56 protein-coding genes (2 of these 56 running past the window's edge) are annotated in these 57414 nt (G+C 49.7%); 41 read left to right on the top strand and 15 right to left on the bottom strand.

Annotated features, from left to right (window positions below):
- The 15 genes from rplR to Q7T66_RS13205 all read left to right on the top strand — a co-directional run.
- Nucleotides 1-246, top strand: partial view of a 50S ribosomal protein L18 gene (gene rplR, locus Q7T66_RS13135; protein WP_304933787.1) — the 3' portion only. It extends 117 nt beyond the left edge of the window; only the last 246 of its 363 coding nucleotides appear in the window; the start codon falls outside the window, past its left edge; it ends in the stop codon at nucleotides 244-246.
- Between the two features lie 12 nt (nucleotides 247-258).
- Nucleotides 259-777, top strand: coding sequence for a 30S ribosomal protein S5 (gene rpsE, locus Q7T66_RS13140; protein ID WP_304933788.1), 519 nt, complete (start codon nucleotides 259-261; stop codon nucleotides 775-777).
- A gap of 10 nt (nucleotides 778-787) precedes the next feature.
- A complete protein-coding gene (gene rpmD, locus Q7T66_RS13145) occupies nucleotides 788-967 on the top strand; it encodes a 50S ribosomal protein L30 (RefSeq protein ID WP_304778476.1) in 180 nt (59 codons plus the stop codon).
- A 26-nt stretch (nucleotides 968-993) separates the two neighbouring features.
- A complete protein-coding gene (gene rplO, locus Q7T66_RS13150) occupies nucleotides 994-1425 on the top strand; it encodes a 50S ribosomal protein L15 (RefSeq protein ID WP_011872510.1) in 432 nt (143 codons plus the stop codon).
- A 25-nt stretch (nucleotides 1426-1450) separates the two neighbouring features.
- Nucleotides 1451-2782: a preprotein translocase subunit SecY gene (secY, locus tag Q7T66_RS13155; protein WP_304933789.1), complete on the top strand. Its 1332-nt coding sequence runs from the start codon at nucleotides 1451-1453 to the stop codon at nucleotides 2780-2782.
- 20 nt (nucleotides 2783-2802) lie between these two features.
- The gene (gene infA / locus Q7T66_RS13160) at nucleotides 2803-3021 is read left to right on the top strand and encodes a translation initiation factor IF-1 (RefSeq protein WP_014004414.1); all 219 of its coding nucleotides are present in this window, start codon (nucleotides 2803-2805) and stop codon (nucleotides 3019-3021) included.
- A gap of 36 nt (nucleotides 3022-3057) precedes the next feature.
- Nucleotides 3058-3171: a 50S ribosomal protein L36 gene (rpmJ, locus tag Q7T66_RS13165; protein ID WP_012081231.1), complete on the top strand. Its 114-nt coding sequence runs from the start codon at nucleotides 3058-3060 to the stop codon at nucleotides 3169-3171.
- Nucleotides 3172-3200: 29 nt separating this feature from the next.
- Nucleotides 3201-3566 (top strand): 30S ribosomal protein S13, encoded by a 366-nt coding sequence (gene rpsM / locus Q7T66_RS13170; RefSeq protein WP_112990612.1) that lies wholly within the window; start codon nucleotides 3201-3203, stop codon nucleotides 3564-3566.
- Nucleotides 3567-3609: 43 nt separating this feature from the next.
- Complete coding sequence (gene rpsK / locus Q7T66_RS13175) at nucleotides 3610-4014, top strand: 30S ribosomal protein S11 (RefSeq protein WP_011872507.1); 405 nt, start codon at nucleotides 3610-3612, stop codon at nucleotides 4012-4014.
- Between the two features lie 170 nt (nucleotides 4015-4184).
- Complete coding sequence (gene rpsD, locus Q7T66_RS13180) at nucleotides 4185-4808, top strand: 30S ribosomal protein S4 (RefSeq protein WP_304933790.1); 624 nt, start codon at nucleotides 4185-4187, stop codon at nucleotides 4806-4808.
- 94 nt (nucleotides 4809-4902) lie between these two features.
- Nucleotides 4903-5880: a DNA-directed RNA polymerase subunit alpha gene (gene rpoA / locus Q7T66_RS13185; protein WP_304933791.1), complete on the top strand. Its 978-nt coding sequence runs from the start codon at nucleotides 4903-4905 to the stop codon at nucleotides 5878-5880.
- Nucleotides 5881-6028: 148 nt separating this feature from the next.
- Entirely contained in the window at nucleotides 6029-6424 is a 396-nt protein-coding gene (rplQ, locus tag Q7T66_RS13190) for a 50S ribosomal protein L17 (RefSeq protein ID WP_112990616.1), read from the top strand.
- Nucleotides 6425-6629: 205 nt separating this feature from the next.
- Nucleotides 6630-6971: a divalent-cation tolerance protein CutA gene (gene cutA, locus Q7T66_RS13195; RefSeq protein WP_304933792.1), complete on the top strand. Its 342-nt coding sequence runs from the start codon at nucleotides 6630-6632 to the stop codon at nucleotides 6969-6971.
- The gene (dsbD, locus tag Q7T66_RS13200) at nucleotides 6964-8808 is read left to right on the top strand and encodes a protein-disulfide reductase DsbD (RefSeq protein WP_304933793.1); all 1845 of its coding nucleotides are present in this window, start codon (nucleotides 6964-6966) and stop codon (nucleotides 8806-8808) included. Before cutA ends, dsbD begins: the two co-directional genes overlap by 8 nt.
- 125 nt (nucleotides 8809-8933) lie before the next feature.
- Nucleotides 8934-9572, top strand: a complete 639-nt coding sequence (locus Q7T66_RS13205) for a peroxiredoxin (protein WP_304933794.1) — start codon at nucleotides 8934-8936, stop codon at nucleotides 9570-9572.
- Between the two features lie 87 nt (nucleotides 9573-9659).
- On the opposite strand, the gene Q7T66_RS13210 is transcribed toward Q7T66_RS13205, so the two are convergent.
- The 3 genes from Q7T66_RS13210 to yihA form a co-directional block, all read right to left on the bottom strand.
- Nucleotides 9660-10772 carry a magnesium transporter CorA family protein gene (locus tag Q7T66_RS13210; protein ID WP_304933795.1) on the bottom strand — a complete coding sequence of 371 codons (1113 nt, stop codon included), beginning with the start codon at nucleotides 10770-10772 and terminating at the stop codon, nucleotides 9660-9662.
- A gap of 151 nt (nucleotides 10773-10923) precedes the next feature.
- Entirely contained in the window at nucleotides 10924-11937 is a 1014-nt protein-coding gene (hemB, locus tag Q7T66_RS13215; RefSeq protein WP_304933796.1) for a porphobilinogen synthase, read from the bottom strand.
- A 196-nt stretch (nucleotides 11938-12133) separates the two neighbouring features.
- On the bottom strand, nucleotides 12134-12856 hold the full coding sequence (gene yihA / locus Q7T66_RS13220) for a ribosome biogenesis GTP-binding protein YihA/YsxC (protein WP_304933797.1): 723 nt from the start codon (nucleotides 12854-12856) through the stop codon (nucleotides 12134-12136).
- Nucleotides 12857-13014: 158 nt separating this feature from the next.
- Between yihA and Q7T66_RS13225 the strand changes: the two genes are divergently transcribed.
- From Q7T66_RS13225 to msrQ, 5 genes are all read left to right on the top strand, one after another.
- Nucleotides 13015-13671, top strand: coding sequence for a cytochrome c (locus tag Q7T66_RS13225; RefSeq protein ID WP_304933798.1), 657 nt, complete (start codon nucleotides 13015-13017; stop codon nucleotides 13669-13671).
- A gap of 148 nt (nucleotides 13672-13819) precedes the next feature.
- Nucleotides 13820-15943 carry a cytochrome c biogenesis protein ResB gene (locus Q7T66_RS13230; RefSeq protein ID WP_304933799.1) on the top strand — a complete coding sequence of 708 codons (2124 nt, stop codon included), beginning with the start codon at nucleotides 13820-13822 and terminating at the stop codon, nucleotides 15941-15943.
- A 123-nt stretch (nucleotides 15944-16066) separates the two neighbouring features.
- Nucleotides 16067-17218, top strand: a complete 1152-nt coding sequence (gene ccsB, locus Q7T66_RS13235) for a c-type cytochrome biogenesis protein CcsB (protein WP_304933800.1) — start codon at nucleotides 16067-16069, stop codon at nucleotides 17216-17218.
- 116 nt (nucleotides 17219-17334) lie between these two features.
- The gene (gene msrP / locus Q7T66_RS13240) at nucleotides 17335-18318 is read left to right on the top strand and encodes a protein-methionine-sulfoxide reductase catalytic subunit MsrP (RefSeq protein ID WP_304933801.1); all 984 of its coding nucleotides are present in this window, start codon (nucleotides 17335-17337) and stop codon (nucleotides 18316-18318) included.
- A gap of 61 nt (nucleotides 18319-18379) precedes the next feature.
- Nucleotides 18380-19024, top strand: coding sequence for a protein-methionine-sulfoxide reductase heme-binding subunit MsrQ (msrQ, locus tag Q7T66_RS13245; protein WP_304933802.1), 645 nt, complete (start codon nucleotides 18380-18382; stop codon nucleotides 19022-19024).
- A gap of 40 nt (nucleotides 19025-19064) precedes the next feature.
- On the opposite strand, the gene lysA is transcribed toward msrQ, so the two are convergent.
- Complete coding sequence (gene lysA, locus Q7T66_RS13250) at nucleotides 19065-20348, bottom strand: diaminopimelate decarboxylase (protein WP_304933803.1); 1284 nt, start codon at nucleotides 20346-20348, stop codon at nucleotides 19065-19067.
- A 7-nt stretch (nucleotides 20349-20355) separates the two neighbouring features.
- On the bottom strand, nucleotides 20356-20577 hold the full coding sequence (locus Q7T66_RS13255; RefSeq protein WP_304933804.1) for a lipoprotein: 222 nt from the start codon (nucleotides 20575-20577) through the stop codon (nucleotides 20356-20358).
- A gap of 41 nt (nucleotides 20578-20618) precedes the next feature.
- Here Q7T66_RS13255 and cyaY point away from each other — a divergent pair, with 41 nt between their 5' ends.
- The gene (cyaY, locus tag Q7T66_RS13260) at nucleotides 20619-20960 is read left to right on the top strand and encodes an iron donor protein CyaY (RefSeq protein WP_304933805.1); all 342 of its coding nucleotides are present in this window, start codon (nucleotides 20619-20621) and stop codon (nucleotides 20958-20960) included.
- 80 nt (nucleotides 20961-21040) lie between these two features.
- On the opposite strand, the gene Q7T66_RS13265 is transcribed toward cyaY, so the two are convergent.
- On the bottom strand, nucleotides 21041-23392 hold the full coding sequence (locus tag Q7T66_RS13265; protein WP_304933806.1) for a penicillin-binding protein 1A: 2352 nt from the start codon (nucleotides 23390-23392) through the stop codon (nucleotides 21041-21043).
- A gap of 332 nt (nucleotides 23393-23724) precedes the next feature.
- Here Q7T66_RS13265 and Q7T66_RS13270 point away from each other — a divergent pair, with 332 nt between their 5' ends.
- The 7 genes from Q7T66_RS13270 to Q7T66_RS13300 all read left to right on the top strand — a co-directional run bounded on the left by Q7T66_RS13270 (nucleotide 23725) and on the right by Q7T66_RS13300 (nucleotide 31653).
- Nucleotides 23725-24804 (top strand): pilus assembly protein PilM, encoded by a 1080-nt coding sequence (locus tag Q7T66_RS13270; RefSeq protein WP_304933807.1) that lies wholly within the window; start codon nucleotides 23725-23727, stop codon nucleotides 24802-24804.
- The gene (locus Q7T66_RS13275) at nucleotides 24804-25427 is read left to right on the top strand and encodes a PilN domain-containing protein (protein WP_304933808.1); all 624 of its coding nucleotides are present in this window, start codon (nucleotides 24804-24806) and stop codon (nucleotides 25425-25427) included. The genes Q7T66_RS13270 and Q7T66_RS13275 overlap by 1 nt, the downstream gene beginning before the upstream one ends.
- Before the next feature lie 16 nt (nucleotides 25428-25443).
- Nucleotides 25444-26103 carry a type 4a pilus biogenesis protein PilO gene (locus Q7T66_RS13280; protein WP_304933809.1) on the top strand — a complete coding sequence of 220 codons (660 nt, stop codon included), beginning with the start codon at nucleotides 25444-25446 and terminating at the stop codon, nucleotides 26101-26103.
- Nucleotides 26100-26639: a pilus assembly protein PilP gene (locus tag Q7T66_RS13285; protein ID WP_304933810.1), complete on the top strand. Its 540-nt coding sequence runs from the start codon at nucleotides 26100-26102 to the stop codon at nucleotides 26637-26639. Before Q7T66_RS13280 ends, Q7T66_RS13285 begins: the two co-directional genes overlap by 4 nt.
- A gap of 38 nt (nucleotides 26640-26677) precedes the next feature.
- On the top strand, nucleotides 26678-28735 hold the full coding sequence (gene pilQ / locus Q7T66_RS13290) for a type IV pilus secretin PilQ (RefSeq protein ID WP_304933811.1): 2058 nt from the start codon (nucleotides 26678-26680) through the stop codon (nucleotides 28733-28735).
- 62 nt (nucleotides 28736-28797) lie between these two features.
- Nucleotides 28798-30465, top strand: a complete 1668-nt coding sequence (aroKB, locus tag Q7T66_RS13295; protein WP_304933812.1) for a bifunctional shikimate kinase/3-dehydroquinate synthase AroKB — start codon at nucleotides 28798-28800, stop codon at nucleotides 30463-30465.
- A gap of 39 nt (nucleotides 30466-30504) precedes the next feature.
- The gene (locus tag Q7T66_RS13300) at nucleotides 30505-31653 is read left to right on the top strand and encodes a deoxyguanosinetriphosphate triphosphohydrolase (RefSeq protein WP_304933813.1); all 1149 of its coding nucleotides are present in this window, start codon (nucleotides 30505-30507) and stop codon (nucleotides 31651-31653) included.
- A gap of 111 nt (nucleotides 31654-31764) precedes the next feature.
- Here Q7T66_RS13300 and Q7T66_RS13305 read toward each other — a convergent pair whose 3' ends face one another.
- Nucleotides 31765-32850 (bottom strand): enoyl-CoA hydratase/isomerase family protein, encoded by a 1086-nt coding sequence (locus Q7T66_RS13305; RefSeq protein WP_304933814.1) that lies wholly within the window; start codon nucleotides 32848-32850, stop codon nucleotides 31765-31767.
- A 159-nt stretch (nucleotides 32851-33009) separates the two neighbouring features.
- On the opposite strand from Q7T66_RS13305, the gene Q7T66_RS13310 reads away from it, so the two are divergent.
- The 7 genes from Q7T66_RS13310 (at nucleotide 33010) to Q7T66_RS13340 (ending at nucleotide 41817) form a co-directional block, all read left to right on the top strand.
- A complete protein-coding gene (locus Q7T66_RS13310) occupies nucleotides 33010-33471 on the top strand; it encodes a type IV pilin protein (protein ID WP_304933815.1) in 462 nt (153 codons plus the stop codon).
- A gap of 2 nt (nucleotides 33472-33473) precedes the next feature.
- Nucleotides 33474-34055, top strand: a complete 582-nt coding sequence (locus tag Q7T66_RS13315) for a GspH/FimT family pseudopilin (protein WP_304933986.1) — start codon at nucleotides 33474-33476, stop codon at nucleotides 34053-34055.
- Between the two features lie 13 nt (nucleotides 34056-34068).
- Nucleotides 34069-34548, top strand: a complete 480-nt coding sequence (gene pilV / locus Q7T66_RS13320; protein ID WP_304933816.1) for a type IV pilus modification protein PilV — start codon at nucleotides 34069-34071, stop codon at nucleotides 34546-34548.
- Nucleotides 34549-34567: 19 nt separating this feature from the next.
- Nucleotides 34568-35710 (top strand): PilW family protein, encoded by a 1143-nt coding sequence (locus tag Q7T66_RS13325; RefSeq protein ID WP_304933817.1) that lies wholly within the window; start codon nucleotides 34568-34570, stop codon nucleotides 35708-35710.
- Nucleotides 35704-36312, top strand: a complete 609-nt coding sequence (locus Q7T66_RS13330; protein WP_304933818.1) for a hypothetical protein — start codon at nucleotides 35704-35706, stop codon at nucleotides 36310-36312. Before Q7T66_RS13325 ends, Q7T66_RS13330 begins: the two co-directional genes overlap by 7 nt.
- The gene (locus tag Q7T66_RS13335) at nucleotides 36312-41072 is read left to right on the top strand and encodes a pilus assembly protein (RefSeq protein WP_304933819.1); all 4761 of its coding nucleotides are present in this window, start codon (nucleotides 36312-36314) and stop codon (nucleotides 41070-41072) included. The genes Q7T66_RS13330 and Q7T66_RS13335 overlap by 1 nt, the downstream gene beginning before the upstream one ends.
- Before the next feature lie 79 nt (nucleotides 41073-41151).
- Nucleotides 41152-41817 carry an energy transducer TonB gene (locus tag Q7T66_RS13340; RefSeq protein WP_304933820.1) on the top strand — a complete coding sequence of 222 codons (666 nt, stop codon included), beginning with the start codon at nucleotides 41152-41154 and terminating at the stop codon, nucleotides 41815-41817.
- Between the two features lie 121 nt (nucleotides 41818-41938).
- Here Q7T66_RS13340 and hpf read toward each other — a convergent pair whose 3' ends face one another.
- The 7 genes from hpf to Q7T66_RS13375 form a co-directional block, all read right to left on the bottom strand.
- Nucleotides 41939-42292, bottom strand: a complete 354-nt coding sequence (gene hpf, locus Q7T66_RS13345) for a ribosome hibernation-promoting factor, HPF/YfiA family (RefSeq protein WP_304933821.1) — start codon at nucleotides 42290-42292, stop codon at nucleotides 41939-41941.
- A gap of 95 nt (nucleotides 42293-42387) precedes the next feature.
- Nucleotides 42388-43860, bottom strand: coding sequence for an RNA polymerase factor sigma-54 (locus Q7T66_RS13350; RefSeq protein WP_304933822.1), 1473 nt, complete (start codon nucleotides 43858-43860; stop codon nucleotides 42388-42390).
- Between the two features lie 22 nt (nucleotides 43861-43882).
- Nucleotides 43883-44623, bottom strand: a complete 741-nt coding sequence (lptB, locus tag Q7T66_RS13355) for an LPS export ABC transporter ATP-binding protein (protein WP_304933823.1) — start codon at nucleotides 44621-44623, stop codon at nucleotides 43883-43885.
- Nucleotide 44624: 1 nt separating this feature from the next.
- Entirely contained in the window at nucleotides 44625-45182 is a 558-nt protein-coding gene (gene lptA / locus Q7T66_RS13360; RefSeq protein WP_304933824.1) for a lipopolysaccharide transport periplasmic protein LptA, read from the bottom strand.
- Nucleotides 45183-45228: 46 nt separating this feature from the next.
- Complete coding sequence (gene lptC, locus Q7T66_RS13365; RefSeq protein WP_304933825.1) at nucleotides 45229-45828, bottom strand: LPS export ABC transporter periplasmic protein LptC; 600 nt, start codon at nucleotides 45826-45828, stop codon at nucleotides 45229-45231.
- A complete protein-coding gene (locus tag Q7T66_RS13370) occupies nucleotides 45825-46385 on the bottom strand; it encodes an HAD family hydrolase (protein WP_304933826.1) in 561 nt (186 codons plus the stop codon). Before Q7T66_RS13370 ends, lptC begins: the two co-directional genes overlap by 4 nt.
- Nucleotides 46385-47413: an SIS domain-containing protein gene (locus tag Q7T66_RS13375; RefSeq protein WP_304933827.1), complete on the bottom strand. Its 1029-nt coding sequence runs from the start codon at nucleotides 47411-47413 to the stop codon at nucleotides 46385-46387. Before Q7T66_RS13375 ends, Q7T66_RS13370 begins: the two co-directional genes overlap by 1 nt.
- A 126-nt stretch (nucleotides 47414-47539) precedes the next feature.
- On the opposite strand from Q7T66_RS13375, the gene Q7T66_RS13380 reads away from it, so the two are divergent.
- The 5 genes from Q7T66_RS13380 to Q7T66_RS13400 all read left to right on the top strand — a co-directional run bounded on the left by Q7T66_RS13380 (nucleotide 47540) and on the right by Q7T66_RS13400 (nucleotide 54192).
- Nucleotides 47540-49528, top strand: a complete 1989-nt coding sequence (locus Q7T66_RS13380) for a monovalent cation:proton antiporter family protein (protein WP_304933828.1) — start codon at nucleotides 47540-47542, stop codon at nucleotides 49526-49528.
- A gap of 181 nt (nucleotides 49529-49709) precedes the next feature.
- Nucleotides 49710-51224 (top strand): UbiA family prenyltransferase, encoded by a 1515-nt coding sequence (locus Q7T66_RS13385; RefSeq protein ID WP_304933829.1) that lies wholly within the window; start codon nucleotides 49710-49712, stop codon nucleotides 51222-51224.
- Entirely contained in the window at nucleotides 51221-51598 is a 378-nt protein-coding gene (locus tag Q7T66_RS13390; RefSeq protein ID WP_304933830.1) for an EamA family transporter, read from the top strand. The genes Q7T66_RS13385 and Q7T66_RS13390 overlap by 4 nt, the downstream gene beginning before the upstream one ends.
- A 9-nt stretch (nucleotides 51599-51607) precedes the next feature.
- On the top strand, nucleotides 51608-53134 hold the full coding sequence (locus tag Q7T66_RS13395; protein ID WP_304933831.1) for a glycosyltransferase family 39 protein: 1527 nt from the start codon (nucleotides 51608-51610) through the stop codon (nucleotides 53132-53134).
- A gap of 140 nt (nucleotides 53135-53274) precedes the next feature.
- The gene (locus Q7T66_RS13400) at nucleotides 53275-54192 is read left to right on the top strand and encodes an AEC family transporter (RefSeq protein WP_304933832.1); all 918 of its coding nucleotides are present in this window, start codon (nucleotides 53275-53277) and stop codon (nucleotides 54190-54192) included.
- Nucleotides 54193-54259: 67 nt separating this feature from the next.
- On the opposite strand, the gene uvrA is transcribed toward Q7T66_RS13400, so the two are convergent.
- The gene (gene uvrA, locus Q7T66_RS13405) at nucleotides 54260-57124 is read right to left on the bottom strand and encodes an excinuclease ABC subunit UvrA (protein ID WP_304933833.1); all 2865 of its coding nucleotides are present in this window, start codon (nucleotides 57122-57124) and stop codon (nucleotides 54260-54262) included.
- Between the two features lie 172 nt (nucleotides 57125-57296).
- Here uvrA and Q7T66_RS13410 point away from each other — a divergent pair, with 172 nt between their 5' ends.
- Nucleotides 57297-57414 carry the start of an MFS transporter gene (locus Q7T66_RS13410; RefSeq protein WP_304933987.1) on the top strand. Its footprint extends 1076 nt past the window's final position, so the window shows 118 of its 1194 coding nt (coding positions 1-118); it begins with the start codon at nucleotides 57297-57299; the stop codon falls past the right edge of the window.

Genomic DNA, 57414 nt, shown 5'->3' with positions numbered 1-57414 from the left:
ATCGGACCGGACGCCCAAATTTTGGCATCTGCTTCGACGCTTGAAGCTGAAGTGCGTAAAGAGTTGGCTGGACAAACTGGTGTTGGCGGCAATGTCGCTGCTGCTGCTTTGGTTGGCAAGCGCGTTGCAGAAAAAGCACTGAAAGCAGGAATCGCCGAAGTTGCGTTCGATCGCTCCGGTTTCCGTTATCACGGCCGCGTTAAAGCAGTTGCTGAAGCTGCGCGTGAAGCTGGTCTGAAGTTCTAAGGAAAAATCGTCATGGCAAAAATGCAATCGAAAATGCAAAGCGACAAGCCGGACGACGGCATGCGCGAAAAAATGATCGCGGTCAACCGTGTGACCAAAGTGGTCAAGGGTGGTCGTATCATGGGTTTCGCAGCACTTGCAGTCGTTGGTGATGGCGATGGCCGCATCGGTATGGGTAAAGGCAAATCGAAAGAAGTGCCAGTAGCCGTACAGAAAGCAATGGAAGAAGCACGCCGCAAAATGATCAAAGTGACGTTGAAAAACGGTACTTTGCAGCACATGGTTACCGGCAAGCACGGCGCGTCATCAGTTTTGATGCTGCCAGCTAAAGACGGTACTGGTGTGATTGCTGGCGGTCCAATGCGCGCAATTTTTGAAGTAATGGGCGTGACGAACGTAGTGGCTAAATCCACTGGCTCGACCAACCCTTACAACATGGTTCGTGCGACGTTGGAAGGCTTGGCAAAAATGAATACCGCTTCGGAAATTGCAGCTAAACGCGGCAAGTCTGTCGAAGAAATTCTGGGCTAAGGTGAACACAATGGCAAAGACAGTTAAAGTTACATTGGTTAAGGGTCTGATCGGCACACGTGAAACACATCGTGCTACCGTTCGTGGCCTCGGCCTGCGCGGTATCAACTCGGTATCCGAGTTGGAAGACACACCGTCAGTGCGCGGCATGATTAACAAAGTATCGTACCTCGTGAAAGTAGTGTCGTAAGCCTCGGCTTACGCACGGAGAACATCATGGAATTGAATACTATTCAACCTGCAGACGGCGCCAAGCATTACAAGCGTCGCGTTGGTCGCGGTATCGGCTCCGGTCTGGGCAAGACAGCCGGCCGTGGTCACAAAGGTCAAAAATCCCGTTCAGGCGGTTTCCATAAAGTCGGTTTCGAAGGCGGTCAAATGCCTTTGCAACGTCGTTTGCCTAAGCGTGGTTTCAAATCGCTGGCAACACCGTACAAAGCAGAAGTTCGCTTGTCCGATTTGGAAGCATTGCCAGTAACGGAAATCGATATTCTGGCATTGAAACAAGCCGGCGTTATCGGTGAACTGGCACGCGTAGTTCGCGTTATCTTGTCCGGTGAGCTCACTAAAAAAGTGACACTCAAAGGCCTGATCGCGACCAAAGGCGCAAAAGCAGCGATCGAAGCCGCTGGCGGTTCGGTTGCTTAAGTTTAGTCTGATAACGGAGTAAATAGTGGCAACTACTCCTCAGCTTGCTAAAGGCGCTTCTACTGGTTTTCCGTGGAATCGCCTGTGGTTTCTGCTCGGTGCGTTGGTAGTATTCCGCATCGGCGCGCACATTCCTGTTCCGGGTATTAACCCAGACGAATTGGCGCAGTTGTTCAAGCAAAATCAAGGCGGCATCTTGGGCATGTTTAACATGTTCTCTGGTGGCGCATTGTCCCGCTTCACAGTATTTGCACTCGGCATCATGCCGTACATTTCTGCATCGATCATCATGCAGTTAATGTCGGTAGTGTCACCGCAGCTGGAAGCGTTGAAAAAAGAAGGCGAAGCTGGCCGTCGGAAAATCACGCAGTACACGCGCTACGGCACGTTGTTGCTGGCGACTTTCCAAGGCTTGGGTATTGCTGTTGCATTGGAATCGCAAGCAAATCTGGTCATTGATCCAGGTATGGCGTTTCGTTTGACAACAGTGATTACGCTTGTTACTGGCACGATGTTTTTGATGTGGTTGGGCGAGCAAATTACCGAACGCGGCTTGGGTAACGGTATCTCGATCATCATTTTTGCAGGTATTGCAGCAGGCTTGCCTACAGCAGTTGCCGGTTTGTTTGAATTGGTTCGCACCGGTTCAATGAATGCATTGTCGGCGATTCTGATCTGTCTGGTAGTTGCAGCGGTTACCTATCTGGTTGTGTTCATTGAACGCGGTCAGCGCAAGATTCTGGTGAACTACGCCAAGCGTCAAGTTGGTAACAAAATTTACGGTGGTCAAAGTAGTCATTTGCCACTGAAGCTGAATATGGCTGGTGTGATTCCTCCAATTTTCGCTTCGTCGATCATTCTGTTCCCGGCGACGATTACGAGTTGGTTCACATCAGGCGAAACGACCAGTCCGTTTGTTCGTTTCCTGAAAGATTTGGCTGCATCGATGGCGCCGGGCGAACCGATACATGCGTTGTTGTATGCTGCTGCGATTGTTTTCTTCTGCTTCTTCTATACCGCTTTGGTATTCAACAGCAAAGAGACAGCCGATAATTTGAAGAAGAGTGGTGCGTTTGTTCCAGGTATTCGTCCTGGCGATCAAACCGCTCGTTACATAGACAAGATTTTGACTCGGTTGACGTTAGCTGGCGCGGTCTACATTACGCTGGTTTGTTTGTTACCTGAGTTTCTGATTGCTCGTTGGAAAGTACCGTTTTACTTTGGTGGTACATCGCTGTTGATTATTGTTGTGGTAACGATGGATTTCATGGCGCAAGTTCAAAACTACGTGATGTCTCAGCAGTATGAATCGTTGCTTCGCAAAGCGAACTTCAAGGGCGGGATTCCGACGCGTTAAGCGCGAGGAAAACGAAACGAATGGCAAAAGACGACGTAATTCAAATGCAGGGGGAGATTCTAGAAAATCTCCCAAACGCGACATTTAGAGTCAAGTTGGAAAATGGGCACATAGTGCTTGGTCATATTTCAGGAAAAATGCGCATGAACTATATCCGCATTCTGCCTGGCGACAAGGTGACGGTTGAGTTGACACCTTATGATCTAAGTAGGGCACGTATTGTGTTCCGTACTAAGTAACTTTAAAACGAATCAACTGTAAGAAAGAGGGCAAAAATGAAAGTGCTCGCATCAGTTAAGCGGATCTGCCGCAACTGTAAGATCATCAAGCGCAAGGGCGTCGTTCGAGTAATTTGCATCGAACCGCGTCATAAGCAGCGCCAAGGTTAATTTAACGTTATTGATTTGAGGAATAACGAATGGCACGTATCGCAGGGGTAAACGTACCCAATCATCAACATACCGTAATCGGCCTCACAGCTATCTATGGTATTGGCCGCCCACGTGCGCAAAAAATTTGCGACACAACAGGTGTTCTGACCACTAAAAAGGTTAAAGATCTGGACGATAACGAGCTGGAAAAGCTGCGCGATGAGATAGCAAAATTCATCGTTGAAGGCGATCTGCGTCGTGAAATCTCGATGAACATCAAGCGCCTGATGGACTTGGGTTGCTATCGTGGTATGCGTCACCGCAAAGGCTTGCCTTGCCGTGGTCAACGTACACGTACAAACGCTCGTACTCGCAAGGGTCCGCGTAAAGCAGCTCAATCGCTGAAAAAATAATCCAAGCGCAGTTTGACTAGTCGTCGGATTCAAGGAAAGAATTATGGCAAAAGCACCTAATAACGCCGCAGCAGCACGTGTGCGTAAAAAAGTTAAAAAGAACGTTGCTGAAGGCATCGCGCACATCCACGCGTCTTTCAATAACACCATCATCACGATCACCGATCGTCAAGGCAATGCGCTGTCATGGGCAACGTCTGGCGGTGCCGGCTTTAAAGGTTCGCGTAAATCGACCCCGTTTGCAGCGCAGGTTGCAGCAGAAGCCGCTGGTAAAGTCGCGATCGAATGCGGTATCAAGAACCTTGAAGTGCGTATCAAAGGCCCAGGCCCAGGTCGTGAATCTTCGGTTCGTGCATTGAACAATCTTGGTATCAAAATTACCCAGATTCAAGATGTCACACCAGTGCCACATAACGGTTGCCGCCCACCTAAGCGTCGTCGTATCTAAGCATTCGTTTCAACGGACGTAGTTGTGCCGTTATCTACCCGCCAATGACCTTGGCGGGTTTTGTTCTTAGTAAGCCCACCGTCTGATTGCAGATTGATCAGACTAGCGCTCAATGAATTGGTTTTCGTTAGAAGATTCATTCGGGGCGTCATTATCTAAAGGAAATTCTCGTGGCACGTTATATTGGACCTAAAGCAAAACTCTCCCGTCGTGAAGGTACCGACCTTTTCCTGAAAAGCGCACGTCGTTCGCTGGACTCGAAATGCAAACTTGATTCGAAACCTGGTCAACATGGTCGCACTTCCGGTGCTCGTACCTCTGACTACGGCAATCAATTGCGTGAGAAACAAAAAGTAAAACGTATGTACGGCGTCCTGGAACGTCAGTTCCGTCGCTACTTCGCTGAAGCCGATCGCCGTAAAGGCAACACCGGCGAAACATTGTTGAAATTGCTCGAAGGCCGTCTCGATAACGTCGTGTATCGCATGGGCTTTGGTTCGACACGTGCTGAAGGCCGTCAATTGGTTTCGCACAAAGCGTTCACCGTCAACGGTATCGTTGTCAACATCGCTTCGTACCAAGTCAAACCAGGCGACATCGTTGCTGTTCGTGAAAAATCGAAAAAGCAAGTGCGTATTGTTGAAGCACTGTCACTGGCTGAACAAATCGGCATGCCTTCATGGGTAGCAGTTGATTCGAAAAAAATGGAAGGTACTTTCAAGTCCGTTCCAGATCGTAGCGAAATCGCTGCAGACGTCAACGAATCGTTGATCGTCGAATTGTATTCACGTTAATTTTGAATTCCGGGCCCACCATCTGGTGGGCTTTTTTCGTCATGCCATCAGCCTTATCGGTGTAATGAGCCGAGGGTATTGAAAAGGACATTTCATGCAAAACAGTTTGTTGAAGCCACGTATTATTGAAGTCGAAGTACTCGGTCCTGGTCACGCTAAAGTCGTGATGGAGCCATTTGAACGTGGCTACGGCCATACCTTGGGTAACGCACTGCGTCGCGTCCTGTTGTCTTCGATGGTTGGCTACGCGCCGACAGAAGTATCGATCGCCGGTGTCGTCCATGAATATTCCTCTATTGACGGCGTACAAGAAGACGTCGTAGATATGTTGTTGAACTTGAAAGGCGTTGTGTTCAAGCTGCACAACCGCGACGACGTCACACTGATCTTGAAAAAGGAAGGCGAAGGCGCTGTTCTCGCATCCGATATCGAATTGCCACATGATGTTGAGCTGGTCAATCCAGATCACGTGATTGCTCATTTGACAGCCGGCGGCAAACTCGACATGCAGATCAAAGTCGAAAAAGGCCGTGGCTATGTGCCAGGTAACGTTCGTCGTTTGTCAGAAGACACCAACAAAACTATCGGTCGTATCATTCTGGACGCATCGTTTTCGCCAGTTCGCCGCGTTTCGTACGCTGTTGAATCGGCTCGCGTTGAACAACGTACCGATTTGGACAAACTGGTTATCAACATCGAAACCAACGGCGTGATCACCCCTGAAGAAGCGATTCGTCAATCGGCGCGCGTTCTGGTTGATCAGTTGAATGTGTTCGCTGCGCTGGAAGGCACAGAAGCACCTGCAGATGCACCTTCACGTGCACCAGCAGTTGATCCTATCTTGTTGCGCCCAGTTGATGATCTGGAACTCACAGTTCGTTCGGCTAACTGCCTCAAAGCAGAAAACATTTACTACATTGGTGATTTGATCCAACGTAGCGAAAACGAACTGCTCAAAACGCCTAACCTCGGCCGTAAATCTTTGAATGAAATCAAAGAAGTTCTGGCGTCGCGTGGTTTGACTTTGGGCATGAAACTCGAAAACTGGCCGCCAGCTGGTTTGGAGAAGTAATTTTTGTCGGGACAGAGGTACCTCTGTCCCAATGAATTTTGGTGTAAAATCTGCCGTCTTAAAAAATATAGATACCGGTCCGCGTCATTGCACTATGCATTGTCGATAGAAGAACTGGATTTAAACTCAAAAACTGAAAGGAATTACCATGCGTCACCGTCACGGCCTTCGTAAATTAAATCGTACTTCTTCCCATCGTCTCGCAATGTTGCGCAACATGACTGTTTCGTTGCTGCGTCACGAAGCAATCAAAACCACATTGCCAAAAGCTAAAGAGCTGCGTCGCGTGATCGAACCGATCCTGACCCTCGGCAAAACCGACAGCCTGGCTAACAAACGTTTGGCGTTTAACCGTCTGCGCGATCGCGAAATGGTTGTCAAACTGTTCGCAGAACTCGGCCCACGTTACGCAAACCGCAATGGTGGTTACCTGCGTATCTTGAAAATGGGTTTCCGCGCTGGTGACAACGCTCCTATGGCATTTATTGAACTGGTCGATCGTCCAGAAATCACTGAAGCTGTTGAAGACAACACAGGCGATTAAGCCAATCAGCAAGTAATCGCAAACGCGATTGCATGTACAACAAAAGCCAGGCATTGCCTGGCTTTTGCTTTTGTGGCGAGGCTTTTATGCAGCGTTGTTTGTGGCAAGATAGAGGGCCTAACTATAGAGGTAAGCGCAGATAATTTGATGGCACTTACTATGAGTCCTTCAATCACCATCGATACTTAACCGTGTCATTTTCATTATGTCGCTAGCGTCTCAAGCCCTGCTGGTTTTAAGCAACGCACCAAATGAAGAATTCGCAGAACAATTGGCGCGCTTGCTAGTCGAACGACGACTGGCAGCATGCGTCAATATATTGCCCGCGATGCGTTCGATTTATCGTTGGGAGTGCCAAGTTGAAGAGGCGCGCGAAGTGGCGATGCAAATCAAAACGACTGCCGCGCATTACGCTGAGTTAGAAGCCGCAATCAAGACCGCACATCCATATGCCGTGCCAGAGATTATTGCCATTCCGATTGTCGATGGCTTGCCGGCATATCTGGATTGGATCAAGCAGGAAACAAGTAAGGAACGGAATGCTTAAGAATTTGTTGTCTCGCTTGTGCGCTTCGCATCGTTTCTGCTACAGCCAGCAGAAGCGCAAAATATCGCAAGCAGGTGCGACCTTAGCCCGTGTTGTCGCAGTGTTTGTCCTGTTGTGCACGTTGCCTTTCACGGCGCACGCCGATGAAGAATTCCTCGCGCCTGAAGTGGCATTTAAATTTTCCGCTCGCATGCTGGATGAGCAAACCGTAGCGGTCACCTACGTGATTGCAGATGGCTATTACATGTATCGCGAACGCTTTGCCTTCAAAGCGAACAATGCGACTTTAGGCGAACCGCAAATCCCTGCAGGCAAAATCAAATTCGATGAAACCTTCCAGAAAGATGTGGAGACGTATCGCAATAGCGTGACGATACGCATACCCGTTCAAGGCAATGGACGCTTTACGTTGACCGCCACTAGCCAGGGCTGTTCGGACAAAGGCTTGTGCTATTCGCCTATGGATTCAAGCGCGACGCTGTCTGTTAAAGGCGATGCATCTGTTAGTGGACAGCAGAGCGTGGAGGTGTCTTCTCTGAGCGAGTCGTCAAGTGCGAATGTAGTTCTGGATTCAGATATGGGGCGCATAGAGCGTTCGCTGCAAAGTGGCAAGTTACTGGCAATTCTGCCTCTCTTCCTTTTGCTCGGCTTGGGCTTGGCATTCACGCCCTGCGTATTGCCTATGGTGCCGATTTTATCGAGCATCATTGTTGGCGAAGGCGCTCAGGTAAAACGTAGTCGCGGCTTGTTGCTGGCGGCTGTGTATTCGCTCGGTATGGCTTTGGTTTATACATGCCTCGGTATTGCTGCAGGATTGGTGGGCGAGGGCTTGTCGGCCGCATTACAGAATCCGTGGGTGCTGAGCGCATTCGCGATTTTGATGGTCGGCCTCGCACTATCGATGTTTGATGTCTACCACTTGCAAATGCATGCATCTGTGCAAAACAGATTGACGCGCGCATCGTCGCAACAAACAGCGGGAAAACTATTCGGCGTTTTTGTCATGGGCGCGATATCGGCCTTGATCGTCGGCCCATGTGTCGCTGCACCGCTGGCAGGCGCCTTGGTCTACATCAGTCAAACGCGTGATGTCGTCGTTGGCGGTAGCGCTTTGTTCGCGATGGCGAACGGCATGAGTGTGCCCTTGTTGCTGGTTGGCGTATCTGCCGGTGCTTTATTGCCGCGGGCAGGATCGTGGATGAATGCGGTCAAGAGTTTCTTTGGCGTGTTGATGCTGGGACTCGCCGTCTGGATGGTCTCGCCGATCATTCCTGATGCGGTGCAAATGATTGCATGGGCTGCGCTTGGCATTGCTTATGGCGCGTACCTACTGTGGGCCGCAAAGGGTGGGTGGATCTCGAAAGCTGTCGGACTGGTTTTCGCCGCGCTTGGATTACTTCAATTAGTCGGCGTAGCAACCGGTGGCCGCGATGCACTGGCGCCGCTAGCGCATTTGAGGAATGACGGCATCCAGCACGCAGCATTCACTCGTGTAAAAACAGCGGCTGATCTGGATGCCGCAATTGCCAAAGCGCATGGCAAAAATGTGATGCTGGATTTTTATGCAGACTGGTGTGTCTCCTGCATAGAGATGGAAAAATTGACCTTTACCGATCCGCGCGTGCAAACACAATTCGCCGATATGGTTTTACTGCAAGTCGATGTCACTGCGAACGATGCACACGATAAAGAACTATTGCGTCGCTTCAATCTATTCGGCCCGCCGGGAATTATTTTCTTCGACAAGAATGGTCAGGAAATTCGCGGTGGCCGTGTCATCGGATTTCAAAAAGCGGACAAATTTACTCAGTCATTGGCGCTCATCAAGCAATTCTAAATCTCGCACGCATTGCGCTATGATCATAGCTTCTCGTTATTTGTATAGTTGATATTTGTCGTTGGGAAAACAGTCTGACGCAGCTATAGTCAGACTTTAGTGATTGCAATCGCACAGGAGGAAACATGACTTTACGTTTAGGTGACATCGCCCCAGATTTCGAACAGGATAGTTCGATAGGGAAAATCAAATTTCATGAGTGGGCAGGTGATTCGTGGATCGTTCTGTTTTCGCATCCGGCAGATTTCACGCCTGTGTGCACGACCGAACTCGGTCTTACCGCAAAACTCAAATCGGATTTCGACAAGCGCAATGTCAAGGCAATAGCGCTATCGGTTGATCCGGCTGAGAAGCATTTGCAATGGATTGCGGACATCGAAGCGACGCAAAAAACCGTAGTTGGTTTTCCTATCGTTGCCGATGCAGATAAAACGGTCGCAACGCTGTACGACATGATTCATCCGAATCAATCCGCAACCGCGACAGTGCGCTCAGTATTTATCATCGACCCGCAAAAGAAAGTACGTTTGACGCTGACTTATCCTATGAGCGTAGGCCGTAATTTTGATGAAATCTTGCGCGTTATCGATGCCTTGCAATTGACTGATGGCTACAGTGTCGCTACTCCAGGCAACTGGAAAGACGGCGACGATGTCATCATTCCATTGACGATTCAAGATGAAGAAGTCATCAAACAGAAATTTCCAAAAGGCTACAAGGCAGAGCGCCCGTACTTGCGCCTGACCCCACAACCGAATAAATAAATCGCGGAAATATGTCGTGGTGTTGTAAATAAAAAAGCGTCCAATGTGGACGCTTTTTTATTGCATGATTTTGCGCAATTATTCTACTCAATTACGTGGTCGCTCGTTATCTGAACTTCTATCATCCAAATATTTTCTGCGACGGAAGAAGACTAGTAAGCCAATCACGATGACGACCATCATCCCCATTGCGATCCAGAAACCTGACTGATCTTTCAGCAAAGGCATGTCGACAAAGTTCATGCCGAAGATGCCAGTGATCACTGTGAGCGGCATGAAGAGTGCTGTAATGACTGTCAAAGTCCGCATGATTTCACTTGTGCGATGCGCCATTGCAGAGAAGTGAATTTGCACCGCGGATTCTATCGATGCTTCCAGTCTGCGCGCATGATTCAATACGCGTGTAATGTGCTCCAGCACATCGTGCACGCGCACCAATAGCAAATCCTGTGAACGATTACTTGTACTTTCGCTGCTATCGACAAAATAATCGCGCAGCTCTTGCAATGCATCATGCTGCTCTTCGCAGAGAAGATCTAATTTTCGCAACTCGATACGCGCATCCAGCAATGCAGTCCAATCCTGAAACGCACGGCGCGGATTAAGTAGTGCGCGCTGCCAGCGATCAATCTGCCCAGTCAATGGCTGGCGCAAATCAAGATATTGATCCACCATTGCATTCAGCAGGCGCAGCGCTAATTCTGCAGGTGAAGTTGGTGGACGATTGTGTTGCGTAGTGCCTTCAGGCCGGTGTTTGTATTCGAGCAAACGCGTGCGCGTTGCTTCTATCGTACGGCTGTTGGCGGCATGTATGGTGACCAGCGCACGTTCCATCAACAGGAAGGTTACTGGCTGCGTCATCAGCTTGCTGAGCGCTGGCGGAATTTTGCGCTTCTCGCTGTCTTCCGTTAATTCCAGCGCGGATAAATCGGAGCCGAACGACAACTTGCGAAATATCACCATCGCATAATCTTGCGTCGAGTCAAAATAGGATGGGTGCTTTTGATTGACCGCATCCTGCAAATGCAGATCGTAGATGCGCGTGTTCGTTGCATGCTCAATGGCGTTGCGCCAAAGCTCAGGATTGTCCGCGACTTCATCATGGGTCGCATCTATCCACAGAAAACCATCTTCCGGTACAGAATAGGGGACTTCGCTAACGAGGGTAACTTGATGTTCGCCGATTTGATAAATATTCATAGGCAGAATGGTTTTCAAAAATGGCTGAGATTCGTGAGTGACGGGATTCACGCAAGGTTTATGCTGGATCAAGCAATGCAATCTGTTTATTCATCCTGCAACATGGAGCTAAAACTGTAAGCGCTAGTTGCAGGATTTCGACTGCGATAGATCAGCCAAGTTTCAGGCGGCGTGCAATGTCGCGTGCAAAATAAGTCAGCACGCCATCAGCACCAGCGCGTTTGAAGGCCATCATCGATTCCATCATGGTCTTGTCATGATCGAGCCAGCCTTGTTGCGCAGCGGCTTTGATCATTGCGTACTCGCCGCTGACTTGGTAGGCGAAGGTCGGTACTTTGAATTCATCTTTAACGCGACGCACGATATCCAGATATGGCATGCCCGGTTTGACCATGACCATATCGGCACCTTCGGCTATGTCGAGTGCGACTTCGCGTAAAGCTTCATCGCTATTGGCTGGATCCATTTGATAAGTGGCTTTGTCGCTTTTCCCGAGTGTCGCGGATGAGCCGACTGCATCGCGGAACGGGCCGTAAAATGCCGACGCGTATTTTGCCGAATAGGCCATGATGCGCGTATAGATATGGTGATGTGCTTCCAACGCATTGCGTATCGCCGCGATGCGACCATCCATCATGTCGGACGGTGCAACGATGTCGACGCCTGCTTCGGCTTGCGTCAATGCTTGTCTAGTTAGAATGGCGCAAGTTTCGTCATTCAACACATAGCCGCTTGTATCGAGCAAGCCGTCCTGGCCGTGGCTGGTGTACGGATCGAGCGCGACGTCGGTCAAGATGCCCAGCTCAGGAAAACGTTTTTTTAATTCACGTACTGCACGCGGCACCAAGCCGTCAGGATTGGTTGCTTCAATACCGTCAGGTGTTTTCAACGACGCATTGATAACGGGGAATAAGGCCAGTACGGGTATATGCAAAGCGACGCACTCTTCGGCGACGTGTAGCAGCAGATCGACAGACAGGCGTTCCACGCCAGGCATGGAAGAAACTTTTTCGCGCTGGTTTTCACCCTCGGTAATAAACACCGGATAAATCAGATCGGCTGGCGTCAATACATTTTCGCGCATCATCGCGCGCGAGAACGCATCCTTGCGCATGCGTCGCATCCGTAGGGCTGGAAATTGTGCGTTGGATAATAGTTTGGACATGGCGGTCTTCAGCAAAGATGAGGTGGATAAAAAAAGCGATAAAAATAAATGAAACTTTTTGATCGCGAGCTCGTCCTAATAGCAGATGCTTTGCATCTCCCGCTTCTCCTCCCTGAGCGGGGCCAGGTCGTACTATGCGATATGGCGTTATTGCCCTGGAGATACTCCCCTTTCTCCAGGGCTTTTTTTTGTCTTTTTATTCGTTCGATGCGGCATCATTGTTTGCCACTTCTTCCGAAGTTTCGCCATCGGCATCATCATTCATGCCGAGCAACTCCAGAATTTTCGCATCGGCTTCTTCTATGCCGTTGCGTTTCAGCGCGGAAAATAATTGCGCAGTAAATGGAAACGGCTGTCCGTCAGCATCAACATAACTTCCCAAAATGGTACGCGCAGTACGCAACGCATTTGTCGATTCATTTCTGTTTAACTTATCCGATTTCGTCAGGATGCAATGAATCGGTTTGCCGGTAGGCGCAAACCATTCGAGCATCTGAATATCGAGGTCGGTAAACGGCCGACGTGAATCGATGATCAATATTAAGGCAGCAAGTTGTTCACGACGTTGTACATAATCACCGAGCAGTTCTTGCCAGTGCAGCTTGGCCGAGCCAGATACTTGCGCGTACCCATAACCAGGCAAATCGACCAGCAAGCCGCGGATTTCTTCGACGATGGTTTCATCTTTTCGATGTTGCCCAACGCGGGAGCCGCCTATCGAAAAGTAATTAATGTGTTGTGTGCGACCAGGCGTTTTGGATGCAAAGGCCAGTTTTTTCTGATTGCACAGGATATTGATCGCGGTTGATTTGCCGGCGTTGGAGCGACCGGCGAAGGCGACTTCAGGGACTTGCGTATTTGGCAAATCACGGAGATGATTCACCGTGGTGAAGAAGCGGGCTTGCCAAAGTAGAGACATAAGTTGTGTACAAAATGCATAAGGTGTGGCAAAAATGCCGGAAAGCTATTGTACAATAAGGGGTTGCGCTTGTTGCACTGCGGTAGGTAAAGCGTCTCGGTTGTAACAAAAAACGTCGCCAATAGGCAGATTTTAATACTAAGTCTCAGGGTGTCTGAATGAATCGTGTTTGTTTACCAATCGTAAAGTCCTTGTGCATCGCATTTTTGGCAATCGTTTCTGTTGCCCACGCCTCCGAAGAAAAGAAAGTTGTCAAAGCCGACGCCGCCAAAGGTGAAGCGCTTTACAACACGGGCGATGTAACGCGCAACATCACTGCTTGTATAGCTTGCCACGGCGCCGCTGGTAATTCTTCCATTGCGGAGAACCCAAAGCTGTCCGGTCAACACGGCGCATACATTCACAAGCAACTGGTCAGCTTTAAAACTGGCGAACGCAAAAACGCCATCATGGCGCCTATTGCCAAAGGCATGACTGAAGAAGACATGCAAAACCTGATTGCCTATCTGGCGAAGTCGAAACCGACACCAGGCGCGGCCAAAAACAAAGACACAGTAGAGCTCGGCAAGAAAATCTTCCGCGGCGGTATCGCCGAGAAGAATGTTCCTGCGTGTGCCGCTTGCCACAGCGCAAATGGCGCCGGTATGCCAGCACAGTTCCCACGTCTGGCTGGACAGCATCAGGCATATACAACGGCCCAGTTGATGAGCTTCCGCGCTGATACACGCAAGAATGAGCAGATGAGCAAAATCGTTAAACGGATGTCGGATGAAGAAATTCAAGCCGTTTCAGATTACGTCGCTGGCTTGAAATAATAATTATTAAAATTGCCAGTGAATGAATAAGAGGGGTGGCCAAGGCTGCCCCTTTTTCTTTTCAACTGCGATCAATGTTGTGCAAGCAACTCCAGAGAGAGTTTCCGCATATTCAGCGTAGGTCTGAATGTGGTTTTAGGATGATGGAATGACGAGCGAGACAGAAACAAATACTGGCGGTTGGGAATTAAAAACCAGTCGTCGCTGGTTGGCAGATGCAGTTGAATTGCTGTCTTCGATGCGCTTTGCGATCAGCTTGCTGACCTTGATTTCAATTGCGTCGATTATCGGCACGGTGCTCAAGCAAAACGAGCCGATGCCGAATTACGTCAATCAGTTTGGACCGTTCTGGTTTGAGGTGTTCGCCAAGTTCAATCTGTACGGGTTGTATTCGACGTGGTGGTTTTTGTTGATCATGACTTTCTTGGTGATCTCGACATCGCTGTGCCTGATCCGCAATGCGCCCAAGATGTTGAAGGATATGCGTAGCTGGCGTGAAAATGTACGCGAGCAATCTCTGCGTAATTTTCATCACAAAGCGGAATGGCAAACCAAACTTTCGCGTGTCGAATTAACCACGCAAACTATTGCTCGTATCGCCGCGCACGGTTACAAATCCAAGGTCGTAGCAAAAGAAAACGCCACGCTGATCGCCGCCAAGCAAGGTGCTGCGAACAAGTGGGGTTATATTTTCGCGCATAGTTCGATCATCATTATCTGCATAGGCGGCATGCTTGATTCCGAATTGCCGATACGCATACAGAAACTCATCTACGACAAAACATCGTTTTCCGGGAATGGCGTGATTGCGCAAATTCCTGCGCAGCATCGCCTTGGTGTGGGTAATCCAACTTTTCGCGGGAATACACTGATCCCTGAAGGCAGTAGCAGTAGCACTGCGATTATCCCGCAGCAAGATGGCGTACTGATTCAGGATCTGCCATTCACGATCCAGTTAAAAAGATTTGTCATCGATTTTTATTCGACAGGCATGCCGAAGTTGTTTGCCAGCGATGTTGTGGTGACCGATCATGAAAACGGTAAAGTATTCGCCGCGACGATCAAGGTCAACGAACCGTTGATTTATCGCGGTGTCGCCGTATATCAATCCAGTTTTGAAGATGGTGGCAGTAAATTGAAGCTGGCTGGCTATCCGATGCAAGGTGTTGGCCATACCTCATTTACGATGCAGGGTGAGGTCGGCAATACCTCGCCGCTAGATGCAGACAAAGGTGGCGATTACACGGTTGAATGGTCGGGCTTCCGGCCATTCAATATCGAGAACATGGCGCAGAACGGACAAGATGTACGCGCTGTTAATCCAAACAAAAATTTCATGGCGTCCAGCCTCGACAAGCACCTCGGCTCTGCGGCCAAGACCGCGAATAACAAGGATCTAAAAAACGTCGGCCCTAGCATGCAATATAAGTTGCGCGACAAGAATGGGCAGGCGCGTGAATACAGTAATTACATGCAGCCAGTGTTGGTGGACGATGCTTATGTGTTCCTTGCTGGTGTACGTGATTCTCCATCTGAGCCTTTCCGTTTCTTGCGGATTCCAGCGGACGACAATGACACGGTGGAAGAATGGATGCGCTTGCGTGCTGCTATTCTCAATCCGGATTTGCGCGCACTGGCTGCGCAACGTTATGCCAAACGCGCGTTGCCGACTGCGCGCACTGACGCGTCTGAATTACGTGCGCAATTACAGGCATCGTCGTTAAAAGGTTTGACCATCTTTGGCGGTGATACTGAAGAAGCTGGCTACATTGCAGTTTCAAAATTTCTTGAAAAAATTCCAGAGCAAGATCAGGAAAAAGCCGCAGATATTTTCATGAAAATCCTGAATGGCAGTTTGTGGGATTTGTGGCAGGTTGCGCGTGAAAAAGATGGTTTGAAACCAATAGAAGCAGACGAAAAGCACGGGCGCTTTTTGCAACTGGCGACGAATGCTTTTTCCGATGCCTTCTTTTACGGTGCACCAGTTTATTTGCAGTTGCAAGGCTTTGATGAAGTCAAAGCTTCGGTGCTGCAGGTGACGCGCTCACCAGGAAAAAACATCGTTTACTTCGGCTGCCTGTTGCTGGTTCTCGGCGTGTTTTCGATGTTTTATATACGTGAACGTCGTCTGTGGATATGGATCAAGTCGGAAGCCGATGGCGGTTCGCATGCGTTGATGGCGGTCAGTTCGCAGCGCAAGACTTTGGACTTCGAGAAAGAATTTGAAGTGTTAAAACAGCAATTGTTACAGTCCGCGCCAGAGCGCCACTAAGCGGCTGGACTCGACTATACTGAGCCGCGTTTCTAGCCGTGAGCTCGTAGCAGGAAATGAAGCCGCACTGCGATGATGCAAGACGATCGCGCAAGTCGGCCACAGTCATTACGGAGAATAGTCATGGATGTAGTACAAGATCAGATTTACGCGCAGCCGCCAGGTTTTTTTAAACGTCTGTCAGTCATCGACTGGATATATGCTGCAGCCTTGCTGGCCGCATCGTTGTTTGCGCTGAATCGCTTCGGCCATCACATGGATGTCTATGAAGAAGTGATTCTGGTTTTGACCGCGCCTACATTTGCGTGGCTGGGCTGGCATTGGAAATCCGTGCGCTGGTTGATGGCTGTGCTGGCTGTGCTGGCGCTATCCGCGATCTCTATGTACGACGGCTCATTGGCGATGAGCGAACAAAAATTCTTCCTGAAGTATTTGCTGTCCAGCCAATCGGCAATTCTATGGATGAGCACCTTGTTCCTTCTTGCGACACTGTTTTATTGGGGCGGATTGATTGCGCGCTCGGAGACTGGTGGCTCCATTGGCAGCAAGCTGTGCTGGGCCGCCGTCATCATGGGCTTTACCGGCATGCTGGTGCGTTGGTATGAGTCCTACTTGATAGGCGCTGACGTCGGTCATATTCCCGTCTCTAATCTGTATGAAGTGTTCATCTTGTTTTGCATGATCACGGCTTTGTTCTATCTGTATTACGAGCAGGTTTATGCAACGCGCCAATTGGGGCCATTTGTATTACTGGTGATTAGCGCGGCCGTTGGATTTTTGCTTTGGTATACGGTAAGTCGTGATGCGTCAGAAATCCAACCATTGGTGCCCGCACTGCAAAGCTGGTGGATGAAAATCCATGTTCCAGCCAACTTCATCGGCTATGGAACATTCTCGTTGGCGGCGATGGTCGCGGTTGCCTATTTGTTGAAATCGCACGGATTATTAGTTGATCGTTTGCCTGCGCTAGAAGTGCTGGACGATGTGATGTACAAGTCGATTGCGGTCGGCTTCGCATTCTTCACGATTGCCACGATTCTGGGCGCATTGTGGGCGGCCGAAGCGTGGGGTGGTTACTGGTCGTGGGATCCGAAAGAAACCTGGGCGCTGATCGTGTGGCTCAACTATGCATCTTGGTTGCATATGCGCTTGATGAAGGGTTTGCGCGGCAAGATTGCGGCATGGTGGGCGGTTGTTGGCTTACTGGTAACTACCTTTGCTTTCCTTGGCGTTAATATGTTTTTGTCAGGTTTGCATTCTTACGGCGAGCTATAAAATCATTGCATAAAGGCGGAATGTAAAATTACGTATTCTGCTTTCTGTAATGAAACTCCTGTAATGTTGGCAGGTCTGAAGAGATCAATGGTCATCACCATCACTACGGAGCCGCTATGTTAATCAAGCGCAATCCGAATGGAATCGACATTCCATTCGCGTCTGAAATCACACCACGCGCAATATTCGAATCGCGTCGTTCTTTCATTCAAAAAATAGCCGCGGGCTCAATTGCTAGCGGCGCAATGCTGGAAATGGCGTCACGCGAAGCCTTTGCCGCGACGTCTGCCACAGCGCAAAAACTCGCAGCGCATCCCAATCCGTCCTACGTCGTGCTCGATAAAGCGACGTCATATAAAGACGCGACGACCTACAATAATTTTTACGAATTTGGCACTGACAAGGCGAGCCCTGCGGGCGCTGCACCAGCGATGAAGACGCGGCCATGGACGTTGACTATCGAGGGCGAAGTCAAAAAGCCGATGACGCTGGATATCGACAGCTTGCTGAAACTGGCGCCGCTGGAAGAACGGATCTATCGTCTACGATGTGTCGAGGGCTGGTCTATGGTGATTCCATGGAGTGGTTATTCGCTGGCCGAGCTGATCAAGAAAGTCGAGCCAACTTCAAACGCAAAATATGTCGAGTTCGTCACGGTTGAAGACAAAGTGGCAATGAATGGCTTGCGTCGTCCGGTGTTGGATTGGCCATATGTAGAAGGCTTGCGCATAGACGAGGCTAATCACCCGCTGACGCTGTTGACGCTGGGAATGTATGGCGAAGTGCTGCCTAATCAAAATGGCGGCCCTGTACGCATTATCGTGCCGTGGAAATATGGTTTTAAATCAGCCAAGTCCATCGTCAAGATTCGCTTCGTCAAAGAACAACCGCGCACCGCATGGAATGCATCGGCGCCGCGCGAGTACGGTTTCTATTCCAACGTTAATCCGGATGTTGATCATCCGCGTTGGTCGCAAGCGACTGAACGCCGCATAGGCGAAGATGGTTTCTTTGCGAAAAAACGTCCGACGCTGATGTTCAATGGATACAGTCAAGTCGCATCTTTGTACACGGGCATGGATATGAAGAAATTTTTCTGATTTCCTTCGCGGTAAATGAGGCTCTACTTCCTATCGTCGATCGATTGCATTCGGACAAACAATGACGGCATTTAATCCTTCGCCCAAGCAGTTGACGATTATTCAAAGTCTGCTGTTCGCGCTCGCCTTGCTGCCATTTGGCAGACTGTTCTTGTTCGCTTTTACGGATCAACTAGGTGCGAATCCGATTGAATTCATCACACGTAACACGGGTGATTGGACGCTCTATTTTTTATGCCTCACCTTGGCAGTCACGCCTTTACGCCGTTTGAGTAAATGGAACTGGCTGATTAAATTGCGTCGGATGATAGGCTTGTTTGCGTTCTTCTACGCCACTTTACATTTCACGACTTTCCTCTGGTTCGATCATTTCTTTGATGTGAGCGAGATGCTGAAAGACGTGATCAAACGTCCATTTATTACTGTGGGGTTTGCGGCGTTTGTATTGTTGATTCCGCTTGCGATCACCAGCACGAATGGCATGGTGAAGCGGCTTGGTGGCAAACGCTGGCAATGGCTGCATAGACTGATCTATGTCGTCGCATCACTAGGCATATTGCATTACTGGTGGATGAAGGCAGGCAAGCACGATTTTGAACAGCCAATTATTTTCGGTGTGATCGTTGCGGCTTTGTTATTGATGCGAGTATTTTGGGCTTGGCAAAAGCGCTCGAAAGCGAATGCATTGGCGGGCACTGCAGGTTAAAGACGAGCCGGATATGCGTTGCGCATTCCGGCTCCTTGCATTACGGAAGCAATGATTCCAGTGCGAACAGATCGGCTGCCGATTCACGTTTGCGAATCAAATGAGTCGTTGCACCATCGACCATAATTTCTGCAGCTCTGCCGCGCGTATTGTAGTTGGATGACATCGTCATGCCGTATGCGCCGGCCGACATGATCGCCAGCAAATCGCCTTCTTGAATTGCTAATTCACGCGAGCGCGCCAGCCAATCACCAGACTCACATACTGGACCAACCACGTCGTAAGTTTGTGCACCAGTTTCGCGTTGCAAGACTGGTTGCACGCCATGCCATGCTTCATACATTGCAGGGCGCATCAAATCATTCATTGCTGCGTCGACGATCGCGAAGTTCTTGGTTTCGCCATGTTTGATGTATTGCACTTCGGTCAGCAGCACGCCGGCATTGCCAACGATAGAGCGGCCTGGTTCAAACAATACTTTGATCGCTGCGCCTTGATAACTCTTTGCGCGCCATGCATCAATTTTTGTGAATACGCGTGACAGATAATCGCCAACTGCCACTGGCTTGTCGTTGTCGTAATTGATACCGATGCCGCCACCAATATCCATGTGATGCAGAACGATACCTTCGCTTGCCAGCGTGTCGATCAACTCGATTAATTTATCTACTGCTTCCAGCAAGGGCGCATCGTCCAGCAATTGCGAGCCGATGTGGCAGTCGATGCCGGTCACGCTAATGTTTGGTAATGATGCCGCAACGCGATAGGTCGCTAATGCATCTTCGTATGCGACGCCGAATTTATTATCTTTCAATCCGGTAGAAATATACGGATGCGTTTTTGCATCGACATTTGGATTCACGCGCAGCGAAACGGAAGCGCGTTTGCCCATTTCACCAGCAACTTCATTTAACCGATGTACTTCAGGAATCGACTCAACGTTGAAGCACAGAATATCGTGCGACAAGGCTAGTTGCATTTCTCCGCGCGATTTACCCACTCCTGAAAAAATCACTTTGCGTGGTGAGCCACCTGCTGCCAATACGCGCAGCAATTCACCGCCAGAAACGATATCAAAGCCGGAGCCGAATTTGCCGAGCAGATTCAATACTGCAAGATTCGAGTTGGATTTGACTGAGTAGCAAACCAGCGCTGTCTCGTCATTGCGGCCATGCTTTTTGCAGGCGTCGGCGTAGGAAGAAAAATTTTCTACCAACGCTGCTTTGGAATAGATGTAGGTTGGCGAACCGAATTGCTGGGCGATTTGCGTCAGCGGAACATTCTCCGCGCACAGCACGCCGTCTTGATAAGAAAAATGCGACATGGCGAATTTATTTGGAATCTGAATTGCTGGCTGGCGGTGTATTGACCGGGAGTGAGACAGAAGTCGAGCTGCCTGTCGTTTGCACGGTCGTCGTTTGGTAACCTTTTTCGCCTTGCGGCATGTACAAAGGACCTTTTTGACCGCAACCGGCGAGCAGGCTGACGCACAAGGCACCGGCCAGGATTGTGAAAAAAGCGCTGATGCGCGGCAAACAAAGAAGGGACTTCACGATTAGAATCACTGTTTAACGAAAACGTGTTGGAGTGTAGCATGACCGAATCAGAATTCCTGCAGCAGGCCGAGGCAACTTTGAGCCAAATCGAGGCGACTTTGGAAGAGTTGGCGAACACTAGTGACCTTGACGTGGAATGCACGCGTAGCGGCAACGTGCTGGAAATCGAGTTTATCGATAACGGCACCAAAATTATCGTGAATAGCCAGGCTCCGATGAAGGAGTTGTGGGTGGCAGCGAAATCCGGCGGTTTCCATTTCAAGGTCGACGGCTCGAAATGGATCAATAGTCGTGATGGCGGTGTGGAGTTGTTCGCTGCCTTGTCGAAAATGGTGAGTCAGCAGGGTGGTATCGAAGTCACCTTGAGTGATGCTAATTGAGTTAAGTCTCGTCCAAATAGAAAAAAGCGGAAAAGTCTTGTGACTTTTCCGCTTTTTTCATGCCGATTCGGCTGTGTCGGCTAGAACAATTCGTTCTTCACTTCATCCTTGGTCGGCTCGTTGGCATGCGCAGGCGCGTCGCTCAGACCGAGATTGCGTACGCCCAAACCTGGCGGGTTCTCTGCGTAGAAATATTCGCCGTTCGCCGTGATAATTCCTTCCGGCACGGTGCGCTCTGCCATAGGCACATTCTTAAGCGCTTTTTGCATGTAATTAATCCAGATCGGAAGAGCCAAGCCGCCGCCGGTTTCGCGATTGCCCAGATTTTTCGGCTGATCAAAACCGATCCACGCAATACCGACGATTTCTGGCTGATAGCCAGCGAACCATGCATCAAACGAATCATTAGTCGTGCCGGTTTTGCCTGCCAGATCGGTACGCTTCAATGCCATGGCTTTGACCGCGGTGCCGGAGGTAACGACATCCTTCAACATGCTATCCATCAAGAATGCGTTGCGGACATCGATAACACGATTGGCTTCATCGCCGGCCTTGTCTGGTTTGGCTTCAGACAAAGTTTTTCCGCTGGCGTCGGAAATTCTGGAAATCAGGTAAGGGCTGACTTTGTAACCGCCATTGGCGAATACGGCGTACGCGCCTGCCATTTGCAACGGTGTGACCGCGCCAGCGCCCAGAGCGAGGGTCAAATAAGGTGGATTTTTATCTGCATCGAAGCCGAAGCGGGTAATGTATTCCTGTCCGTATTTGGCGCCAATTTTGTGCAAGATCCGGATCGAAATCATGTTTTTCGATTTCGTCAGACCTTTGCGCATCGTCATCGGACCATCGTATTTGCCGTCGTAATTCTTTGGCTCCCACGGCTGGCCGCCAGTTTGTCCGGCATCAAAACTGATGGGCGCGTCGTTGATGATCGTCGATGGCGACAAGCCTTTTTCCAGCGATGCTGAATAAATAAATGGCTTGAACGATGATCCAGGTTGACGCCATGCTTGCGTGACGTGGTTGAACTTGTTGCGGTTGAAGTCGAAGCCGCCCACCAATGCGCGTATCGCGCCATCATCGGTATTGGCTGCAACAAATGCTGATTGCACTTCAGGCATCTGGATCACGCTCCAGGTTTTACCTTCTTGCATGACGCGAATTACTGCGCCGCGTTTGACGCGTTTATTTGGCGGCGCTTTGGCGCTGAGCAGGTTGGCTGCGAAGGTCAGGCCTGCGCCTTCAATTTTGATTTCCTCACCAGATACCAGTACGGCAGTGATTACTTGCGGCGTTGCGTCCAGCACGACCGCGGCAACCAGATCGTCGCTATCAGGATGGTTCGCCAGCTCAACTTCTATTGCGTCTTCGGCTTCTTCCTTATTGGTCGGGATCTCGATGTAGTTTTCCGGGCCGCGATAGCCGTGGCGTTTTTCGTAATCCATCACGCCTTTGCGCACGGCAAGATACGCCGCATCCTGATCCGCTTTGGTAATCGTGGTGAAGACGTTCAAACCGCGCGTGTAGGTTTCTTCCTTGAATTGCTCGTAGACTAATTGGCGCGTCATTTCGGCTACATATTCAGCATGTACGCCGAACTCGCTGCTATTTGTCTTGATCTTGAGCTCTTCTGCCTTGGCTTGCGTGTATTCTGGCTCGGTGATGTAGCCCAGTTGATACATGCGTTGCAGAATATATTGCTGGCGCGCTTTGGCGCGTTTCGGATTGACCACAGGGTTGTAGGCGGACGGCGCTTTAGGCAAGCCAGCCAACATTGCTGCTTCGGCGATGCTGACGTCCTGTAGTTTTTTACCGTAGTAAATCTGCGCTGCGGACGAGAAACCGTAGGCGCGCTGACCCAAATAAATCTGGTTCATGTAGACCTCAAGAATCTGATCTTTCGACAGGTTCTTTTCAATTTTCCACGCCAGCAGTATTTCGTAGATTTTGCGTTTGAGGGTTTGCTCGCTGGACAGGAAGAAATTCCGTGCCACTTGTTGCGTAATAGTGGATGCGCCTTGGCGGGCGCCGCCGCTCAGATTATGTACAGCTGCGCGAACGATCCCGACGTAGTCCACGCCACCATGCTCGAAGAAGCGATCATCTTCAATCGCCAGCACGGCTTTCTTCATGATGTCGGGAATTTCCTTGATATGGACCAAATTACGGCGTTCTTCGCCGAACTCCCCAATCAGAACGTTATCCGCAGAAAAAATACGAAGCGGAATTTTAGGCCTGTAATCCGTTAAGGAATCCAAGGCCGGCAAGTTGGGATACGCCATTGCCAGTGCAAAAAACAGGATCAGCGCTCCGATGACACCAAGGCCGAAGATTAAGCCGACAAAGCCAAGCCCGAATTTTAAGAGGGTGTTCGAGGTGCTTTTTGCGGGTTTGGAAGAAGTACTGCCGGACGAGGATTGTTTGGAAGCCATGCAGAGAGAAAGTGAGGGGTAGATATCCGCGCCATTATAGCCGTCTGCCGCAAGCGGACGCGATTGTGACCAAGAATCGGCTGTAATTGCAACATCCCATACCCCGCGTGGATTTTTGGCAACGGATTTGCAAATTACTTTATGGAAATTGCTTTACAGTTTTGGAGGCTTGTTGCTACGATTTAATGTAACGTTTTATCAATGTGTCCTAAATACACGTTTTTAAACACATTTTTATTGAAATCCTCATATCTTTTAATCGGGGTCGGGGTTTTGACAAGCTAAACGGCATCGCGTTCATATACTAATAACGTTTTTGGGGAGAACTGCCCTTGGCTTTAGATTTTGGCTCCTTATTCGGCAAAAAGAATCCGCCGCTGATTGGCTTGGACATTAGTAGCTCCGGGGTAAAACTCGTCGAGTTGTCCGAGCTTGGCAAAGGTGAATTACGCCTCGAATGCTTTGCTTCTGAACCTCTCCCGCGTGGTGCAGTGGTTGACGGCAACATTGAAAACATCGATCAAGTTTCAGACGCTATCCATCGCGTATGGAAAAAGAGCGGCACCCGCGCCAAGTTGGCTGCGATGGGCATGCCACCCGCTTCCGTGATCACCAAGAAAATCATTCTTCCTAGCGGTTTGTCCGAAGAAGGACTGGAGTTGCAGGTGGAAACCGAGGCCAGCCAATACATTCCGTTTGCGCTGGATGAGGTGCGTCTGGATTTTGATGTCATTGGTCCGGTAGAAAATTCTCCTGAAGATGTTGAAGTCATGTTGGCCGCAACACGTAAGGAAAAAGTAGAGGATCGAGTCGCGGTGGCAGAAGCAGCAGGTATTACCCCTACTGTGATGGATATTGAGTCTTATGCCGCGCGCGCGGCAATTGATCGACTCACCAAACAATTACCTAATGGTGGCAAAGGCCAGATTCTGGGTTTGTTTCAAATCGGTTCGCAAGTAACGCACGTCTCCGTTTTGCTGGATGGTCAGTTGGTTTATGAGCGTGAACAACCGTTCGGTGGCCATCAATTGACTCAAGAGATTGTGCGTACCTATGGTTTGTCTTACGAAGAAGCGGAAGCTAAAAAGAAAGCTGGCGATTTGCCGGATGGATATCAAACTGAAATTCTTGATCCTTTTCTTGAAAGCGCTGCACTTGAAGTTACCCGCGCAATTCAATTTTTCTTCACATCCACACCTTACACACGCATAGATCAACTTTTCCTTGCCGGTGGCTGCGCAATCATTCCAGGCATGGTTGATATGGTTGCCAATCGCACCAAGTTGTCTACTTCAGTCGTAAGCCCTTTCAGCGGCATGCAGCTGGGCCCGAATGTGCGCGAAAAGCAATTACGCATAGAGGCGCCAGCCTATTTGGTTGCATGCGGGCTGGCGATGCGGAGGTTTGACTGATGATCAGAATTAATCTTCTTCCTCATCGCGAGGAAAAGCGTAAGCAACGTAAAAAAGAATTTGTTGCGATGTTGTTGTTGAGTGCGATTGTTGGTGCTTTGATCGTGATTGCTGTTGGTGGCTATTTTGCCAATCAGCTTTCTGAGCAAGAGCAGCGTAACAATTTCATTAAAACTGAAAATGCTCGCCTAGACGAAGAGATCAAGGAAGTTGCAAGCCTTAAGCAAGAGATTGAAGCGCTTAAGGCCCGGCAGCAAGCAGTGGAAGACTTGCAGAGTGATCGCAATCAGCCAATTTATTTGATGGACGAATTGGCGCAACAGGTTCCAGAAGGCGTTTATCTCAAATCGATCAAACAAGATGGCCAGCGCGTTTTGTTAAATGGTTATGCGCAATCAAATGAACGTGTTTCTGAATTGCTGCGCAATTTGGGAAATCATTCTCCGTGGCTGGAACGTCCAGATCTGATTGAAATTCGGTCTGTCGGTATCGGACAGGGTAAAGATGCTAAAAAAGTCTTTGAATTTAGTATCAATGCCGGTATCAAGCGTCCGCGTGACAATGATCCAGCTGCTGTAAACGCGCAAGTGCCCGCTCTAGCTGCAACTCCGTTGAAACCTTGATTGTGAGACAGGCACCATGGCAGATTTGAAGAATATTGGAGAGTCGATCAGCGCGCAGTTTCGCGATCTGAATGGCTTGCATCCCGGGCAGTGGCCGATCGTTCCGCGTATGTTGTGTGGAGTGGGAGTATTGCTCGCTGTGATCGTGGTGGGATGGTACGCATACTGGAGCACTGAGCTTGAAGAGTTGGATAGAACCGCGGCAGAAGAATTGACGCTCAAAGATGCCTACAAAGTAAAAGTACAACAGGCGATTAATCTGGATGGTTTGCGTAAGCAAAAAGTGCAGGTTAATGAGTATGTTTCTTCGCTGGAAAAACAATTGCCAAGCAAGGCGGAAATGGATGCCTTGCTATCGGATATTAATCAAGCAGGCTTGGGACGTGGTTTGCAGTTTGAATTATTCAAACCAGGCCAAGTGCTAGTCAAAGACTACTACGCTGAATTGCCTATCGATATAAAAGTAACTGGCAATTACCATGACGTCGCAGCATTTGCCAGTGACATCGCTAATTTGCCTCGTATCGTTACCCTTAACCAGATGAATTTATCTGCAGGAAAAGATAGTTCCCTGACACTTGATGCTGTGGCCAAGACATTTCGTTATTTGGATGATGATGAAGTTGCAGCGCAGCGCAGCACGGCTGCAGGGGCAAAAAAAGGTGGCAAGAAATGAAGCGCTTTCAATTGATTCGTTTAGGCGCATCAGGCTTTCTTTTAGTTAGTCTGTTCGGTTGCGGCGATGGCGGGATACAGGATGTTAGCCAATGGATGAAAGAAGTCCGCCAGCAAACAAAAGTGTCGATCAAGCCTTTGTCTGAACCTAAGAAATTTACACCATTTGCATACGATGCCAAGGGCCGGGAAGATCCATATAGTCCTAATAAGCTGGCTGTAGCTTTGGCAAAGTCAAAAAAGAACAACGGTTCCATACAGCCAAATCTGGATCGTCGGCGCGAAGCACTTGAAAGTTACCCGCTTGATAATTTGCGCATGGTCGGTACCTTGGTTCGGCCGGGTCTAACCTTTGCCCTGTTACAGGCAAATAATTCGGTATTTCAAGTCAAAGTAGGGAATTACATCGGACAGAATCTTGGCATGGTTACCAAAATTACTGATACAGAAGTAGAGCTGAAAGAAATCGTTCAAGACGCGTCCGGCGAATGGGTCGAGCGTGAGGCTAAGTTGGAATTGCAGGAGACGCAAAAATGATGGCGCACCAAAAACAATTCAAAGACTCGCAGGGAATCATGCAAACATTTAAGCGTACATGTGCATTCATCTATCTCGTCGCGATCTGCGGTTTAGCAACGGCTCAAGAAAACGCAATCGAATCGATTACTTCAAATCAGCAGGGTTCCAATGTGGTGATTCGCGTGGCGATGAAAAATCCGCTTACGAAACCTCCAATTGGATTTTCCATAACTAATCCTGCACGTATCGCGCTTGATTTTGCCGGGACGGCAAATGCTACCGGCAAAGGTATGCAAGATATCGGCTTGGGCGACGTGCGTAATGTCAATGTGGTGCAGGCAGGTGAGCGTTCGCGCCTAGTTTTCAACTTAACACGTTCATTGAATTACGCCACGGCAGTAGATGGCAATAATGTTGTTATTACCATTGATGGTACTGGTGGCTTGGCCACGGCAGTCAATACAGTGGGGTTGCCAATAGGGACGCCTCAGATAAATACGGCATCGAGCCGTCAGGCATTGCGTGATATTGATTTCCGTCGCGGCAATAACGGCGAAGGTCGTATTGTCGTTGATTTGCCGAATAATCAAGTCGCGCTAGATGTTCGTCAGCAAGGCAAAAAAATCGAAGTCGATTTCATGAAGACGACAGTGCCTGATGTATTGCGCCGACGTTTGGATGTTGCTGACTTTGGCACGCCGGTCAATATCATTACTACCCAGCAGCTAGGTGAAAACGTGCGTATGACTATCGAGCCAAAAGGTTTGTGGGAGCACAGCGCTTATCAAAGCGATTCGCAATTGGTCATCGAAGTTAAGCCGCTTAAAGAGGAACCGAATAAACTCGGGCAGGGCGTGCGCGATTATCGCGGTGAAAAGCTATCCTTGAATTTCCAGAATGTTGAAGTGCGGGCGGTACTGCAAGTTATAGCTGATTTCACGGGTTTGAACATTATTACTAGTGATACGGTTAGCGGTAATCTGACTTTGCGTTTGAAAGATGTGCCTTGGGATCAAGCACTTGACATCGTGATGCAAGCTAAAGGCTTGGACATGCGTAAAAACGGTTCGGTTTTATGGATTGCTCCGCGGGACGAATTGTTGACTAAAGAGAAGTTGGAGCTTGAACAACGTTCTCAGATTGCTGAGCTTGAGCCGGTCCGAACAGAAACTTTTCAACTCAATTATCAAAAAGCAGAATCTTTTAAACAGGTCTTCGGTATTGATGGTGGTAATCGCAGTATCTTGTCCAAGCGGGGAAGTGCCGTTGTCGATCCTCGTACTAATCAACTGTTCATCACAGATATTCCATCCAAATTGGAAGAAATTCGTGCTCTGGTACAAAAAACAGACATTGCCAGTCGCCAAGTCATGATCGAGGCGAGAATTGTTGAGGCAACGGACACGTTTAGTAGTAGCTTAGGTGCCAAGCTATCCTTTGGCTCGCGGTCAACCAACGCCGCGATTGGTGGTAATCAAGCTACTCCTGGCGGAAGTACCGCTTTGCCGACTCTCGGTGGCAGTGCAGTCAATTTGCCGGCTAATTCTACAGCGGGTGCTGCCGGCTCTGTCGCGCTGACTTTGTTTAATGCCGCAGCTACCAAGTTTATCGGACTGGAATTGTCGGCGCTGGAAGCTGATGGTAAAGGGAAAATTATTTCCAGTCCGCGTGTCATTACGGCGGATCAATTGAAGGCATTGATTGAGCAAGGTACGGAATTACCTTATCAACAGGCAACCAGTAGTGGTGCGACCAGTGTTTCCTTCAGGAAGGCCAATCTGAAACTTGAAGTTACTCCGCAGATTACGCCGGATGGGAATGTTATTCTTGACGTCGACGTTACTAAAGATAGTGTCGGCATCGAAACACCTGCAGGCTTCGCTATTGACACCAAACACGTAAAAACACAGGTACTAATTGACAATGGCGGTACAGTTGTAATTGGCGGTATTTTCCAGCAGACAGAGCGTACTTCTATTTCAAAAGTACCTTTCTTTGGCGATATTCCAGTTTTCGGTAATTTATTTAAGAACACAGGCCGTACCAACGACAAAACCGAATTGCTGATTTTCTTGACCCCTAAAATTCTGACCGACAAGGTATCAATCAGGTAGGATGCTGGTTGTCGCGGCGGCCCTCCCGGCCGCTGCATCTGGCGAGAAAGAGTTAGAGCAACGTGGGTGGAAATATTTTTTTAGTCGGCTTGATGGGCGCCGGCAAAACGACAGTTGGCCGTGCATTAGCAAAGCGGCTGAACAAGCAGTTCATTGATTCGGATCATGAAATCGAAGCGCGCACTGGCGCATCGATTCCATTGATCTTTGAAATTGAAGGCGAAGCCAGCTTCCGCCAGCGCGAAGCAGAAGTCATCCGTGACTTGACGGCGCAACAAGACATTGTCTTGGCCACCGGTGGTGGTGCCGTGCTGAACGCCGAAAGTCGTGCATATCTCAAATCTCGCGGCACAGTTATTTATCTGCGTGCCAGCGTCAATAGCATTTTGCAGCGCACCAGTCACGATAAAAATCGCCCCTTGCTACAAACGACAGATCCTCGTAAAACCATCGAAGATTTATCGCGTGCGCGCGAACCGTTCTACAATGAAGTCGCCGACATCGTCATCGACACTGGTCGGCCTAACGTACAATTCCTGATGCAATCGATCCTGACTCAGTTAGGGCCGGAGCACGCGCAAGTTAATGCGCCTGTATTGCAGCAACAGGACTCTTTATCAAAGCACATTACGATGGCACAGCTCTCTTCTTTTCATACCCTGCACGTTGATTTAGGCGCGCGTAGTTATCCCATTAGTATTGGGCAGGAATTGCTCAGCGACCCTGCAGTCGTCGCTGCACATATCTCTGGCCCTCGCGTCGCAATTGTGACAAATACCGTGGTTGCTCCACTTTATCTTGAGCGGCTCAGTAAAACGTTGGAAGCGGCTGGCAAACGAGTAACCCAAATTATTTTGCCTGACGGTGAAGAAGAAAAAAACTGGGCCAATCTGATGAAGGTGTTTGACGTATTGCTCGCAGAGAAGTGCGATCGTAAAACCACTTTGATCGCTTTGGGTGGTGGTGTAATCGGTGATATTACAGGTTTCGCGGCCGCCGCTTATATGCGTGGCGTGCCGTTCGTCCAAGTGCCTACCACCTTGCTATCGCAAGTTGACTCATCTGTGGGCGGCAAGACCGGGATTAATCATCCTCTCGGCAAGAATATGATCGGTGCGTTTTATCAGCCGCAAGCGGTGATTGCCGACACCTCAACATTAAACACATTGCCTGCGCGTGAGTTGTCCGCCGGCTTGTCTGAGGTGATCAAGCATGGCGCAATTATTGACGCCCCTTTCTTTGATTGGATAGAGGCGAATATCGCCAAGCTCGTCGCAAAAGATGCTGACGCATTGGCCTATGCCATCAAACGCTCATGCGAAATCAAAGCAGATGTTGTACGTCAGGATGAGCGCGAAGGGGGTCTGCGAGCGATTCTGAATTTTGGCCATACCTTTGGCCATGCGATCGAAGCCGGTATGGGCTACGGTGTTTGGTTACATGGCGAAGCGGTCGGTTGCGGCATGGTGATGGCGGCCGATTTATCCCATCGCCTGGGTTTCATTGATGTCTCATCAAAAGAGCGCATAGTCGCATTAGTAAAAGCGGCTGGCTTGCCGACAGTGGCGCCGGATCTCGGCGTGGCACGATGGTTGGAGTTGATGGAAGTCGACAAGAAAAATGAAGGCGGTGAAATCAAATTCATTTTGCTGAAACCCTTGGGCGCATCGATTATCACTACGGTGCGGCAAGATGTTTTGCTCCAGACTTTGAATGCATGCATCGCCTGATTCCATTTTCAGCAAGTCCAGTTATGAGGCTTTCTTGATATGAACATCGAAGCCCATCTGGCGCCGTATGCGGCGCACTCAGAACAATCCGCGGGACGTCGACATACGGAGCCAGCAACTGCATCGCGCACTGAGTTTCAGCGTGATCGCGATCGCATCATTCATTCTTCCGCATTTCGTCGGCTGGAGTATAAAACCCAGGTATTTGTAAATCACGAGGGCGATCTGTTTCGTACTCGTCTTACGCATAGCATTGAGGTCGCGCAAATCGCACGCTCAATCGCGCGTAATTTGCATTTGAACGAGGATCTGGTTGAGGCAATTTCTCTGGCACACGATCTGGGTCACACGCCATTCGGCCATGCCGGGCAGGATGCGCTAAACGCCTGCATGAATGACTACGGTGGTTTCGAGCATAATCTACAAAGCTTGCGCGTGGTCGATACGCTGGAGCAGCGTTACGGTGCATTCGATGGCTTGAACCTGATGTTTGAAACACGCGAAGGCATACTCAAGCATTGCTCGTTAGCGAATGCAAAAAAGCTCGATGCAATCGGCTTGCGCTTTATTCAAAAAAAGCAGCCCACGCTAGAAGCGCAACTCGCCAATTTGGCCGATGAGATCGCTTACAACAATCACGATATTGACGACGGTTTGCGTTCGGGTTTGCTAACGACCTCGCAACTTGATGAAATTGATTTTTACGCGCGTCATCGTCATCAGGTTGAACTTGCATTTCCCGGTATAAATGGACGACGCGCGATTAACGAAACGATACGTCGCATGATCAATGCATTGATTGTTGATGTGATCGAAACCTCGCAAGAGCGGATTCAATCTGCACAAATAATGACGGTGGATGATGTGCGTAATGCGGTTCCGTTAATCGCATTCTCCGACGCAATGCGTGCGGAAGCAGTTTTGCTGAAGCGCTTTCTGCGAGAGAATCTTTACCAGCATTATCAAGTCAATCGGATGACCAGCAAGGCACGCCGTATCGTGATGGAATTGTTCGCTGCCTTCATGCGGGAACCGAATCTATTGCCGCCTGATTACCAGCAATCAGTCAGCGATAATCCGCAAGCTATTGCGACGCAGGCGCGCAAAGTTGCCGATTACATCGCGGGCATGACAGACCGTTATGCAATACGAGAGCATAAACGCTTGTTCTTGATTGATGAGATGTAAACGTTATTGTTCGTCGGAAATTTCGCTTTCTCAAAATGACAGACAGCGTAGGCCAGCGCAGCAGATATTCCTTAAAAAATCCGAGCCAACCAATAATACACAATCCACTCTTCAGACTAAGTCGCGTAATGGATGTGCGTAGTCCGGCCATGCGGGAGTAAAAAACGGCGCGATCATTTTTGGTGTCACCTCTTGTAAAGAAGCGGGCCGCCATTGCGGTGCGTTATCCTTATCGATTACAAGCGCACGTATTCCCTCTACAGTTTCGCCATGTTCAAAGCAGCGTCTTACCATTGTGCGTTCCAGCCGCAGACAATCAGCGAGCTCCATCTTTGCTGAACGACGAATTTGCTCCAGCGATACGCAAACCATCAATGGTGAGCGCTTCAATATTGTGGCCAATGTTTTTTGCGCAAAAGGATCGTCATCCTGTGCCAGTGAGGAGGTAATCGCTGCGACATTGTCATGCGAAAAATGATGATCGATCAAATGACGTTGTTTGGCGAGCATGCTGTTTGCAGGATTGATTTGTGCTGCAAACGGCGCCGCAAATGCTTCAATCGCCTCGCGGTATTGATGATCATCGACCGATTCAATCAAAGTTATTAGCGCGGGCAATTTTGCTCGAGGGACAAATATATCTGCCAGATTTGCGTACAAGGTATCGTCGGTGCCGATGATCTCACCAGTCAATCCAAGATAGGTGCCAAGTTCACCTGGCAGTCGTGACAAAAAATACCCGCCGCCGACATCAGGGAATAAGCCGATATTCACCTCTGGCATTGCCATCCTGGTGCGCTCTGTGACGATACGTATGCTTTCGCTGCTCTGCGAAATGCCCATGCCACCACCCATCACGATGCCATCCAGTATTGCTATGTAAGGTTTTGGATAATGGTGAATCAAATGATTGAGTGCGTATTCTTCAGTAAAAAAATCCTCCAAAAGTGCGCTGCCACCTGTGAGGCCTGCTTTGGCGACTTCGTGAAAAAAGTGAATATCGCCGCCTGCGCAGAATGCTTTAGGAAGTGTGCTAAGTATGAGAATTGCGTTTACGTCGGGCGCCTCTCGCCAAGAGCTCAAAGTTTGTGCAAGCGCACGAATCATCTCTAGCGATAAGGAGTTGAGTGCGGCGGGGCGATCTAGTATCACGCAGCCTAAGCCATTTTTGGTTGAGGTATGGATATGTGTTTGCATACATGAGATGAGTTAAAGGCGGCAATGTATTTTAGCGGCTTCCATACAACATTTCGAATGAAGTGTTGCCGTTCGAGGCTGGAATCAGGCCGCTTATCAGCTGCTGCTGGCATTCAGATTTGATTGGTTTAGATTAATGTTACTTACAAGGAATTTTATATGAACAGGACTTATCTTTACTCGTCGTGGCGTAAATCAGCGGGTTTTACGTTGATAGAGTTGATGATCACAGTTGCGATTATTGGCATTCTCGCGGCTGTAGCTATTCCTTCATACAGTAACTATGTAATCCGTAGCAAAATTCCTGACGCCACATCTGCGCTTGCCGCCAAGAGAGTGCAGATGGAGCAGTACTTTCAGGATAATCATACTTATGCGCCTGCTGCCACGGGACCCTGTGCTTCGGATACGACGACCAGCCGTTTCTTTACTTTTAGTTGCTCTGTTGCGGGAACATCCACTGTTTATACCTTGCAGGCAGTCGGCGTGGGAACAATGACTGGTTTTACTTTCACCATAGATCAAGATAATGCCAAAGTAACCACGATGACTAGTGGCGCGCCATCTGGTTGGACTAGTAATGCTAATTGCTGGGTTACCAAACGAGGTGGGGTGTGTTAACAATGCGCCTAAGTAGGCAAGATGGCGTTACTTTGATCGAACTGATAATTGGTCTTGCAATTGTTGCTGTTTTGCTTGCTATTGCTGTTCCCAACTTTAGTACCTTCATCGCTAATACAAAGATTCGTAATGCTGCTGAGGCGATACAAAATGGACTTAGCTTGGCGCGTGTTGAGGCTGTGAGGCGCAACGCTAACGTTCAGTTGGTTCTTGGTAGTGGTACGTCGTGGACAGTAGGGTGCGAGACGGTTGTCGCGGGATGCCCTGCAACGATTCAGGCGAGGACTGCGGCCGAAGGGTCTTCAAGTATTTCTATCGCTACATCTGAAGTTGTCGCATCTACGAATGTCGCCGCCGCTACACCGGTTTTTACGTCTGCGCTAAGTTTCAATAATTTAGGGCGAGTAACGAATGGCACTCTCGCTCTCGGAAATAATGCGCTTTTCGATATAAGCAATGCCGCTGGCGGGACGTGTGCCGTTATCGGTGGTCCTATGCGCTGTCTAAGAGTAGTCGTTACGTCCGGAGGGCAGGTTCGTATGTGCGACCCAAAACTTCCTTCTGCCGATCCTCAAGCCTGTTAAGGCAATTATGTCTATGCAATCCACCACATTGTTGAAGAAGCAATCCGGCATGATGTTGCTAGAAGGCCTGATTGCCATTCTTGTTTTTTCTCTTGGCATACTTGCATTGGTTGGTATGCAGGCAGTCTCAGTAAAACAGGTAACAGATGCAAAGTATCGTTCGGATGCCAGCTTATTGGCAAGTCAGTTATTGGGGACGATGTGGGTAAATTTAGACCGGAGATCTACAGTGACACCAGCTGCAGCTGCAACTGGCTTGAAAGCAAACTTCGATACATCCACATCCACTGCATCCGCTGCCCTTACTAACTGGAAGGCTGCTGTTGCAAATGCTCTGCCGGGAATTAGCGATGACGTGAATCAGCCGACGGTAGACGTTACTGCAATCGGAACTACAAACGATGGGACGGTAACGGTAACAATTTTCTGGCTAGCGCCCGGAGATCCATCCCAAGACGCCCATAAATACGTCACCGTCGCGCAGATACGGTGAGGAGATTAAATTGTTGAAGATGTCGAAATTTTCTATGCGCCGTACTGCTGGTTTCAGTTTGGTGGAAATCATGGTTGGCGTCGCTATCGGCATGTTGGCTGTCATCGTTATCTTGCAAGTGTTTGCACTTTCGGAAGGGCGCAAACGTACTACTACGAGTGGCGGTGATGCGCAAAGTAATGGCGCTTTGATGATTTATCAGTTACAGCGCGACATAGGACAGGCGGGTTATGGTTTTGTTGCGCCAAGTATGTTCAACTGCAACGTGACTTGGTCTGTAGCGTCGGGAGCGACCATAGCAACGGCTGTGCCTTTGGCGCCTGTAACGATTAATCCAGCTACTACAATTATTCCGGCAGGTGACCCGAATACTGATCGCTTGTTAATTCTGTTCGGGAATGGAAATGGGCAGCCTCAAGGCAATACCATTACTGCGCAAGCTTCTGCCGTCTATACGGTTCAAATGCCAAGTTCATTCACAGCTGGTGTAGTCGGCGTTGGGGACAAGGTAATCGCTGGACCTACTCCTCCAGCTACGTGTGGCACCTTGATTGTAGATCGTATCACTGCTGTCGCTACAAATACAGTAACCGCAGCAACTGGGGCGGTGGGAACGATACTTTATAACCTCGGACCATCTCCCACGGTGCGTGCCTATGCTGTTCGCGGCGGGAGTCTTACCGTATGCGATTACATGCTCAACGATTGCGGTCTGGATGCTAATAAGGCAAATCCAGCGATATGGGTACCCCTCGCTAGCAATATTGTCAGCTTGAAAGCGCAGTACGCTCGCGATACTACCGCGACGATGGATGCAGTTCCTGATGTGTTTGATCAAATTACGCCAGGCAGTGCCGCAGATGCAAGTGGCATACCGGCCACTTGCGGTTGGTCAAGAACCTCTGCAGTAAGAATAGCTGTGGTGGCACGTAGCAATCAATTTGAAAAAGGGCTTGTTACGACAACCTCGTTGAATGTGAATAATCTGGTAAATGCCCCTACTTGGGATGGTAACGCGGGTGCTCCCATTGTTGCTGCCACGGGAACCTTGGGTCCAGATGCCGCCCTAGATGAGCCTTGGAAGCACTATCGTTATAAAGTTTCACAGACCGTAGTCCCGATTCGAAACGTTACGTGGATGGGAGTGCCGACAGGATGTTAATCAAAGCTTTCTCTCCAATGCGGCGCTCAAGGCAGTCGGGTGTAGTTCTGATCATTGCTCTTATTGTGTTGGTAGCGATGACGCTCGCCGGCATTGCATTAATGCGCTCGGTGGATACGAATAATTTGATTGCGGGAAATTTAGCTTTCCAACAGGCTGCAACCCGATCTGGTGACGCGGGTGTTGAAGCCGCAATTGCATTTTTAGCTGGAGCAAGTGCAGCAACTTTGGAGGCGGACAGTTCGGGGAACGGGTACGCCGCAAATGGCAGTGCCGCGTCACATAGCCCGGCTGCAGGACAGTCGTGGGATGCTTATTGGGCTGCAACCTTAGCTGCCAGAAAATTTGATTTGAACAACGGCGCCGCAGACGAGGCTGGTAACAAGATTTCTTACGTAATTGACCGTATGTGCAATAACGCCGGTGGCAAGACATCGGGCGGTTCGTGTATTGCATCGCCGGTGGTGACTGCGGCTACAGGGAATAATGAAAATCAAGAAATTCAGCTTAATGCCCCATCGGTTGTTTATTACAGAATTACTGTCCGTATCGTCGGACCACGAAATACCGTCAGCTATGTTCAAGCAATGGCCTCAATGTAATGGGTGAGGCAGCAATAACCCAACCATATTGGCAATTGCGCACGCCGCAAAATATGCTTCAAATTCAGGAGATCGAAATGCCCCATAATCAATCGCTCAAAAAAATCGGCGCTGTGCTGATGGTGTGGGCTGTTATCGGCTCTGCAGCGGCGGCAACTGACATCTCTACAACACCGTTGAATACATATTCTGCACCGTCGTCCACGGACGTGAAGCCTAATGTCTTTTTCATCCTTGATGATTCTGGCAGTATGGACTGGGATTTCATGCCGGATTGGGCCTGTGCTGGCGTTTCAACCCGTAATTCTTCTTGCTCTAGTACTGGTCAGGATCCAGCTTCTGCTCGTGCTGAATATTTATTCCGCAATGCCGCTTATAACGGTATGTATTACAACCCTGCAGTTAAATATGTGCCACCAATTTCGGTTGGGGCTACTGGAGTAATTAACACGACTACTTATCCAAGTCAGACTGGAGTATCGGCGACCACAGGTGGGGACAATACCGCCACGACTTCTGCACGAAATTGGAAAGCTGTTAAAGATGACGCTTACGGTATTCAAAGCACGACTACGTCAGACTTACTCACAAATACTGCAACGCCGCCATATTTTTATACGATGGTGCCAGGAGAATATTGCACAGCGCCGAATTTAAAAACATGTGTTGCAGCTACAGCGCCTACTACGACTTATCCTTATCCCGCGACAGTGCGTTGGTGCACTAATAATGCTTTAAGCACTTGCAGGGCAACTTTTGGTACGGGCTATGACTGGGTGCGGGCACCCTCGCCACCGGTTGCAACAATTACTGTTTCCGGCTCAACAAATACTGTTGTGAGTAATATCACCGTAGGTGGCTCTGAAATTCTGTCTGCTTCGACGGTCAGTAGTAATAATGCCAATACTGTTGCACAGCGAATTGTGGATAACATCAACGCTTGTACTCTTACTAAGGTGAGTACTAATTGCCAAGTGATTGGTTACAGTGCATCTAGGTCTGGTGCTGTCGTCACAATTGTTGCGCCTAGTGCAACCACATCTTTGCCGGCGGTGACCAAAACTGGTATGACCGTGACTGCTGCAGCGTTTGCTGTGGCAAGTACCACTATCCGGGGTGAAAATAGACGCACAGTACTTACTCCGGAGATTACTAGTTATCCTTATCCAGGTAGCAGTAGTAAAGCCGCTACTCGTACTGACTGCGTTGGCACTACCTGTACGTACAATGAAGAAATGACGAACTATGCGAACTGGTGGACGTATTACCGGACGCGTATGCAGATGATGAAAACATCTGCCAGTAATGCATTTTCAACGATTGATTCAGCAGCAGATATAAGCAGTGGAGTTTCGCGGTTTCGTTTGGGTTATATGAGTATTAATAATAATACCAATAGCGATTATCTTAATCTAGCTGAATTTACCGGCGCCCAAAAATACGATTGGTACACCAAATTAATTAGTGCGCAGCCGAGTAACGGTACCGGATTACGTTCCGCTCTGTCGCAGGCTGGTCGCTTGTACGCGGGAAAACTGAATGGAACAACTTTCCAAGGTAGTACGGTTGTTGATCCTATGCAGTATTCGTGTCAACAAAACTATACAATTTTATCTACAGATGGGTTTTGGAATGGTGGCGCAGGCTTCAAACTAGATGACAGTGTTCCTGTGGGTAATCAAGACGTAGGGTTATCTAGGCCTTACTATGACGGAGGTGCCGCGCAACTTCAAATCACAACCAGCACTTTACAGCAACGCACAGGCCCGCTTCAGAGACGGTCGGGGGGCGGTTGGACTACCGTTGCGACTTGTAACGCGAATACGAACACCTGCAGATATAACTGGACTGCTTGGACAAATGTGTCTAGTTGTACTTTGAATCTCAGTCCAAATGCTGGCAATATGACTATCAGCAATGCAACAGATTGCCAGTATAGTACGAGTACTTCGGATGCATCTTCCTGCACTCCTATCAGGGAATCAGCTCCTCCTAATTACACGGTGGCAACTGCTAGGGCATGTTCATATCGATCTACTGATGGCGGCGCGTCGGATACGCTCGCTGACGTAGCGTCCTATTACTACAATACCGATTTGCGCGACTCAACAGCAACGGGTGACGATGTAACTGGAACGTGCGTTGGACCTACTATTTCCCCAGCAACGACTCCAAATAACCTGTGCACTAATAATGTCCCATCAAACGGTCGGGACGTTGCAACTGCGCAGCATATGACGACATTCACGCTGGGTTTAGGGGCTCAAGGGCAGATGGTTTATGCGCCTACTGATACTCAAGATTATTGGAATGACACAAGCGGTGATTTTTTCGATGTGCTGAAGGGAAATGCTACAAGTTCCAGCGCTGGTGTTTGCTCTTGGCAAAGCAGTGGCGCGTGTAATTGGCCTGCGCCTGTTGCGAATGCTAATACCACTATTGATGATTTGTGGCATACCGCGATTAATGGGCATGGGACTTACTTTAGTGCTGCGGATCCATCATCTCTATCGAGTAGCTTGATTAAAGCGTTGGCAACAATCTCTAATACCCCGCGTCCTGGTACGGCCGCGGCGGCCGCGAGCAGCAATCCAAACGTAAGTGCCAGCGACAATTACGTGTTCAGCTCTTCTTACAAGTCGGTGGAATGGTACGGGGAGCTTATTCGTCAGCAGATTACTGCTACGGGGTCGTTGACTGCCCAGAATTGGTCATCTATGAAGTTACTCGATTGTGCGACAACAGAATGGGCAGCAGGAAAATTATATGTCGTCGGCAGTGTGTTTAGACAAAGTGGCAGCTGTTACTCGGTCAATTCTGAATATGTTTCACCTGCAACATTCAATGCAGGTGGTTTGGATGTGAGCAACACAGCAGTGATAAATGTCGATGAGGCCGCAACGACATTAGTACCGGCCACACCACTTGCTGCAAGAACTATCTATACGAAAGGCGCGAGCGGGTTGATTTCGTTTGAGTGGGCGAGTTTATCAAATACTCAGAAAAGCTATTTCACTGCCCCGTATGTTACTTATGTAGCTAGTCCAAGATCGGGTTTATCGCAGTTTTGCTCTCCTGCTGGGGGGACATGTTTGAGTACTGCACTGCAAAGCAACAACACTATTGCAACTGGTGGTGCAGCAGGGGAGGCATTGGTTAATTTTCTGCGTGGGGATCGCAGTAATGAGGCAGGTGGTGCGACAGGATATTTCCGACAACGTACTCACGTTTTAGGTGACATCGTGTCGTCCGAGGCGCGCTATGTACAAACGCCTTTATATAACTACCGAGACGCTAATTACAGCCAGTTCAAGATAAACAAGTCTTCACGTGCGGGTGCAGTGTATGTGGGTGCTAATGACGGTATGTTGCATGCCTTTAACGCGATTACGGGGCAAGAGTTATGGGCATATGTTCCAGGAATGGTCTTGCCGGATTTGTATAAGTTAGCTGATAAAAACTATTCGACTCAACATCAATATTCTGTCGATAACTCGCCTGAGACTGGTGATATTTGCCCCAACGCAAACTTGACTACTCCAACCACTTGTACGGCTGGGCAGTGGAAAACCATTTTGGTTGGTGGGTTGAATCGGGGTGGAAAAGGTTATTACGCACTTGATATAACTACTCCAGGGTCGCCGACATTATTGTGGGAATTTACCGATGCCAATCTTGGTTACAGCTATGGCAATCCAACCATTACTAAACTTAGAGATGGTAGATGGGTGGTCCTTATCAGTTCCGGTTATAACAATACTGATGGAACTGTTGCGGCAGATGTGGGAAAAGGTCGATTGTATGTGCTTGACGCAAATACAGGCGACATTATAAGAGACATCAGTACCGGAGTTGGTAGTGCAACAACGCCTAGCGGCTTGACTCGTATTAGTGCACACGTGCTCGAGTCATCGACAGATAACACAGCGAGGGCTGCATACGGTGGTGATACGCTGGGAAATCTGTGGCGGTTTGACATTAATGGAGATATTGGCGCAACCGGTTACGACGCACAATTATTGGTGAGTTTGGTAGACGCGGCAGGGAATGCGCAGCCGATTACGACTAGGCCTGTGCAGGCCACTATTAGCGGAAAACCTGTAATTTTTGTCGGGACCGGACGCTACTTAGGTACTACAGATGTTGCTAATGCTGACACGCAATCGTTTTATGCAATCAAAGACAATTTGAACTCAACCACCTTAGGGAATCCACGTACTACGAGTAATAATTTCGTCGCTCAAACATTTACCAACACGACTTGCCCTGCTAATACTGCCACTTCAGTTTGTATACCTCAACAGGTAGTGCGTACCAGTAGTAGCAACAGTGTGGATTGGAACACCAAAAATGGTTGGTACGTTGATTTTCTGACTGGCGGTGAACGTTCTAGCACTGATCCCGCACTTGCTTTGGGGACTATTTTGTTTACGACGATTACGCCGCAAGCATCGACCGTGAGTGCCTGTGGCGCAACGACGGGCACGGCCGCCAGTTTTGTTTATGCGCTGAATTACCTGACCGGTGGGGCAGTCGAAGGATCAAATGGTGTGAGTGGTATTAGTTTGGGTTCGGGTCTTGTTACACGCCCAGTGATGATATTGCAGGCTGATGGGACAGTACGAGCATTAATTAGAACATCAACGGGGGCATCAAGTGGTAGCGATTTAGGTGGAACTATTGTTATAACTCCCCCAGTAAATCCGCCTTCGGCCAGTGGTACTCGTCGAGTTTCTTGGCGAGTCTTGAACGCCCAATAGAGAAAGAGGATTACGGGATCATTTGATCATCCCGTAATCAAGTCTGTCGTTACTTAGATGATCGCTGTATAAAAGTCTTTTGCAAAATCGTTCCTCTCGAATTTTCTGCTTGCTTATTTCCACTGCGGCGCATTTATGTATGGTTTTTGTGTTTGGCAGCGGACGTATTGATGTTGCTCATGCAAAGCATCAGCAAGGATCTGTATTGATAATTGCGGAGCTTGTTAAGCCGGTCGTTCCTGGTGCAGTTAACTCGTCCAAACTCAATGGCCACCACAAAGGAAAAGTAGAGGTAGTTGCAGATCATTTATCTCTATCGCAAACTAAATTCCTGACAGGCTCTAAAAAGCCAGAAAAAGATACTCTTGATCTAGAGACTCAAAGAATACACGCCCCCAAAGAAGAGGATATATTGTTTCCAATAGTGCGGGCTTTAGAGCCTTACTATTTTCCTGCGAATGAGTTAAGTGAGATGCCGCAAGTTAAGCTAGATCTTTCTCCTAGCTTGGCTTTTTCATTGCACAGTGCATCTGCGCAATTAGCTGTATTGAGGTTGTTGATAAATGAGGAGGGGCAGATTGATGAAATCTTCATTGATGATTCTCCGTTGTCGGAAAGCGATCAGCGATTGGTTATGGAAACGTTTTCAAAATCAAAATTTCAGCCAGGAAAAATTGATGGGATGCCTGTAAAGAGTCAACTGAAAATTGAGGTGAGATTAGATGATGGGTTTGACAACCAATAGTTGATGCGATTAGCCTCTTGAAAAGGTATCAACGCGATTATTTTTCTGAGTGAACAATAAAAAAGGGCGCAATTGCGCCCTTCATTTTTAACGACCGATTTCTCGATCAGGTTATTGCACCCTAAGGCGCGACAGCGTCCGATTCATCCGGTAATCGTTTGATTGCCTCATGTTGATGATCTTGCTGTTTGGTTTTGTATTTGATGACTTGTCGATCGAGTTTGTCGACCAAGGCGTCAATCGCCGCATACAAATTGTCGGCTATGCTTTCCGCATGCAGATCCTTGCCTCTCACGCGCAAGTTGATTTCTGCTTTCTGGCGTTTTTCTTTTTCGGGAAGATTGTCTACAGTCAGGATGACTGCAATATCGATAACGTGATCGAAATGTCGTTTGATACGCTCCAGTTTTCCTTGTACATATTCGCGGATTGCTGGGGTTAATTCGAGGTGATGTCCACTGATTGTGAGATTCATACAGTGCTCCTATGATAATTCACTGGAGGTTCATGCGCCTTGTTACCTGGCCACAAGAACACAGCAAGGTATAACAAAAACTACTAAGGACAGTTCTACAACGATTTACGCAAATTGACTGGTGGGATTTTCAAGGCTTCACGGTATTTTGCAACTGTGCGCCGCGCCACAACCATGCCTTGTTCCGCCAGCATTTCTGCGATTTTGCTATCAGAGAATGGGATCTTCGGGTTTTCAGCTCCTATCAGTTGTTTGATCAGCGCCCGTATCGCGGTGGAGGATGCTTCGCCACCTGTTTCCGTTGCGACATGGCTGCCGAAAAAATATTTCAATTCGAACATTCCATGCGGTGTGAGCATGTACTTTTGCGTTGTTACACGAGAAATAGTGCTCTCGTGTAGACCTAGTGTATCAGCTATTTCGCGCAACACAAGTGGGCGCATCGCGACAGCGCCATGCGAGAAAAAGTTTCGTTGCCGCTCTACAATCGCCTGCGATACACGCAGGATAGTATCGAAGCGTTGACGCATATTCTTGATCAACCATTTTGCTTCTTGCAGCTGCGAGCCGAGCGATCCGTCGCCTTTGCTTTGCTTCAAAATGTTCGCGTACATGCTGTTGACGCGCAGGCGCGGCATGACGTCATGATTAAGCATGACTTGCCAACCGCTGCGTGTACGTTTGACGATGACGTCTGGCACTACATAATCAGATGAGCCGCTGGCGAAGATCGCACCCGGATGCGGATTGCATTGCTTGATGATGACTTGTGCTTCGCGCAAATCTTCGTCATCGCAATCCAGCGCTTTACGTAATTTGTTGAAGTCGCGTTGCGCAAACAGCGTGAGATGATTTTCTACAATTGCGAGTGCCATGCGACGTGTGACCATGGCTACTTTTGGCATGCGCTTGATTTGCAGTGCCAAACACTCAGACGCGTTGCGTGCACCTACGCCAGGTGGATCAAAACTCTGCAGAAGGTTAAGTGCAATCTGCAATTCTTCTAACTCGATTTCCAACTCTTCTGGCAAGCGAGAATGAATTTCTTCTAGCTCTTCTTCCAGATAACCGTTGTCGTTTAATGCATCGATAATTAATTCGAGCAAAGCGCGATCGCGTCGCTCGCGAACGGTAACGCGCATCTGTTCCAGCAGATGTTCACGCAAGGTTGTTTCGTGCGCTTCGAGCTGCGGGCGCGCGTCGTCATCTTCGGGTGCTTTCGATGTGCGCGCTACGTCGTCGAAACTCCATTCGGCGTCGCCGTTGGATGACTCGGGTGCGTCGGATGGCGCATCAAAGCTGGTGTCGCTCTCAGGTACTTGCGCATTCGCTTCTACGCTCGCGCCTTCTGGAGTGGTGCCAGTGGAACCGATCGCGCCATCGGCTAATAAGCGTATCGCGTGATCGAGAGGATCGTCAGTGCGTTCCAGCAGCGGATTATCTGCCAGAATTTGTTCGAGTTCTTGGTGCAGTTCTAGCGTGGATAATTGCAGCAAGCGGATTGATTGCTGTAATTGTGGCGTGAGTGCCAGGTGTTGCGAAACGCGTAGCTGCAGGGATTGCTTCATAGAGTGTTATCTTCTTCCGCCGTTACATGCGGAAGTGTTCGCCGAGGTAAACCCGGCGGACTGATTCATTTGCAATGATTTCATCCGGGCTACCACTGGCCAAGACGGCGCCTTGATTGATGATGTAGGCGCGGTCGCAGATACCCAGAGTTTCGCGCACATTGTGATCGGTGATGAGTACGCCGATGCCGCGTTCTTTCAGGAAGCGCACGATGCGCTGAATTTCAATCACGGCGATTGGATCAACGCCAGCGAACGGTTCATCAAGCAAAACGAAACGTGGGTTGGTCGCGAGTGCGCGCGCAATCTCGACGCGTCTACGTTCGCCGCCTGATAAAGACAGCGCCTGATTTTCTCGCAGCTTTTCGATTTGCAAATCAGCCAGCAAAGTATCGAGACGCTGTTCGATTTGCGGTTTACTTAAAGACTTGCCATTGACGCGTTGTAGTTCAAGCACGGCACGGATATTGTCTTCGACACTTAGCTTGCGGAAGACGGACGCTTCTTGCGGCAGATACGACAAACCAAGTTGTGCGCGTGCGTGTATGGGCTGGCGCGAAATGTTGACGCCATCCAGTTCGATACTGCCGGCATCAGAAGGTACCAAGCCAACGATCATGTAAAACGAAGTGGTTTTTCCAGCCCCATTTGGGCCCAGCAATCCAATCACTTCGCCGCTTTCAACCTGCAGTGCGACGTCGCGCACAACCTGCCGCGCGCCATAGCTTTTCTGCAGACCACTGACGATTAACTTGCTCGACATTTTATGGCGCCTTTGGGGTAGTGGCGGCGCGCGGCTGAATCACTGCCTTGATGCGTCCCGCGCCTGGTTTGCTATCGCCGCCGGCGGTGTTGTGTACGGTGAAAAATTCAGCGCGCGTGTCATAGGAAATGAACTCGCCATTCACTTCATCCGTCGGCTTGCCATTTTCCAAACGGCGCATGCGTGCTTTGGAAAACAGTTTCATGATTTCATTTTTGTCGTCGTATTCGATGCGTTCGGCTTGACCATCTATCCATTGATCTGGACCGCCGTCACGTTTTTGACGGAAACTTGCGAGCGAGCCGGGCGCGGCATACATGACGACGAATTGATAGCCGGAAGGATCTTGCGTAACGACCATCTTGTTGGACTTCATCAAAATCGAACCGCGCGTCAGCACAACATTGCCGATGAAAGTGTTGATCTGCTTGACGTCGTCGTACTGCATTTGATCAGCTTCGACATTGGTCGGTTTGGTCGCATCGGCTTTCTCGGCGTGCGCGAAAGAAAGCGTACCTAAACCAGCGACAAGCAGCATTGCAGAAAGTAATCGTTTCATGACATTTTTCTAAAATAATCCATCGATTAAAAGCCGGATCACGAAATCAATTGGTGACGGCAGGCGCCTGATATTGGCCTTTTACATTGCTCGACAAACGGAACTCGCCAGTTGCATTGTTGGCGAACATGCCCGAGCCATTCAGTGTTGATTTTCCAAGATGCAGTTCAACCGGCTTCGGTGTTTTCATCACATCATCGTCCGGCAGCAGCAGCAAATACGAGGTCTTCAATTGAAAATGCTGTGACGTTGCCGATGCCGGTCTGTCTATATGCACGTTGTCGTACATGTGAACTTCGCTATTGTTATTGGTCACCGTAGCACGCAATGATCGACTCACCATCGGTGGGCGATCTGGGCTGTAACTATGCATGACCGGATTTTGTATTTGATACGAATCGTCTTGCGGGTAATGCTTCATCTCGGTGCCGGTCAGGTTGTAACGCGCCTCACCGCTTTTTGCCATGCGGACGAAATTGAATTTTTCCACATAAAAATCGGGCTCGGTACGCACGCGATCTGGCATCGAATCTTCAGTTTTTTTCTGCATCACTTCGACCAGCCAAAAGCTGCCCAGCGCGAGCGCTGCGCTCAATACGATCAGCACAATCAGGCGCACGCTGGTAGCAGGGCGTATCGCTTTCATGAAAGGTACGGCGCGATAGCCGTCTCGTAGTTGCCTTGCGCACGCAGGATGAAGTCGCACAACTCACGCGCCGCACCACGACCACCGCTGGCTTGCGTCACATAATGCACGCGCGAGCGGACTTCTTGGTGGCCGTTAGGTACGCTGGCAGCAAAGCCGACGCGCGACAAAATCGGCAAGTCGATGACATCGTCGCCGATGAAGCCGCATGCGTCTGCTGCAGTCTTCGTTTGCGCGAGCAATTGTTCGAATGCGCTGCGCTTGTCATGTATGCCTTGGAATACATGTTGAATCCCGAGATCGGTAGCACGACGCAGCACGATAGGCGATTGGCGTGCGCTGATGATTGCCGTCGCGACGCCGGATTGCTGCAGCAATTTAATGCCGTGGCCGTCGAGTACGTTAAAGGTTTTGATTACTTCGCCATCTGCGCCGAAGTGCAGACTGCCATCGGTCAAAATACCATCGACGTCAAAAATCATCAGGCGCACATTTGCTGCGCGCTCTGTCGCCACTGATAATGAAGAGCCTGCGGCGGAATCTGTAGATGAACTCATCAGATTACTTTCGCGCGAGTCAGATCATGAATATGCAACGCGCCAACCAGCTTGCCATCGGCATTGGTCACCAGCAGTTGATTGATACGGAATTCTTCCATCATGTCGACCGCATCCACCGCGAGTTGCTCCGGTTGCACGCTACGTGGATTTGCGTGCATCACATCGGCAATCGACAGCGTCGAAAAATCTTGTTTGTTTTCAATCAGCCTGCGCAAGTCGCCGTCGGTGAACACGCCTATGGCTTTGCCATCTGCGTCGATCACAGCGGTCATCGCCATGCCTTTTTTACTGATTTCCAGCAATGCAGCATAGAGAGTGGCATCTGCAGCAACAGCTGGGACTGCATCGCCGGTACGCATCACGTCGCGCACATGCGTCAGCAAGCGACGACCAAGTGCGCCACCTGGATGTGAGCGGGCGAAATCTTCTTCACCAAAACCGCGCGCATCCAGCAGTGCCATCGCAAGTGCATCGCCGAGCGCCAAGGTGGCGGTGGTGCTGGAGGTCGGTGCCAAATTTAATGGACAAGCTTCTTTGTCGACTTTGACGTTCAACTGCACATCAGCAAACTGCGCCAGACTTGATGCATCATTGCCGGTTATCGCAATCAGTGTCGCTCCCATGCGTTTGATGATCGGTACGATGGCCAGCAATTCGCCGGCTTCACCTGAGTATGAAATTGCGATCAGCGCATCGCTGGCGGTGATCATTCCCAGATCGCCATGCGATGCTTCAGCCGCGTGCACGAAAAATGCAGGCGTGCCGGTCGAGGCGAGGGTGGAGGCAATCTTGCGGGCGATATGACCAGACTTGCCGATACCGGAAACGACCACGCGGCCGTTGCAATTTAATAATAGGGAAACTGCTTTGACGAATTGCGCGCCGGTTTCTTCGCTGATTCGTTTCTTTAATGCAAGAATCGCATCGGCTTCGATTTGCAGGGTTGCGCTGGCAAATTGCAGCGCGCGCGTTGCGCTGTTCGCATCAAAAGTTGCGGGCACGGTTTTGGCATGGGGTACACTCATGCCGAAAGTATAAACGAATTCATCTGGCAAGAAGGGCTGACTAAGCAAAAAACCTGCCAGACGTACAAAAATATGTTTTGATGGTTCTGCACGTTTTTCCCGAATAACCCCAGCCGGCTTCACATTATGTTTTCCCCATTAGAACTCACGCTTCTGTTGCTTGCTGCTGCGGTATTGGGCGTGGTTGCCTTCCGCATGATGCATTTGCCGCCGATGCTGGGCTATCTAGTGGCCGGAATTCTGATCGGCCCGCACACCTTGGGTTGGGCGGAAGACAACGCAACCACGCATGCCTTGGGCGAATTCGGCGTGGTGTTCTTGATGTTCTCCATCGGCCTGGAATTCTCTCTCGCTAAATTATCATCGATGCGGCGCACCGTTTTTGGGCTTGGTATGGCGCAGGTATTGTTGACCATAGCTCTGACGATGATATTCGGCTGGCTGGTCGCGCATATCTCTACCCGCTTGAGTTCTATCAGCTGGCAAGCGGCGTTTGCAATTGGCGGCGCGCTGGCGATGTCGTCGACGGCGATTGTTTCCAAAGTGTTGACCGAACGGCTGGAACTGGAAAGCGAACACGGTCGTCGCATCATCGGCATTCTATTGTTTCAGGATTTGGCGCTAGTACCGCTGCTGATTTTGATCCCGGCACTTGCCAATCCCAAAGGCGATTTAGGTGCGACGCTTTTATGGGCGGCATTCAAAGCGGTCATCGTGTTGTTTCTGCTTTTTTTCGTCGGACATAAACTGATACGCAGCTGGTTCCGCGTCGTCGTCAAACGGCGTTCGCAAGAATTGTTCATGCTGAATCTGCTGTTGATCACCTTGGGCGCGGCCTGGATTACGGAAATGGCTGGCTTGTCGCTGGCGTTGGGCGCGTTCGTCGCCGGCATGCTGATTTCTGAAACTGAATACAAACATCAGGTGGAAGAAGACATCAAATCCTTCCGCGATGTGTTGCTGGGTTTGTTCTTCATCTCGATCGGCATGTTGCTGAATGTACGTCTGGTGATCGAGTACTGGTGGCTGATCCTGCTCTTGTTGGCTGGGCCAGTTTTGCTGAAATTCGGTCTGGTGACAATGTTGGCAAAAGGGTTTGGCGCACCAGTTGGCGTCGCCTTGCGTACAGGATTGGCACTGGCACAGGCCGGCGAGTTCGGCTTCGTGTTGTTACATCAGATCGGCAGCTTGAACTTGATCGAGCCATTGATTATTCAATTGATATTGGCGTCGATGGTGTTGTCTATGCTCGCCGCACCTGTGATTCTCGCCAAATCTGATGCCATCGTGATGAAGCTTTCATCGAACGAATGGATGATGCAATCGCTGGCTTTGACGCAGATCGCGACGCGCACGATGTCTGCGCAACAGCATGTGATTATTGCCGGCTTCGGTCGCACCGGTCAGAGTTTGGCGAAGCTGCTGGATGAAGAAGGCATTCCTTATCAAGCGCTGGATCTGGATCCTGATCGCGTGCGCGATGCGCAAGCGGCTGGCGTCAACGTCTCGTACGGCGATGCAGGTCGTCGCGAAAGTTTGGTCGCGGCCGGTGTCAATCGCGCCGCAGCTGTAGTGATTACTTTCGCCAGCACGCCGTCCGCTTTAAAAGTTTTGCATAACATGAAAGATTTGGCGCCTACGCTGCCGGTCATTGTGCGCAGCTACGACGATACGGATCTGGATAAGTTGCGTGCTGCCGGTGCGTCGGAAGTCGTGCCGGAAGCTATCGAAGGCAGCCTGATGCTGGCGTCACATGCCTTGTTGACGATGGGCGTGCCCTTGCGCCGCGTTGTCCATACGATTCAAATGGCGCGTGGTGAGCGTTACGAATCTTTGCGTGGTTTCTTCCATGGCGCGAGCGATGTGTCGGATACGGCAGAACATTTGCAAGTGCGTTTGCGCTCGGTGTTGTTGACCGACCGGGCGAACGCGCTTGGTAAAAAGCTGGGACAATTGAGCCTGGACGCGCTGGGGGCAGAAGTCACTGCATTGCGACGCAATGGTGTACGCATAGACTGGACGCCAGAAACAACGCTGCTGGCGGGCGATATTTTGGTCTTGCGCGGAGATGTCGAAGAGCTCGCGTTGGCAGAAGGCCGTTTGCTAAAAGCCTAAGTCGGCATTTGTGGTTGACGCTGGCTATGCGAAGACGGAAAATTGCCAACCTGTAATGCACTTGCAGCTATTGGTGTGCATTTATAGATACTTCGTTATGCGTGTCATTGATGAGCGCCTCTAATTATCAGCAGCGCTATTTGCAGTTCCCTGATTTTTCTCTTGTTCCCATGGTGGCGATTTGAGCGTTTCCCCCGACAGTCTTTCTCGGTCTTCATTTTCAACGCCCGATGCCGAGCGTGGAGAGGTGACGAGCGCGCCGGACTATGCTGCATTGCCACTGTATGTCGATCTAGATGGCACTCTCACCTATACCGATCTTTTGTTTGAATCGGTTTTGCTGTTGATCAAACGCAATCCTCTTTATCTTTTCCTTTGCTTCGTTTGGTTGCTGCGTGGACGTGGCAATCTCAAATTTCAAATCGCCAGGTGTGTTGAACTTGATGTGTCCTTGCTGCCATATAACGAAGCATTGCTGACTTACCTTAAGCAACAACGCGCAGCTGGTCGCCGATTGGTATTGGCAAGCGCATCCGATCGCGCGCTGGTGCAACGCGTTGCAGATCATCTCGGCATTTTCGATGCGGTATTCGGCAGCGATGAAAGCACCAATTTAAAATCCCGCGCGAAGTTGCAAGCGATCATTGCGGATTCTGGTGTCAACGGTTTTGCTTATGCCGGTAACGGTGCGGCCGATCTTCCCGTCTGGGAGAGCGCGACAGAAATTATCGTCGTCAATGCGCCGTCCGCTATCGTGGCACAAGCACAAAAAATCAAGACGCCAAGATTGATCATTCCACCGCGTCCGTTCAAGTTGCGTCTGGTGATCAAAGCCTTGCGTCTGCATCAGTGGGCAAAGAATGCTTTGCTGTTTGTGCCGCTGATGGCAGCACATGATTTGAGTATTGAGAGCTGGTTGATAACGCTGTTGGCATTCATCGCATTTGGACTGTGCGCATCGGCGACTTACGTCATCAATGATTTATTCGATCTGGCATCTGATCGCGCTCATCCGCGCAAGCAAGCTAGACCTTTTGCTGCGGCCACATTGACGATTCAATTCGGCGTCGCTCTTGTCTTGGTATTGCTGCCTTTGTCGCTGTTGCTGGCGGCGGCGATTTCATTACCGTTTTTTGGTTTGATGGTGGTGTATATCGCGGCGACATTGTTGTATTCGGCGCGTTTGAAACAGATTGCGATTGTTGATGTGCTGGTGCTTGCTTCTTTATATACGCATCGTATTCTTGCCGGCGGCTTGGTTAGCGCAGTGGTGATTTCGAATTGGCTGCTAGCCGTTTCCTTGTTCATGTTCCTGAGCCTGGCTTTGGTCAAACGTTGTGCTGAACTTGAATTCATGAGCGGCGATGGAAAAGTATCACTGGCCGGTCGCGGTTATCGCACCAGTGATTTGTCGTATTTGATTTCTATGGGCATTGCCAGTGGCTTTGTCGCGGTGATGCTGCTGGCGCTGTATGTAGATAGCCAAGTCGGTGGTGCTATGTATCCGCATGCAGAAATCCTGTGGCTGATTTTGCCGCTGATGTTGTTCTGGATCATGCGCTTGTGGCTGAAAATTTCACGCATGGAAATTCACGATGATCCGCTGCTGTTTGCGATCACCGATCGCGCCAGCTGGATCGTCGCTGCGCTGGTTGCTTGCGTTGCGTTGCTCGCATCAGTGGAGTGGATGTTATGAGTCAGATGGCAGCATTGGGATTGGCACTATTTTGCGTATGCCTGACCGCCGCGGCGCAAGTGCTGCTGAAGATGGGCATGTCGTCGCCTGCAATTCAGCATGCTATGTCGGGCGGCATACGCTCGGTTTATTGGCTGGCGTTGACCAGTCCGCTGATCTGGGGCGGCATGGTCTGTTTCGGCGCAAGCGCGGGATTATGGTTGCTGGTACTCGGCAAGCTCGACGTCAGTATGGCGTATCCATTGATTTCGCTGGGAGTCGTGCTGACGACGCTGGCGGGAATATTTATTTTGGGCGAATCGGTCAGCATTTATAAAGTGCTGGGCGTATCGCTGGTCATTGCAGGTGTGCTCGTCCTGTCGGTAAAGAATTAAGGAATTGGAATGAATTTGAATTCAACACGTTCACTGTACGCAGGTGCTGATCCGGTACGTGCGCGCCGGGTTTTCAAAGTGACGTTTGTGATCACGCTGATGGTCAAGATGTGGCTGGCAGCGTATTTTCCGATGACTGGCGATGAGGCGTTTTTCTATCAGTGGGGCGTGTTCCCGGCATGGGGTTATTCCGATCATCCGCCTATGGTGGGTTGGTTGTTGTTCGCATTGAATAGCGTTTCTGCGCATCCTTTGTCTTTACGCTTTTTCACGGTATTGATGTGGAGTTTGATTGCGCTGGGGCTGGTTGATTTGCTGCGCAGAATTTCACCGTATCAGGAAGGCGCTGCGTATCGTCTCGGCACCTTGTTCCTGCTGCTGCCGTTCACGCTGTTGTTGAATTTGGTGACGACTGATACGCCGCTGATTTTCTTTATCTTCTTGAGTGGCTACTGTTTTATTCGCAGCACGATGTCCGACAAGCTGGTTTGGGTTTTCGGCGCAGGTATCTTTCTTGGGTTTGCACTGTTGTCGAAGTACTTCGCCGGCTTGCTCGCAATTGCCTACTTCGTGTATCTGTGCCGTTCGCGTCGCGGCTGGCTCAAGCTGATCATCATTGCTGCTTGTTCTGCACCTTTGTTTGCGATCACCGTTGCCTTCAACGCGAATAATTGCTGGACCAATGTCATGTTCAACATGATCAATCGCAATGAGAACACGCAATTTTCGTTCTATACCATTGGCGAATATGTGTTGATGATGATTTACCTGATTACGCCATGGATATTCGTCAAATTGCTGCGTTCTGGCGGCATGATGATTCAGCGCGGCGCGATCGTGGTGTTGTTCGTGGTGCCGTTTGCACTGTTCCTGTTCTTGTCTATGGAAAAAACCATAGGCCTGCATTGGGTGCTGGGCTTCATGCCTTTCCTCTTTTTGTTTATCGGCACGACCACGAACGCAGACGATTTGCGCAAGTATGCAAAATGGACCGCATTGTTTTCAGTACCGCACTTCTTGTTCCTCGCAGCGATTATCTTGTTGCCGACCACGATGTGGAAGGATTACGCGTTGCACGATGACATCGTGTTTCATAAAGAAGCACAAACCATCGTCAATACATTACGTCGTGGTTTGCCAGCGGATGGCGCAATAATGGCGCGCGCTTACACACCTTCTGCTTTGTTGTCGTATCACGCGGGTGAATACTTGCCGACTTTCGGCACAGGAAAATTCCATGCGCGTCAGGATGATTTAAATGTTGATTTCAAAAAATACGCGGGCAAGACGATTCGTATTTTTGATAGACGCGCAATTGATGCAAACGAACTGACACCTTATTTTTCATCGGTGACTGTGCATACGATGCAAGCGGATGGCGTCACCTTCTGGTACGCCGATGGCAAGGATTTTAATTACGAGGTTTATCGCGAGCGCATTCTCAAAACGATTGCTGATCGCTATTACCGCATTCCATCTTTCTTGCCTGTGTACGGTTGCCAATTCCTGGAACGTTACGATATCAAGCGTCCGTAAAATAGGAGCGTCGATTCGAAAATTGCCGGTCCGCTGTAAGCCACGCATAAGCTTGTTATAGTAAGGTGATCAGAGTTAGCTATGCCGAATGGGAGCACTCCTGTTCGGCATTTTTCATTGCGGTCAACATGGTTGGATAAATGGAAATATTTGAACGCATACTCGGCATTATTCTGCCGGTTTTTATCATCATCGCGCTGGGATACGGCTACGCCCGCCTGCGCGGCGATGCTGTGCGCTCGGATATGACGGCAGTCAATCGCGTCAGCATGGATGTGTTGTGTCCCTTGCTGGTATTCACAGCGTTGGGGGCCAAGGATTTTGATCTGGCACACAACGGTATGTTGATTCTTGCCGGAGCAATAATCTCGCTAGGTTCGGGTTTGCTGGCGTGGCCGATCGCGCGCTGGTTGGGCTACGACGTACGCAGTTTTGTACCGCCCATGATGTACAACAATTGCGGCAATATGGGTTTGCCGCTGGCGATACTCGCGTTCGGAACATCCAGCCTGGGTTCTGCAGTGGCTTTGTTCATGGCTTGCAATCTGGTTTATTTTTCGGTGGGTATCAAAATCATCGAGAGCGGCCGAGATAAAAACGGCGTACGCACATCGCCATGGAAATTTCTCGCCAATCCAATGATGATCGCAATGATCGTCGGCATGGCATTCGCGATCGTCCACGTGCCTTTGCCGATGCCTTTGTTTATCGCGATGAAAATGTTGGGCGATGCCTGCATACCATTGATGTTGTTTGCACTCGGCGTACGCATGCTGGATGTGAGTTTGAAAAGCTGGAATATCGGTTTGATGGGAGCCATCGTTTGTCCTATCGCCGGTCTGGCAGTTGCGTTGTTGCTGGATCAATTCATTAGTTTGACGGCCGAGCAACGTGGACAAATGTTCTTGTTCGCATCGTTACCACCTGCCGTGTTTTGCTTCATGGTGGCCGAACAATACAAACAGGAACCGGACAAAGTCGCATCGATCGTTTTGCTGGGTAATCTGGCTGCGCTGTTATTTGTACCTGTTGGTTTGTGGATGGGACTTCCGAAATAAATTTGCAAAGATAAATAAAAAATGGCGACCCGAGGGTCGCCATTTTTGTTTTTAGCAGATACGAATTTTAAGCAGCCGATTTCTTTTGCTTAAGCAGCGGTGCCAGATACTTGCCGGTAAAGCTAGCCGGATTCTTCGCCAGATCTTCTGGCGTGCCGGCACCAATCACTTGACCGCCACCCGCGCCACCTTCCGGCCCCATATCGACTAACCAGTCAGCCGTTTTAATGACGTCCAGATTGTGTTCGATGATGACGACTGTGTTGCCTTGGTCGCGTAAGCGATGGATCACTTTCAGCAGCAAATCGATATCGTGAAAATGCAAACCGGTGGTCGGTTCATCCAGGATATACAGCGTACGGCCGGTATCGCGTTTTGATAATTCCAGCGACAGTTTGACGCGTTGTGCTTCGCCGCCCGATAGCGTTGTTGCACTTTGGCCGAGGCGGATATAGCCGAGACCGACATCCAGCAGTGTTTGCAATTTGCGCGCAATCAGTGGCACTGGTTTGAAGAAGACATGCGCTTCTTCCACCGTCATGCCGAGCACTTCGGTGATGTTCTTGCCCTTGTATTGAATCTCCAGCGTTTCGCGGTTGTAGCGATTGCCGTGGCAGACATCACACGGCACATATACGTCGGGCAAAAAGTGCATTTCGACCTTGATGACGCCATCGCCCTGGCATGCTTCGCAACGACCGCCTTTGACGTTGAATGAAAAACGTCCAGCCGAGTAGCCGCGTTCTTTCGAGGTCGGCACTGTTGCAAACAAATCGCGTATCGGTGTGAACAAGCCCGTGTAGGTTGCGGGATTCGAACGTGGTGTACGACCGATAGGCGCTTGATCGACAGAGATTACTTTGTCGAAATGTTCAAAGCCGCTGATCGATTCATGCGCTGCGGGTTCTGCTTGCGAGCCGTACAGATGACGCGACGCTGCGTGGTACAGCGTGTCGTTGACCAATGTCGATTTGCCCGAGCCCGACACACCGGTAACGCAGGTCAGCAAGCCGACTGGCAATTCCAGTGTGACGTTCTTCAGGTTGTTGCCCGTAGCTCCAGTAATCACAAATTGTTTCTTTGGATTGACTGGTGTGCGCTTCTTAGGCACGGCAATACCGAGTGTGCCGTTCAGATATTGTGCGGTCAGCGAAGTTTTGCTTTTCAGGATGTCCTTCAGCGTACCTTCGGCAATCACTTCCCCGCCATGTACGCCTGCGCCTATGCCCATGTCGACGACATAATCGGCGCAGCGAATCGCGTCTTCATCATGTTCAACGACCAGAACGCTATTGCCGATATCGCGCAAATGCTTGAGCGTTTCGATCAATCGATCGTTGTCGCGTTGATGCAAACCGATCGATGGTTCATCCAGCACATACATGACGCCGGTCAGGCCGGAACCGATTTGCGATGCAAGGCGAATGCGTTGCGCTTCGCCACCCGACAAGGTGTCGGCGCTGCGATCAAGTGATAAATAATCGAGTCCAACGTTGTTCAAAAACTTTAGGCGCGAGACGATTTCCTTGACGATGCGATCGGCGATTTCTTTCTTGGCACCGACTAGAGTCAGTGTTTCAAAAAACTCCAGCGTTTGACGTAAAGGTGTTGCCGCAACTTCGTAGATGGCGCGTTTTTGTACGCCATTACCAACCAGCACATTGCGTGCTTCAACACGCAGACGTGCGCCGTGGCAGCTTGGACATTCTTTTTCGTTGATGAATTTGGCGAGTTCTTCTTTGACTGCCATCGAATCGGTTTCGCGATAGCGGCGTTGCAGATTATTGACGACGCCTTCGAACTCATGTTCACGAATAACGGTGCGGCCTTTTTCATTCACATAACTGAACGGAATTTTTTGTTTGCCTGAGCCGAACAACACAGCTTGCTGCGCGGCTTCCGGCAGTTTTTCAAATGGCAGATCGAGATCAAAACCGTAGAATTCGGCGAGGTTCGACAGCATCTGGAAGTAAAACTGATTACGTCTGTCCCAGCCTTTGACTGCACCGCTCGCGAGAGACAAATTAGGGAAGGCGACGATGCGTTTTGGATCGAAGAATTCGATATGGCCGAGACCATCGCACTCCGGGCACGCGCCCATAGGATTGTTGAACGAGAACAAACGCGGTTCGAGTTCTTGCAGCGAGTAGCCGCAGACCGGGCAGGCGAATTTGTTGGAATACACATGTTCGACGACGCTATCCATTTCCAAAACCAATGCGCGACCTTCGGCCAGACGCAATGCGGTCTCGAAACTTTCTGCCAGACGTTGCTTGATATCGGCCTTGACCTTGACACGATCGATGACAACCGCGATCGTGTGCTTCTCTGCTTTTTTCAGTTTCGGCAGATCATCGACGTCATAAATCTTTGCGTCGCCAGTACCGCTTTGCACGCGGAAGCGTACAAAACCTTGCGCCTGCATTTGCTCGAACAGATCGACATGTTCGCCTTTGCGATTCGCGACGACTGGCGCCATGATCATCAGCTTGGTGTCTTCCGGCATGGCGAGAACGGCGTCGACCATTTGCGAAACCGATTGCGCGGCCAGCGGATTTTCCGGATGGTCGGGACAATACGGCGTGCCGACGCGTGCGTATAACAAACGCAGATAATCGTGAATCTCGGTGACTGTGCCGACCGTCGAACGCGGATTATGCGAGGTGGCTTTTTGCTCGATGGAGATCGCTGGCGACAAGCCTTCGATCAAATCGACATCGGGCTTTTCCATCAATTGCAAAAACTGGCGCGCATATGAAGACAGCGACTCGACGTAGCGGCGCTGACCTTCTGCATATAGCGTATCGAAGGCGAGCGAGGATTTGCCAGAGCCGGACAAACCGGTAATCACGATCAGTTTATTGCGTGGCAAATCCAGATTGATGTTTTTGAGGTTGTGCGTGCGCGCACCTCGGATACGAATTTCGTCCATTCACTCTTTCAGCTAGGCTTTTCCGGTGCCCCAGGCCTTTTTTGAAGGTTTGGAGCGGGTTAAAACGGGTCAACCTGCTACTATAACGGGTTTTAAAGCTGGTCGTAAAACCGCTTTACTCTATTTCCTGTTTGCCATGTCATCCAACCCTTCAAACGACGTCAGTAGCGGCATGAGCCGCGATGAAATCCGCGCCAGCACGTCGCTTGCGTCGATTTTTGGTTTGCGGATGCTGGGTCTTTTCTTGATCTTGCCGGTATTTTCAGTGCATGCAAAAGGCTTGCCTGGTG

The sequence above is a fragment of the Herminiimonas sp. genome (genome assembly GCF_030655415.1).
Note: the sequence above shows the minus strand (reverse complement) of the source record. Positions and strands in the feature narration are given on the sequence as shown.

What these genes read in the sequence shown, in the direction of transcription:
- rpsE (WP_304933788.1), top strand. Translation starts at nt 259, where the DNA reads ATGGCAAAAATGCAATCGAAAATGCAAAGCGACAAGCCGGACGACGGC.
- rpmD (WP_304778476.1), top strand. Translation starts at nt 788, where the DNA reads ATGGCAAAGACAGTTAAAGTTACATTGGTTAAGGGTCTGATCGGCACA.
- rplO (WP_011872510.1), top strand. Translation starts at nt 994, where the DNA reads ATGGAATTGAATACTATTCAACCTGCAGACGGCGCCAAGCATTACAAG.
- infA (WP_014004414.1), top strand. Translation starts at nt 2,803, where the DNA reads ATGGCAAAAGACGACGTAATTCAAATGCAGGGGGAGATTCTAGAAAAT.
- rpmJ (WP_012081231.1), top strand. Translation starts at nt 3,058, where the DNA reads ATGAAAGTGCTCGCATCAGTTAAGCGGATCTGCCGCAACTGTAAGATC.
- rpsM (WP_112990612.1), top strand. Translation starts at nt 3,201, where the DNA reads ATGGCACGTATCGCAGGGGTAAACGTACCCAATCATCAACATACCGTA.
- rpsK (WP_011872507.1), top strand. Translation starts at nt 3,610, where the DNA reads ATGGCAAAAGCACCTAATAACGCCGCAGCAGCACGTGTGCGTAAAAAA.
- rpoA (WP_304933791.1), top strand. Translation starts at nt 4,903, where the DNA reads ATGCAAAACAGTTTGTTGAAGCCACGTATTATTGAAGTCGAAGTACTC.
- rplQ (WP_112990616.1), top strand. Translation starts at nt 6,029, where the DNA reads ATGCGTCACCGTCACGGCCTTCGTAAATTAAATCGTACTTCTTCCCAT.
- cutA (WP_304933792.1), top strand. Translation starts at nt 6,630, where the DNA reads ATGTCGCTAGCGTCTCAAGCCCTGCTGGTTTTAAGCAACGCACCAAAT.
- dsbD (WP_304933793.1), top strand. Translation starts at nt 6,964, where the DNA reads ATGCTTAAGAATTTGTTGTCTCGCTTGTGCGCTTCGCATCGTTTCTGC.
- Q7T66_RS13205 (WP_304933794.1), top strand. Translation starts at nt 8,934, where the DNA reads ATGACTTTACGTTTAGGTGACATCGCCCCAGATTTCGAACAGGATAGT.
- Q7T66_RS13210 (WP_304933795.1), bottom strand. Translation starts at nt 10,772, where the DNA reads ATGAATATTTATCAAATCGGCGAACATCAAGTTACCCTCGTTAGCGAA.
- hemB (WP_304933796.1), bottom strand. Translation starts at nt 11,937, where the DNA reads ATGTCCAAACTATTATCCAACGCACAATTTCCAGCCCTACGGATGCGA.
- yihA (WP_304933797.1), bottom strand. Translation starts at nt 12,856, where the DNA reads ATGTCTCTACTTTGGCAAGCCCGCTTCTTCACCACGGTGAATCATCTC.
- Q7T66_RS13225 (WP_304933798.1), top strand. Translation starts at nt 13,015, where the DNA reads ATGAATCGTGTTTGTTTACCAATCGTAAAGTCCTTGTGCATCGCATTT.
- Q7T66_RS13230 (WP_304933799.1), top strand. Translation starts at nt 13,820, where the DNA reads ATGACGAGCGAGACAGAAACAAATACTGGCGGTTGGGAATTAAAAACC.
- ccsB (WP_304933800.1), top strand. Translation starts at nt 16,067, where the DNA reads ATGGATGTAGTACAAGATCAGATTTACGCGCAGCCGCCAGGTTTTTTT.
- msrP (WP_304933801.1), top strand. Translation starts at nt 17,335, where the DNA reads ATGTTAATCAAGCGCAATCCGAATGGAATCGACATTCCATTCGCGTCT.
- msrQ (WP_304933802.1), top strand. Translation starts at nt 18,380, where the DNA reads ATGACGGCATTTAATCCTTCGCCCAAGCAGTTGACGATTATTCAAAGT.
- lysA (WP_304933803.1), bottom strand. Translation starts at nt 20,348, where the DNA reads ATGTCGCATTTTTCTTATCAAGACGGCGTGCTGTGCGCGGAGAATGTT.
- cyaY (WP_304933805.1), top strand. Translation starts at nt 20,619, where the DNA reads ATGACCGAATCAGAATTCCTGCAGCAGGCCGAGGCAACTTTGAGCCAA.
- Q7T66_RS13265 (WP_304933806.1), bottom strand. Translation starts at nt 23,392, where the DNA reads ATGGCTTCCAAACAATCCTCGTCCGGCAGTACTTCTTCCAAACCCGCA.
- Q7T66_RS13275 (WP_304933808.1), top strand. Translation starts at nt 24,804, where the DNA reads ATGATCAGAATTAATCTTCTTCCTCATCGCGAGGAAAAGCGTAAGCAA.
- Q7T66_RS13280 (WP_304933809.1), top strand. Translation starts at nt 25,444, where the DNA reads ATGGCAGATTTGAAGAATATTGGAGAGTCGATCAGCGCGCAGTTTCGC.
- Q7T66_RS13285 (WP_304933810.1), top strand. Translation starts at nt 26,100, where the DNA reads ATGAAGCGCTTTCAATTGATTCGTTTAGGCGCATCAGGCTTTCTTTTA.
- pilQ (WP_304933811.1), top strand. Translation starts at nt 26,678, where the DNA reads ATGCAAACATTTAAGCGTACATGTGCATTCATCTATCTCGTCGCGATC.
- Q7T66_RS13300 (WP_304933813.1), top strand. Translation starts at nt 30,505, where the DNA reads ATGAACATCGAAGCCCATCTGGCGCCGTATGCGGCGCACTCAGAACAA.
- Q7T66_RS13305 (WP_304933814.1), bottom strand. Translation starts at nt 32,850, where the DNA reads ATGCAAACACATATCCATACCTCAACCAAAAATGGCTTAGGCTGCGTG.
- Q7T66_RS13310 (WP_304933815.1), top strand. Translation starts at nt 33,010, where the DNA reads ATGAACAGGACTTATCTTTACTCGTCGTGGCGTAAATCAGCGGGTTTT.
- Q7T66_RS13315 (WP_304933986.1), top strand. Translation starts at nt 33,474, where the DNA reads ATGCGCCTAAGTAGGCAAGATGGCGTTACTTTGATCGAACTGATAATT.
- pilV (WP_304933816.1), top strand. Translation starts at nt 34,069, where the DNA reads ATGCAATCCACCACATTGTTGAAGAAGCAATCCGGCATGATGTTGCTA.
- Q7T66_RS13325 (WP_304933817.1), top strand. Translation starts at nt 34,568, where the DNA reads ATGTCGAAATTTTCTATGCGCCGTACTGCTGGTTTCAGTTTGGTGGAA.
- Q7T66_RS13330 (WP_304933818.1), top strand. Translation starts at nt 35,704, where the DNA reads ATGTTAATCAAAGCTTTCTCTCCAATGCGGCGCTCAAGGCAGTCGGGT.
- Q7T66_RS13335 (WP_304933819.1), top strand. Translation starts at nt 36,312, where the DNA reads ATGGGTGAGGCAGCAATAACCCAACCATATTGGCAATTGCGCACGCCG.
- hpf (WP_304933821.1), bottom strand. Translation starts at nt 42,292, where the DNA reads ATGAATCTCACAATCAGTGGACATCACCTCGAATTAACCCCAGCAATC.
- Q7T66_RS13350 (WP_304933822.1), bottom strand. Translation starts at nt 43,860, where the DNA reads ATGAAGCAATCCCTGCAGCTACGCGTTTCGCAACACCTGGCACTCACG.
- lptB (WP_304933823.1), bottom strand. Translation starts at nt 44,623, where the DNA reads ATGTCGAGCAAGTTAATCGTCAGTGGTCTGCAGAAAAGCTATGGCGCG.
- lptA (WP_304933824.1), bottom strand. Translation starts at nt 45,182, where the DNA reads ATGAAACGATTACTTTCTGCAATGCTGCTTGTCGCTGGTTTAGGTACG.
- lptC (WP_304933825.1), bottom strand. Translation starts at nt 45,828, where the DNA reads ATGAAAGCGATACGCCCTGCTACCAGCGTGCGCCTGATTGTGCTGATC.
- Q7T66_RS13370 (WP_304933826.1), bottom strand. Translation starts at nt 46,385, where the DNA reads ATGAGTTCATCTACAGATTCCGCCGCAGGCTCTTCATTATCAGTGGCG.
- Q7T66_RS13375 (WP_304933827.1), bottom strand. Translation starts at nt 47,413, where the DNA reads ATGAGTGTACCCCATGCCAAAACCGTGCCCGCAACTTTTGATGCGAAC.
- Q7T66_RS13380 (WP_304933828.1), top strand. Translation starts at nt 47,540, where the DNA reads ATGTTTTCCCCATTAGAACTCACGCTTCTGTTGCTTGCTGCTGCGGTA.
- Q7T66_RS13390 (WP_304933830.1), top strand. Translation starts at nt 51,221, where the DNA reads ATGAGTCAGATGGCAGCATTGGGATTGGCACTATTTTGCGTATGCCTG.
- Q7T66_RS13395 (WP_304933831.1), top strand. Translation starts at nt 51,608, where the DNA reads ATGAATTTGAATTCAACACGTTCACTGTACGCAGGTGCTGATCCGGTA.
- Q7T66_RS13400 (WP_304933832.1), top strand. Translation starts at nt 53,275, where the DNA reads ATGGAAATATTTGAACGCATACTCGGCATTATTCTGCCGGTTTTTATC.
- uvrA (WP_304933833.1), bottom strand. Translation starts at nt 57,124, where the DNA reads ATGGACGAAATTCGTATCCGAGGTGCGCGCACGCACAACCTCAAAAAC.